The following is a 57,529-nucleotide window of genomic DNA, read 5'->3' as shown; positions in this document are numbered from 1 at the left end:
AAGCCTTGATCTTATTGAGACAAAAGGAAATCGCCGACAATAAAGTGACCGATTTATGGGCCCATATCAAAGGCAAATATTTTCTGCACGAACCGCCGGATGTGATAGCCAACCATACCGAAGCGATACTAAATTGCCAACAATACCCATTGATTATCATCATGCCTCACCACAGTCAGGGGGGCACCGAAGTCTTTATTTACATGCCGCATCGTGAGGAGCGTTTCACCATTACCACCACGGTCCTCAGTAATCATTACATCACCATTCAGGAGGCCATGATTTTAACCTGTGATCATCAGTTTGACCTGGATACTTATATTATTCTTGATGAGCAGCATCAAGCCTTAACCAATGAGGAGCAGATTAAGGCCATTCGTGAGGCCTTAAGGAAACATCTGGGCAAGCAGTCATCACCGCCTAAAAGCATCAAACGGCGCTTGTCCCGTACGCAGGCCCATTTCAAATTCAAGCCCCAGATAAGCTTTACGGAAGCACAACAGGAGCAGCATACCTGTCTCTTTTTAGTGACCACGGACAGGCCTGGTTTACTGGCGACCGTCAGTCGTATATTTTCTGAACAAAAGCTTCACCTCCACAATGCTAAAATTGCAACGGCAGGTGAACGGGTTGAAGACATGTTCTATATTTCAACTCAGGCCGGTTTACCACTGAACGCGCAAGAGAAAAAAGAATTGAAAAACAAATTAATGGCTGCTTTTACAAACGCCGAGTCGTAAAAAACGCTTTCAATAGATGGCTGCATTCCATTTCCAGAAATCCTTCATCGATTTGCACCGCGTGATTTAAGGGAAATCCTTTAAGCAAATTATAAACTGAACCGGCTGCGCCGGCTTTGAGATCGCGTACGGCAAAAACAAGGCGTTTAATCCGCGCCTGGACAATCGCTCCGGCACACATGACACAAGGTTCCAGAGTAACATACAAGGTGGTGTTCAACAGTCTGAAATTACCCTGCTTTTGCGCGGCGTCGCGGATTGCCAGGATTTCGGCATGAGCACAGGGATCGGTCTGGTTAATGACACGGTTACCGGCTGCAGACAGCAATTGATTATGGCTGTCGACAAGCACCGCTCCAATGGGCACTTCGCCGGCCTCTTGGGCCGCCAAAGCCTGCTCATAGGCGCGCTGCATCCAATACGTGTCGTTTATTCCCATTCAATCGTCGCTGGCGGTTTGCCGGAAATGTCGTAAGTGACCCGGGAGACACCGGCTACCTCATTAATAATGCGGTTGGAAACAGCACCCAAAAAATCCCAGGGTAAATGCGCCCAATGGGCCGTCATAAAATCAATGGTTTCTACCGCCCGAAGGCAAATAACGAAATCATAACGGCGTCCATCTCCCATAACCCCCACACTTTTTACAGGCAGGAAAACAGCAAATGCCTGGCTGACTTGATGATAAAGGTTCTCTTTTTTTAATTCATCCAGGAAAATAGCATCCGCCTGCCTCAAAATATCGGCGTATTCCTTCGTTACCTGACCCAGTATCCGCACCCCAAGCCCGGGCCCCGGGAACGGGTGACGGTAAACCATATCGTAAGGCAAGCCCAATTCCAGCCCAATTTTACGAACCTCATCCTTAAATAATTCGCGTATGGGTTCCAACAATTTTAAATTCAACGTGTCCGGCAAACCGCCTACATTATGGTGGGATTTAATCACCACGGCTGCACCATTGGTTTTAGTCGCGGCCGATTCAATTACATCAGGATAAATGGTTCCCTGGGCAAGCCATTTGACGCCAGGCAGTTTGTTGGCTTCTTCTTCAAATACCTCGATGAAGGTGCGGCCGATAATTTTTCGTTTCTTTTCTGGGCAATCAATGCCTTGCAAAGCCGTTAAAAATTTGTCTTCGGCATTCACAGCAATAATGCGGATCCCCATGTGCTGACCAAACATGGCCATCACCTGCTCCGCTTCATTAAGCCGTAGAAGACCGGTATCAACAAACACGCAGACCAATTGATCACCAATCGCCTGGTGCAATAGAGCAGCCACAACAGATGAATCAACGCCGCCGGAAAGCCCAAGCAATACCTGCTCATCACCAACTTGCTGGCGAATGGTATCGATGGCTTGCTGGATAATATTGTCCGCAGTCCAGGTGGTTTTTGCTCCGCAGATATCCACCACAAAACGTTGCAGTATCCGTAAACCCTGCACCGTGTGGGTCACTTCAGGATGAAATTGCAAACCGTACCAGCGGCGCTCATCATTCGCCATGCCAGCAATGGGGGCGTTGCGTGTTTCACAGATGACCTTAAACCCCGGGGGCAGTTGCGTGACCTTATCGCCATGACTCATCCACACATCCAGTAAAGCCCTGCCCTCAGCATCGGTTTTATCCTCAATGTGATGCAATAATTCAGTGTGTCCATGCAAACGCAATTCAGCATAGCCAAATTCGCGCAGGGAAGACGATTGCACGTCCCCGCCTAACTGAACAGCCATGGTTTGCATGCCATAGCAAATACCCAGCACAGGCAAACCACAAGCAAAAACCCATTCCGGAGCACGGGGATTGGAACTTAAGGTCACTGTTGACGGACCGCCGGAAAGGATAATACCGCAAGGCGACAACGCCTTGAATCCCGCCTCATCCAGATCATAGGGATGGATTTCGCAATAGACACCCATTTCTCGCACGCGTCGTGCAATCAGCTGTGTATACTGCGAACCAAAATCAAGAATTAAAAGCGGTTGCTGTTTGATATTGCTGCTCATTAGTTGTCCACCTGGTAATTCGGGGCTTGTTTGGTAATGCTGACATCATGGACATGCGATTCGCGCATGCCGGCATTGGTCACCTGCACAAATTCGGCCTTTTCGTGGAGAAGACTGATGGTTTTGCAACCCGTATACCCCATACAGGAACGCAAGCCCCCCATCATTTGATGGATAATGGTCTGCACAGGTCCTTTATATGGAACCCGGCCTTCGATGCCCTCTGGAACCAATTTTTCAGCGCCCTGACTCATGTCCTGAAAATAACGGTCGCTCGAACCCTGAGACTGAGCCATGGCCCCAATGGAGCCCATACCGCGATAACTTTTGTAGGTTCGACCCTGATAAAGTTCAATTTCGCCGGGCGACTCTTCCGTACCGGCAAACATGCTGCCGAGCATCACCGTGTCGGCACCAGCGGCCAGTGCCTTGCAAATGTCACCTGAAAAGCGTATGCCACCATCGGCAATCACAGGGACCTGGCCTTTAACACCCTCAGCGACATTGGCAATGGCTGTAATCTGCGGCACCCCGACGCCCGTCACAATACGGGTCGTGCAAATCGAGCCAGGACCAATCCCGACTTTAACGGCATCAACACCGGCCGCCACCAGATCGCTGGCCGCAGCCGCAGTGGCGATATTACCGCCCACGATTTGAACCTGAGGATAATGTTTTTTAATCCAGGCCACTCGATTTAATACGCCTTGTGAATGGCCATGGGCCGTGTCTACCACCAGTAAATCGACTCCTGCATCAACGAGGGCATGCACGCGTTCATCCGTGCCTTCACCGACACCTACAGCCGCTCCAACGCGAAGTTGTCCCAGATTGTCTTTATTGGCAAATGGATTTTCCTTGGCTTTTTGAATATCCTTTACCGTGATAAGCCCACACAGACTAAATGCATTATTCACTACCAGCAGTTTTTCCAGACGGTGTTTATGCAGCAGGCTTTGAATTTCTTCACGGCTAGCGCCTTCCTTGACAGTGACCAGGCGCTCTTTTGGCGTCATGACCGCTGAAACCGGCAAGGAAAGATTGGTTTCAAAGCGAATGTCACGACTGGTCACTATCCCCACCAACAAACCGTTTTCAACCACAGGGACACCTGAAAAATTATGCTTCGCAATGACCGCAAGTAATTCTTCAACCGTGGTTTGAGGCGTTACCGATACGGGATCTTTCACCATGCCGCTTTCAAATTTTTTCACTTTCCGCACTTCGTCAGCCTGAGCGGCAATATTCATGTTTTTATGGATAATCCCGATACCGCCTTCCTGAGCCATGGCAATGGCAAGCCTGGATTCGGTGACCGTATCCATTGCAGCTGAGACCAGAGGGATGTTTAATTCGATGTCCCGAGTTAAACGGGATTGCAATGAAACTTCTTTAGGGAGAACCAGTGAATGGGCAGGAACCAGCAAAACATCATCAAAAGTCAGCGCCTGTTGCACAATAGAAAGCGACATAGAATCCCCCTGCAATGAAATTAACCGAATATTATACAACCATTAAATAGAATGATAAATAACATTCGGTTAATTTTTTGAGCGGAATTAATAAGAAGCGGATTATTTCCCCTCCTTTTTAATAGTCATCACTGCCATGATCGGGAACAACGCGGGTATTCCGACCGTAAATGACTAAAATATGTTGCTTCACTTTCAGCTTGACGGTATCAGCCTGTACAACAGAAATAATGCTGCCGCTATTGAGTTTAATGACGTACTCAAATCCATGGGAACGGTTCATGGTGGGGTCAGAATAAGACGAAGCCGGTACGGCAGCGCGTGAACCTGGCGTGATACCGATTTCGGCTTCCTTGTTATGCAGACGAACTGGGCGCATGGAAATGATGACCCCCGGTACGACTTTTTTAATTTTTCCAACTTCAGATGAATCATAATCACCGGGCGGAATATCCTTGCTGCAACCGGCAATAAGGGTCATGATGGACAAGAAAATGGCCAAAAGAAAGGTGTTAATTCGCATAAGTCCTCCAATGCTTTAACGGATAGGCTTGATTTTGGAACAGAAGACAGGCAGCTATCATATACCCGAAAATGGCAATATGCCAGGGTTTCTTCATATGTAAAAACACCCGAATAGGCCCTCTCCCGCTTGCGGGAGAGGGCTGGGGAGAGGGCATTAACCCGCCAGATTAATTCCTTCTTCTTTCAGCGACTTAACAACAGATGGATGCTGGCTTAATGTATTGAAATGTTTAACCAGATTCGGCCATTCCTGCAAATCAATTTTAAAATGGAAAGTCCAGCTTAACATAACAAACAAATAGGCATCCGGCAGAGTCAGGTGGTTGCCGCAGAGATAAGGTTGTCCATCCAGCAAGGCATTCAAATAGTTAAATTTGGTTTTAAGTGTGGGCAGCGTAAATTTTTCTCTGATTTCTGGCGTCATGGCCGGATTAAAAAGAGCCCCTAAGGTTTTATGAATCTCAGTGGTAATGTAATTGACGCATTCAAGCACACGATAGCGCTCAAAATCATGCAAGGGCGGCAACAGTTTATTGGCTTCGTACGTATCCGCCAGATACTGCATAATGACCGCATTTTCCGTTAGAACTTCACCTTTATCTGTTTGCAGGGCAGGAACGGCGCCCTTTTTATTAATTTCCAGGTAATTCTTACCGTTTTCTGTTTTTTTTGCTTGCAAATTGACTGATTCATAAGTGCAATCAACCCCAATCTCATTGATAACAATTCTTACAGCCAGTGAACACGCGCCTTTGGCGAAATAAAGTTTCATGTCTAATTCCTTTTTTTACAGGGGAAGATAGTTTTACTCCTATCTAATCCTCACTGCAAGCAGATTAGTTGAACTTATTGCTATCATAATAAATAAGCCGATAGCTCAAGGCTATTCAACCCTCGAGCTTTTTTTGACGTCCCCACTGCATTTATCATCATACCAAGCCATATTTCTATTTTCTCAGGTCGCCTATTCCAAGAACCCAATTGGATGGCTTGCTATTACTCGTTATAAACAGATGATTGATGCAGACTAAGCCGGCTCGTAAAAAACTTCTTCAATTTAATTGTATTGCATTGGATTCGTCAGCAATTACCCCTGTTTCACATCCAACAATTTCATCCAATTTAATGGGGGACAGGCTACATAATTTATTTTCCCATTCCGTCATCAGATTGTCCGATAATTCTGCAAATTTTTTAATTATCTTGGGTTGTATAGCAGGTCTCTGGTTGCCAGTTACTATGATTTGTTTAAAACGTTTTAATTGGTTTAAAATGCAACCTTCTGGTCTTTGTTGTACAGGATAAACCTGATCATGCCAATTTATAAAATAAGCATTGGTCCCCCACGTATCCGGATTTTTTAAATCAGATGACTCGTCTCTATTTAAAACTACAAAAACATGGGTGCCACTATCAGCCATCAAGTGAAATTTTTCCACACGCATCTTTTCTTTGAACAATAAGCAAAATATTGATGACGCAATTATGTCGCAATAACCTTTTCGAAAGGATTTAGGTAATAAAGATAAGACACTGCTCGTGTATACTAAACCAAATAAATAATCTATCCTTTCATTAAATGCGGGTAATTGGCCGTGGATGATACGTTCACGCTCATTATCAGGAAGGTCTGTTAACGTGTCATTTATTATCTGAATTCCTTCATTCTTCATACTCTCAACAGCCTTCTTTGTACTTATAGAGATTTGTTCAGAAAGTTCGTCAAAAATTTTATCCGAGCTCTCATCGGGCTTCTCAGAATAAATGGCGTTGACTGGTTTAGATACTCGTTTGCCTAAATTAAATAATTTTAATGATTCAATGACTTCTTTGTCATCTGCATAATCATAGGCTGTTTTATTTTTTGCATCTTTTAAATCAGGATCGGCTCCATGAGCCAGTAGGAAATTAACTGCGTTTATTTTCCCATTTTTACAGGCTTGATGTAAGGCTGTCATCCCTGATGAGGGACCTGGTTGATTTATCCTTACTCTTTTAATAGTACTACGCATGAAGGCTATATCTTTATGCTTCCCAGAGGCAGCAGCTTTCCTAAATTCGAGTTCGACATCATTGCCCTCTAGTAAAGAATCACGGATCATATTGTCTCCAATCAACCAGCTTAGATAAAATTTAAACAATAATAAATCAAAAAATTAAACATGTCATCTGCTGAACTCTGGATTCGAACAGAAACAAGCATTTCACAGCATCCTGCAGGGAAAATTGAATTAATTGCCACTCCCGAACTGTTTATAGGTTTTTCTGCAAGTCAAATTTGTATTAATTAAAATCAGGTCATATACTTAGCATACATAAATGACAAGGAAGCCGCTATGAAAAAGATACTTTTTGTGTCTTTGATTGCTTTAATAACAACCAGCCTGTCCGGATGCGGGTATCGCAGTTGTTGCGCCAATCCTTATAACGAACCCAATATTTCAACATACGGCTGCTGCGGTTCCAGCAGTTGGTAAAGCCATTAATCCCTTCCAGCCGGAAGGGATTTTTTCTTAGGCCTCACATAAATCCGGCAAGGTCTCCGGCCGAATTTCTCTAAACCGGTTATGCTCATCAACGAATACCACGGTGGGTTTAAATTGCTCACACTTTTCATCACTGAGCTGAATAAAGGACGCGATAATAATCAAATCGCCCGGAGTGACCAGGTGCGCGGCTGCGCCATTGACGCAAATGGCTGTGGAATTTTCCTCGCCCAAAATAGCATAGGTTTCAAATCGCGTACCGGCCGTGACATTCCACACATTGACCGCTTCATAGGGTAAAATATCGGCTGCTTTTAATAATTCCGGTGAAATGGTAATACTGCCTTCATAATCCAAATCTGCGTGCGTTACGCGAGCCCGATGGATTTTCGATTTCAACATTTTGCGATACATCATACCGACCCTTAATGAATGCTCTTTATTTGACTAAATGTGTGCGAATTTTAGGTGCAGTTTCCGCTAAAAACAATAGCACATTGACATGACGACTTTTTTGCTGACAAGGTCAAAAATATATTGACGTATTTAAGCCGTTGAGCTTGAACTGTTCATTCAATAACGTGTAAACTGGAACGCAAAGTGTTAACAAGTCTTTTAACAGGAAGGTTCCGAGTTGGCTAAGATAATCGTTGTGACTTCAGGTAAAGGCGGCGTTGGAAAAACTACCACTTCTGCGGCTTTTTCATCAGGACTTGCCCTTCGCGGGCACAAAACCGTTGTGATTGATTTTGACATTGGTTTAAGGAATCTTGATATCATCATGGGTTGCGAACGACGCGTTGTGTATGATTTTATTAACGTCATCAACGGCGAAGCCAGCCTTAACCAGGCCTTAATCAAAGACAAGCGCGTCCCCGATCTCTGCATTCTGCCAGCATCGCAAACCCGCGATAAAGACGCTCTCACGGTCGAAGGCGTTGAAAAAATACTCAATGAATTGGCTAAAGAATTTGAGTATATCGTTTGTGATTCCCCGGCTGGTATTGAAACCGGAGCCTTGATGGCCATGCATTTTGCTGATCATGCCATTGTGGTAACCAACCCTGAAGTTTCTTCCGTTCGTGATTCCGATCGCATTTTGGGCATTTTAGCCAGTAAAACCAAACGGGCGATCAACAACGAATCGCCTGTTCAGGAGCATTTGCTTCTCACCCGCTACGATCCCGAGCGCGTTGAAAAAGGGGAAATGTTATCCGTCGAAGACGTTAAAGAAATTCTTGCCATTCCACTGATTGGCGTTATTCCAGAATCAAAAGCCGTGTTAAAAGCATCTAATACAGGTACGCCTGTCATTCTTGATGAAACCAGTGACGCAGGCCTGGCCTACCAGGACGCGATTGCTCGTTTCCTGGGCGAAAGCAGGCCCATGCGTTTTGTCAGCAATGAGCGTAAAGGCATTTTGCGCCGGTTGTTCGGTAAAAACAAGGAGGATGTTCCAGCATGAGCATATTCAATTACTTAAGAAAACGCAGTAGCACAGCATCCGTTGCCAAAGAACGTTTGCAGATTATTATTTCTCATGAGCGGACCCAACGCAACACGCCTGACTACCTGCCCAAGCTCCAGGAAGAAATTTTGGCCGTCATTGCCAAATACATTCCAGTCACAAAGGACAAAGTCAGTGTTAATCTGGAACGAATGGGCGATAGTGCCGTGCTGGAGTTAAATGTCACCATGCCAGATGAGGCATTGGAAGAGATTTAACGCGCGCTTCTCTCATGATTGTTTAAACTGAAATCTGGATAACCGGGTTGCTTTTCTTCTTTTTTATCACTTTTCTCCTGAGTAATATTTCACATGGTGACATTGATAGAAGCCAGGCACTGGTTACAGTAAGCTATCGGCTGCCGTTGAGCTGATACGTAAACCAAATACACGATGATCTGAACTGCAAATCAGTGCAGCCGAATGGGCAGCAAGCAAAGGGATCTTTGAGTAGTACATTTCCGGCTTATCCGGGGCATTAGCTGCCTCAGTGCAAAGCACCTAATACCCACCGGGAATCCATTAGCTGTTAAATATTTTCTGCCACATCGTCCTTACTTGGCTCATGTTTTTTTACTTTCAGAGCCCCTGACTGTAAAGCGATATGCGTCAATTCCTCGTTACTGAAATCATCCACGGCAATGACTTGTTGACGGGCTAGTTCTGCTTCTTTCAACAAGACTGCCTGTTCACTGCTCAGGATACCGGCATTTTCCGCTTCATCAATCTGCTCAAGCAAGGTCAGGGTTTGTAAAGTGCCCTCTTTTACTGCCACAGCAATTCGCTTCTCCAAAGGCTCAACCGCACAGATTTTACGAAACGCCGCTTCAAGACGTCCTATCGGGCAATTGGCTGTGGCTTCTTTAAACACAAAGCGGGTTAATCGATCGCGAGACTCGTTAGGAGTAGTGAGCAAACGGGCCAACTGTTGTCCCAGACGATCGGATGGTTGTTTTCTTAAACTCCCCCAAGGGTTGATGACTGCGCGTAATATAATTCGTGCGGCACGCGGTTTGATATTGGTCATGACACCTTGCAGGGCCAGATCACATTCATGGAACAGGTGCTGACAACACCACTCCACCAAAGGCAAATCGGCTTCTGGCTCATGGTCATCATGAAATCGCTTAAGTACCGCTGAGGCAAGATACAGGTAGCTTAAAACATCCCCTAAACGAGCAGAAATTTTTTCTTTGCGCTTCAGTTCACCACCAATGACCGTCATGGCAAAGTCAGAGGCAAAGGCTAAATTGCTGCTGTAGCGGTGTATCAATTGATAGTAACGTTTGACGCGGCTGCGAGGCGCTCGCGTAAAACGCGCATCCGTCAAATTAAACAACACAGACTTGGTGAAATTGGCCAGCATAAACGCACCATGCCCCCAAAATGCCTTATCAAAGAGAACAAGATTGTTTTCTCGGACACTTTCAATTTCTTTAAAGACATAAGGATGGCAGCGAACGGCACCCTGGCCAAAAATAATCAGGCTGCGGGTGAGGATATTCGCGCCCTCAACCGTAATGCCGATGGGGGCGCTTTGATAACCTCGCCCCATGTAATTATTGGGCCCAAGACAAATGCCCTTACCGCCATGGATATCCATGGCATCAAGCGCAACCCGTCTTGCACGTTCCGTCGTATGGTACTTAAGAATAGCGCCTGCTACAGAGGGTTTGGCGCCATGAACGATGGCGGCGGCCGTCATTGTTAATGACGCATCAATCAGGTAGGCATTGGCAGCGATACGAGCCAAAGGTTCTTCAATCCCCTCAAAATTGGCGATAGCGGTATTAAACTGTTTACGGACACGGGCATAAGCACCGGTGGCCAATGCCGCAGCCTGTGAGCCGCCCACACTGCTTGAGGGTAACGAAATGGCGCGCCCCGCGCTTAAGCACTCCATGAGCATGCGCCAGCCATTACCAGCCATGGCGGCCCCACCGATTAAGTAATCCATGGGTATAAACACGTCCTTACCCTGAGTAGGACCATTCATAAATGCGGTGTTCAACGGAAAATGGCGGCGGCCTCGGATTACACCTGGCGTTTTGGCAGGAATCAAGGCACAACTTATTCCGACATCACGTCCTTTGCCCAGCAGGTTTTCCGGATCGAACATCCTGAATGCAAGACCAATCACGGTGGCGATGGGGCATAGGGTAATGTAGCGCTTATTCCAGGTCAGGCGAACACCCAGGACCTCTTTTCCATCCACGGTTTGCTTGCAGACTATACCCTTATCCGGCATGGAGGCCGCATCGGAGCCCGCATTGGGTCCGGTCAAGGCAAAGCAGGGAATTTCACGGCCATCAGCAAGGCGCGGCAAGTAATACTCTTTTTGTTCGCAGGTTCCATATTTGAGCAGTAATTCAGCAGGGCCTAATGAGTTAGGTACCGAGATGGTTGAGGCCACCGTGACGGAGCGTCCATAAATTCGCGACAATATCGCAGCCTGGGCGCTGGCAGAAAAATCAAGTCCCCCGTATTCTTTGGGAATAATCATCCCGAAAAAGCCCTTTTCTTTAATGTATTGCCACATCTCGGGGGGCATGTCCGCACGGTTATGGGTAATATCCCAATCATCAATCATGCGGCAGAGCTCATTAAGCGGCCCATCCATAAAAGCCTGCTCTTCGGCTGTAAAACTGACTGTCGGGGCTTTAAGTAATTTATTAAAATCCGGCGCACCGCTGAATAGGTCCCCTTCCCAGGTGATGGTACCTGCTTCGAGCGCCTCGCGCTCTGTCGCCGACATCACCGGCATTTCTTTGCTGATTCGGGCAAATAACCGGCGAGACAAAAGATTGCGCCGCAAAGGACGAATAGAAGCCAAAACGAAAACTGCCGTTACCAGGCACAGCAAAACCTGACTAATAAAGCCTGCAGAACCATACTCGATATACAAGCCCGTTAGTATGGCATAACTGATTGCCCATACGACAATCGATGCCTGTCTGGACAATAACCACAGCGATACGCCAATCAGCGCAACCACAATCAAGCTATGCGGCACAGTTCTCTCCTTTTAATAAATAGCCTTCCACATTATTTTTATATTTTACACGTCATCTGTTAAGTATAACATCCAACGCATGAATAACCTCTCTGGCGGTTAATTCCGGTCTCTCCATAGGCAGCATATGAGTTCCCCGCATTTTAAAGCAATCAATATGATAATGCGTTTTCATGTAGCGCACATCGAATCGATCCACCACGTAACTCTCAGTGCCATAAATGAGCGCCGCAGGCACAGTCAATTGACCGGCATACTGATGCAGATGATGAGGAATGGTTCGGTAAATCTGATATTCAATATGGCTGTCAAATACCAAATGATACCCTTCTTCATCACGGTACAGCCCATGTTCGATATAATCCTGAAGACAAGCATCGCTAAAGGTTTTGAATAAAGGTCTGTCTTTGAGATAAGCCATGAGCTGCTCTTGCGTTGGCCATTTACGCCGGCGTCCGCGTGTTCTGAATGCCGGGGTAATGTGATCGATAAAGCCAAGTACTTTCGCTAAACGGAGCATGCTGGATTTCAAGCGTCCCAGCAAGGGCGAATCGAGCATAATCACCGCCTTGAACAGTGCAGGCTCCTGGATGGCTGCGAGCAGGCTCAAGACACCGCCCAGTGAATGGCCCACCGCAATCACGGGTTGGTTGATTTGCCGTTTAATGCTGTCCAGCACCTCCTCCACCAGAAAAGGCCAGTTTTCCGTCACCGGGTATTTGGGGTTATGCCCAACCTTATCAATGTAGTAGCAATCAAAATCCTCACCCAATGCGTTGAGCAGCTGGCTATAGCAGCGTGAAGGAAAGCCATTGCCATGGGCGAAGTGAAGAGGCTCTTTCACGAAACCACCAGCTTATGGCTTTCGCGTTTCAGCGACAAGACAGCAAAACTGAAGTAGGCGGCAAACAAGACAATCAAAAAGAAGCCAAAGCCATAAAATACCCAGTTTAACGTTAGAAAAATGACCAGTGCCGTGATTTGCGGGGTCGATGCAACAATCAATAAGCGGCAGGATTGTTTATAGGTGAGCGAAAACTTCATAAATAGTTTGGCGACAAACTGCCCCATTAATGCAAACACCAGGAAGAAAGCCAGGTAAATGATAGTAAACATGAGAACAATCGTTGGGTAAATGGTGGCATCCGATAATATTTTAAGCCTCTCAATCCCAGAGGACTTGCTTAATTCTTCACCGCTGAACACCTCGTTCATGCCTTTACTCAACTCCTGGATATAAATCGGGCTTTCCTGCTTTTTGTTCGCCGAGGCAAAAAAGAATTGTGGGGTGGGTAGGCGGTAAATAATCTGATTGGCCGTTACCAGTACGGACAGGTGCGGATAGCGATCATCAATACGGGTAATCGCCCCGGTTGTATCAATGATGGAAACCACGTCCCCCTTACTGTTTTTTATCAGGTAAGGCATGGGTTTATCCAGAGACACTTTCCCGTTCTGCACATAAAATTTTGGCAGTTTCTGCATGGGCTCCAAGATTTGATAATCAAAGAAGCGATTAAAATCGAGGGTCACTCTTAAAGCAAATGGCAGGGTGACAATAAACATCAATAATAAAAGATACAGTATGCCATAACCCTTCCAGCGCTTGCCGACATCGACATACAAACGACGACTGAAAAATGACAGATAAAGCGCCTGCCAGTAACTGTAAAACGGCGCATCGACATCACGCAGTGCTTTATTGTGTTTAGCCATTCCACCCTCCCAGCCTCTTACCTGTGTTTTTATCAAACAGATGGGCCTGTTTCAGATTTAAACTTATCGCCGCACGCCCTTCGCAGATATCGGTATCTGCAGAGGTTCGTACCGAAAAACTGGCGCGGCCGCAATGACTTCGAGTATGAATCAGTTTATCACTGCCCATGTTATCAATAAAATCAATATGGACAGGAATAGCCCCTAACTCGTCAGGCGCTGCCATTTCCAGGTTTTCAGGCCTGACGCCAAGAATGACTTCATTGCCGCAGGACCCTGGCGTCACATGCTCAGGCAACGGATAAGAAACACCGATTGCCGTGATGATTTGTCTGGATGCCAAATCAATAGTACCTGATAAAAAGTTAATTGGGTAATGTCCGGTAAATCCGGCAACGAAGAGGGAAGCCGGTTGTTGGTACAGTGTCTGTGGTGCGCCAATCTGTTCGATACGGCCTTCATTTAACACCAGTATTCTTGACGCCATGGTCATGGCTTCTGTTTGATCATGGGTGACGTACAGGCAAGTTGTTTTTAATTGCTGATGCAACTTTTTAATTTCATGGCGCATTTCCGTACGCAATTTGGCATCCAGATTCGACAAGGGTTCATCAAATAGAAACACGGAAGGCGAACGAACAATGGCCCGCCCCATGGCCACGCGTTGCTTTTGTCCGCCGGATAATGCCCGTGGCAGGCGCGTCAGATAATCGGAGAGCTGAAGCATAGCCGCCACCGCCTTGACACGGGCATCGATTTCAAGTGTTTTGACGCCGCGCATTTTTAAACCATAAGCCATGTTCTCAAACACCGTCATGTGGGGATACAAGGCATAGTTCTGAAAAACCATGGCCATGTTGCGTTTGGCTGGGGGAATTTCATTGACGCATTGATTATCAATCAGGATTTTTCCAGAGGTTACGGTATCAAGACCAGCCACTAAACGCAGCAGGGTTGATTTGCCACAGCCAGAAGGCCCCACCACCGCCACAAATTCGCCTTGTTCAATGCTTAAACTGATTTGCTCAAGTATTCGGTGTTGCCCATGGTATTTGCTGATATTCACCAGTTCGACTGTAGCCATTAATGAATTAACCCCTTTTCAAACCACCGTTGCATGAGCACGACCACCAAACAGGGCGGCAACATCGCCACTAAGGCAACAGACATAATATAATGCCATTGCGGGATCTGATCAGCAACGCCGGCTAAATACCGAATACCCATTACAATCGTTGCCTTGCTGCTATCACTGGTAATTACCAGTGGCCACAGGTATTGATTCCACCCATACACAAACAAGATAATAAACAAGGCTGCGATTTGTGTCATGGAGAGAGGGAGTAAAATATCTCTAAAGAATCGCCACGGCCCTGCCCCATCCAGTTTGGCCGCATCCACCAATTCAGTCGGGATGGTTTTAAAAAACTGACGGAATAAAAATGTAGCCGTTGCCGATGCCATCAAGGGCAGCGTTAAACCGGCATAGGTATTTAACCAGGACAATGACGCAATCACCTGGAACGTCGGCACAATACGAACTTCGACCGGCAGCATCATGGTTGAAAAAATCAGAGCAAACATCAGTTTTTTCCCTGGTAAAGCAAAATAAACCAGTGCGAAGGCTGAAAAAAGCGCCAGCGTAATTTTGCCTGCGGCAATTAAAACCGCCATAAACAAACTATTCAGCAACATACGCCATACCGGCTGCCCTCCGGTCGCCGCAATCCCCTCCGTCAATATGGTTTTGATGTTGTCCCATAAAGCCGTTCCAGGCAATAAGGGCAACGGAGCATGCATCATGGCGCCGCCATCATGACTGGCTGCTACCAACGCCATATACAGGGGCAGAAACAAACCGGCAATGAAAAAGCAGAGAAAAACATGAGAGACAACACGCGAGAGGGTCATTCGTAATGCACCTTTTTCTCAAGGTAACGAAATTGCAACAGCGTCAGAGCAACTACCATAAGCATGAGCACCACGGATTGCGACGAGGAACTCCCTGGATCCATGCCGACAAAACCATCTTTATATACCTTATAGATTAAGGTGGTTGTCCCATTATCCGGACCGCCGCCAGTCATTACATCAATGATGCCAAAGGTATCAAAGAAAGCATAAATCAGATTCATAATCAGCAGGAAAAAAGTCGTTGGCGACAACAAAGGGAAAATAACCTGCCAAAAACGGCGCCAAGCCGAAGCACCATCAATAATGGCGGCATCGATAAGCGACGGAGGGATTGCTTTCAGGGCAGCAAAAAAGAATAGAAAATTATAACTTAATTGTTGCCAACCGGCTGTCAAAATAACCACGGCCAAGGCCTGCCGTCCATGGATGAGGTAATTGAAATCAAAGCCTAATCGTTGGAATAAACTGGCGAGCCAGCCCATGGTGGGTTGGCAGAGAAAACGCCAGAGAATGGCCGCGACGGCAGGGGCAACCGCATAAGGCCAAAGGATTAGGGTTTTATAAAGCGCCTGGCTTCGACGCCGCCCGCTCACCAGGAGTGCCAGCAACAAGCCAAACGCCATGGTGAACAGGGTAATAAAAAACGCCAGTACTAATGTGACCAGCACGGCCTTTCCATACCCTGGATCAGCCAGTAAATCACTGAAATTAACCAAACGGGCAAACTGTTTGTGCAACCCGAAGGCATCGCTGAAAAATAACGATTGCAGAATAGCGCTTAAAGCAGGCCAAATAAAAAACAACAGGGTAACCGTCAGCTGCGGGATAATAAAAAGAAAAGCGAGTTTTTTATTATGTCGATAGTTAAGCATTAATCCACTGGGTTGCCGGTTATGAGCAAAAGTATATAACGAACGGTTTTCATTTTGCGAATGAAATTTAGCCGCGCAAAGTCGGTGCGCGAGCCAAAGTCAGTGTGCGTTTTAATAACTGGGCATAAATCGGTGGATTTTTTGCCAATTGCACCACGGTGGTCGACGTCAGGCAGGTGACCATCATGGGCAGAATCAGCAGGTAATTCTGGGTCATCTCCACCACCAGCACAATGCCTGTTAACGGAGAGCGGACCGCGGCGGAAAACAAAGCACCCATGCCTGCGACGGCAAACATGCCCGGATGAATGGTGGTGTCCGGCATGATTAAAATCAGCACATAATAGGAGGCAAGACCAAACAAGGTGCCCAAAGCAAGCATCGGTGCAAAGATCCCGCCCGGCACACTGCTGCTGTAACACAGCATAGTCATGACAAAACGCAACCCAATGAGTAGCAGCAACACATTGGCAGGCGGCGACAGTGTCAATGACTGATGAATGATTTCATAGCCGCCGCCAACGATGGGTGAATACCAGTAAGCCAACAGCCCGACGACGGCCCCGAGAATTAAGGCATAAATGCCCTGAGCAACATCCGACAACCGATCTTTTAAACTCAAACTTTTCATCAGTACAAGATTAAAAACGAGTCCGGCAAGCCCCGCTAACAAGCCAAAAATAAAAAACAGCCACAATGATTTCAAGCTGGGCAAGGCAAAAACACTCATGGCAATCGCAGGCCCCGCTCCCACAAGCCAATGGCTGACAATGGTAGCCATCACACAGGCAATAGCAACCATTTTAAAATTGGTAAACGTAAAATTAAACTGGTTACGCATTTCTTCGATGACAAACAAGACCCCGGCTAAAGGCGCATTAAAGGCGGTGGCCAATCCGGAAGCCGCCCCGGCGGCAATGAGGGTATCGCGACGGCGCCTGGGGATACGCAGCCATTGCCCCAGCATCTCGCCCAGATTACCGCCCATCTGAATGGTAGGCCCTTCACGTCCAACCACCATGCTGGCGCTGATCGACATCACACCGGCGATGAATTTCACCGGCAACAACCGTTGCCAGAAAATTTTCCGCTCATGGAGCAATGCCCCTTCAATTTCCTGCACACCGCTACCAGACGCTTCGGGAGCAATTTTTTTGACCATCAACCAGGCCAGGTAGACGAGCAGCATGGATAACATCATGGACGTCAGTGCCCCAGGTATGCCAAGATGCTCAGAACCATTAATAATCATACTCAGCAGGCGGCTTAAATAAGTAATCGCTATCTGAAAATAAGAACCGATAATCCCGGTCAAAATACCCAGTAGAATTGCCACCGCATAAATTTTGAGGACTTTACTCTTCATCGCTGCCAATCATCTCCATCAGATTGTTGATAATGCGCTGCCCTGCCTGTTCGTGCATGGATAAAATGGTTTCAGGATGAAATTGCACGGCATAAACCGGCAAGTTGCGGTGAGCAATGGCCATGATAATACCATCCTCACTGACAGCGGTTACCTTTAAGGCTTTAGGCATCGATTCCTGACGAGCGTACAGGGAATGGTAACGGCCTGCTGTAAATGATGGCCCTAATCCGGCAAATAGCCCTCCTTCCTCCTTGACAAGAATGTGTGAGGCCTTGCCATGCATGGGGTAATCTAGAACACTCAATTCACCGCCAAAATACTCCACCATTCCCTGCAAGCCCAAACAAACGCCAAACAAGGGAATGCCGCGGGCCAGTACAGACTCTATCGTCTGTGCCACCTTGAAATCAGAGGGCCTGCCGGGACCAGGTGATAACACCACCAAATCAAAGACCGAATCCTGTAAATAATCAATGACAAGATTCGATCGGACAGTGGTCACTTCCGCACCTGATTGACGCAAGTAGTTAGCCAGCGTATGGACGAAGGAATCCTGATGATCGACTAATAACACACGCCGCCCAAGCCCGGGGTATTCGGCACGATGCGGCGCCTCACTTTTGGTTTTATTTTGAACCACATCGAGAAAGGCGGAAGCTTTAAGCCGCGTTTCCTCTTCCTCGGCTTGCGGCACGGAATCATAAAGCAGGGTTGCTCCTACCCGAATTTCGGCAATGCCCTGTTTAATCCGCGTGGTACGAAGGACAAGGCCCGTATTTAAATTACCATCAAAGCCAAACCAGCCCACGGCGCCCGCATACCACCGCCTCGGTGATTTTTCATGGGTCTCAATGAAGTTCATCGCCCACAATTTGGGGGCGCCGGTCACCGTCACCACCCACATGTGCGTCAAAAAAGCATCAACCGCGTCAAATTCTTTACGCAACACCCCCTGCACATGATCAACCGTATGAATGAGGCGTGAATACATCTCAATCTGGCGGCGCCCTATTACCTGCACGCTTCCCGCCTCGCAGATACGGGATTTATCATTGCGATCGACATCGGTACACATGGTCAATTCCGAAGCTTCTTTTTCCGAATCAAGTAAGGTTTGGATGTTTTTTGCATCTTCAATGGCATCGGCACCGCGTTTAATCGTTCCGGATATAGGGCAAGTCTCTACCATGCGGCCCTGCACACGCACATACATTTCCGGTGAGGCACCGACTAAATACTCGTCATCGCCAAGATTAATCAGGAAACCATAGGGAGAGGGGTTCGCTTTGCGCATGCGGCGAAAAATGGCCGAAGGCTGTTCGGGACAATGCGCATAAAAAATCTGACTGGGTACCACTTCAAAGAGATCGCCACAGGCAAACCGTTCCTTGGCCACATCGACAACTCTGGCATACTCACCGGGTTCGTGATCGCCTGTTTTTTCCGGTTTATGCGTCGCCTCATAGGGTTTGAATGCGCCATCGCGCGGCAGCGACAACGTGGATTTTCCCTGGTATTGAAAATCGTAGCGGCGAACAAAAGCCTCTTCCTTGCGATGATTGACGACATAAATTTCATCCGGCAGGTAAAGCACCATTTCCCGCTGATCCGCTTCCCGTACTTTCGTCTGCGCCAGTGATTCAAACTGAAAAATCAAATCATAGCCAAAGGCGCCATAAAGACCGAGATAAGGCTCAAGGGGGGATTTAAAAAAATTCAGCAAAACCCGGATAACCGTGAAAATGGATGGTTGCAAGCTGCGCTCTTCCTCGCTGAATACACGATCAGTCGGCTTAATTTGCACCTGGAGGACTTTTTCTGTCTGTTTCAGAATATCAACGTCCTCACACGTCTTAAGCGCCAAGGCAGCAATGGTTAACAGCACTTCTCCGCGTTTGTTTAAGGCCTGCAGATAAACGTGCGGCTGCTTGCAGATAATAGCGAGCGGGGGATTAATAAAACCAATATCCCAGCAGGTGTAACGCCCGGGGTATTCAAAGCTTGAGGCAAACAAGGCACCGCGCTGCGAATCCAGTTTTTCAACCAATGGTTCGATGGCATTGTCGTAGGCGAGGGTCTGCTGCTCGTATTCAATGTACAAACCGCCCCGGGTTTTAATCTGCTGCAACATAACAATCCGATTGATGGGTGATAAAAGCATTCTACTTTAAAACATGTTCTCTGCAACAAAAGGAATGCGGGGATGATACAATCGCTCGAATAATTCTTGCATCACCAGCGATTTTTCTGTTCACTATACAATCCGCCGCAAATCCAGGTTATCGTTTTACTTTTGGAGTTTTAATGACCATTTCCTCAAAAGAATTACAGGCTATTGCTGAATTAGCCTATCTCGACAGCGATGGTGAAGAGAGCCTCTCCCTCGCTCAGGAAGTCAATGGCATTATTGATTTCGTTGCCGAATTACGGCAGGTCGATACGCGCCACGTGGCGCCTCTCTTTCATCCGTACGCGCTTCATCAACGTTTACGTGATGATGAAATCACCGAAAGAAACTGCGTGGACGAACTTGAACAACTGGCCCCTTTGTTTGAAGAAGGATTTTATCTGGTCCCTAAAGTCATCGATTCAGGAACATAATATGCACTCTTTGCGCGAGACGGTTTTAGCCTTGCAGCAACGTCAGCTTTCCAGCGTGGAATTAGTCAGGCATTACTTAAAGGCAATTGAAGATAATACAGCGCTGAACGCGTTCATTACTGTGGATGAGGAGTACGCTTTAAAACAAGCGGCCTTGGCAGATGAAGCCTTGAAAGCCAGGCAATTTGGCCTTTTAACCGGCATTCCCATTGCTCACAAAGACATTTTCTGCACTCGCCATTTACGCACGACCTGTGGCTCGAAAATGCTTGAAAACTATCGTTCCCCTTACAATGCCACGGTGGTTAGCCGTTTACAGCAACAAGGTACAGTCCTAATCGGCAAGACAAACATGGATGAATTTGCCATGGGATCTGCCAATGAAAACAGTTACTTTGGCGCAGTAAAAAACCCCTGGGATTTAAACCGGGTTCCTGGCGGTTCGTCCGGCGGCTCTGCCGCGGCCGTGGCAGCCGGCCTCGTTCCACTGGCGACAGGTTCTGATACTGGTGGTTCCATTCGTCAACCGGCTGCCTTTTGCAGTATTTCCGGATTAAAGCCCACGTATGGTCTTGTCTCGCGTTACGGCATGGTCGCCTATGCCTCAAGCCTTGATCAGGGCGGCCCCATGGCGCAAAGTGCCGACGATTTGGCACTTATGCTGCAGGCAATGGCTGGGTTTGATGAGAAAGATTCAACGTCGGTTCAACAGATGCTTCCCGACTATTCCGCCAATCTGGACAGGCCCATTAAAGGCTTACGCATTGGATTACCCCGTTGTTTTTTCAATGAAAATGTTGATTTAAGCATCCGGGAAACCATTCTTGCTGCTGTCAAAACCTTGTGTAGTCATGGCGCCGAAGTCATTGAATTGGATTTACGCCATCAGCCGCTTTGGGTCCCCTGTTATTATGTCATCGCCTGCGCTGAAGCGTCTTCCAATTTGTCACGTTACGATGGTATTCGCTTTGGCTATCGCAGTCCCAAAAACAGCTCCCTGAAGGAGCTCATCACCTCCTCCCGGACAGAGGGTTTTGGCGCCGAGGTCAAACGCCGCATCCTCACCGGCACCTACGTTCTGTCTTCGGGTTATTTTGACGATTATTACCTGCAAGCCTTAAAAATTCGGCGGCTGATTAAAGATGAATTGCTGAGTGCATTAGACACAGTGGATGTCATTATTGGCCCCACGACCCCCACAACCGCCTTTAAGCTTGGCGAAAAAGTGAGCGACCCTGTGCAAAATTATTTAGCGGATGTCTTTACCGTCGCAGTCAATCTCGCGGGCTTGCCTGCCATCTCCATCCCGGCCGGTTTCAGTCAGGGGTTGCCCGTGGGCATGCAGATCATTGGTAAGCATTTTGCTGAAGCGGCGCTCTTGAATGTCGCCCATCAGTTTCAACAAATGACCAACTGGCACCTGGCCAGTGCGGATTTAAGGGGTTAATCATGGCATGGGATACGGTCATTGGCCTTGAGGTACATGTTCAGTTAAGAACAAAGGCCAAACTTTTTTCAGGCGCAGCCAGCGCCTTTGGCGGCAAGCCCAATACTCAAACGTCGTTTATTGATGCCGGGCTTCCAGGCGTTTTACCCGTGCTTAACCAGCAAGCTGTGGTTATGGCTATCCAGTTTGGGCTCGCTATTGGCGCTAAAATTAATTCCCTGTCTTATTTTGAGCGTAAAAACTATTTTTATCCTGATTTGCCCAAAGGCTATCAAATCAGCCAGTTTCAGTCTCCCATCGTCAGCCATGGCTCCCTTCTGGTGGATATGGACAATGCACCAGCCAAACGCGTTACCATTATCAGGGCGCATCTTGAAGAGGACGCAGGAAAATCCATTCATGATGCCCATGCTGAGTTGACCGGCGTTGATTTAAACCGCGCCGGCACCCCCTTGTTGGAAATTGTCACCGCACCCTGTCTCTATTCCGCTGAGGAGGCCGTCAATTACCTTAAAACCCTGCATCAACTGGTGCGGTTTCTGGGTATTTGTGATGGCAATATGCAGGAAGGTTCGTTTCGTTGCGATGTCAACCTGTCCCTTAAACCGCAAGGCTCCACGGCACTTGGCACCCGCACTGAATTAAAAAACCTTAATTCTTTCCGTTTTATTGAAAAAGCCATTGCCTACGAACAGGCCAGGCATCAGGATTTGCTGGAATGTGGACAACCGGTGATTCAGGAAACCCGCCTGTTTGATCCCGGCACCGAAACTACTCAGGTTTTACGCAGCAAGGAAAATGAGAATGATTACCGTTATTTTCCTGATCCTGATTTGTTGCCCATTGCTATTCATGACGAGCAATTAGCCGCAATTGCTGAGACAATGCCGCCATTACCCGCGTCGATCAAAGCCAGCCTCCAGGCATCCGGCCTTCTCAATGCGGATGATATTCTATTCCTGTTGGCCGCACCTGCCACTTACCATTATTTTGAAGAAATTCGCCAACTCAGCCAGGCGGATGAAAAAACCATCGTCAACTGGCTCAAGGGAACTTATGCTGCCGCGTTAAATGAAGCGAACGAGTCGTTTGAAAATCCCAGGATTTCAGCCCATCATTTAGCCCCGCTTCTTGATTATGCCAGTCAGAAAACTTTTTCGGCCAATGTGCTTAAAGCCATTTTTAATCATCTATGGCAGGGGCAAGGCACCGTGGAGGACATTATAACCCGGGAAGGATATCAACCCATCAAGGATGATCCCCTACTCGATGAACAAGTTAAACGCATTGTCGAACAATACCCGCAGCAAGCCGCTGACTACCGTGCCGGTAAAGAAAAATTACTGGGCTTTTTTGTCGGGCAAATCATGAAAGAAACCAAAGGGCAGGCCAATCCCGAACAAATCAACCAGCTTCTTAAAAAATACCTCTAAACAGGTAACCTGCACCAAGGTCAGGTTACCTGCATTCCGCTAGTAAGGTTTAACGATAACGGTGGTGCCCACATCAATGAAGTTTTCGTTTAGCCATTTAGCGGCACTGGGAAGAACCCGGACACAACCATGGCTGGCGTTGTAGTTGGGTACTTCGTAAGCGGCATGAATAGAATAACCGCCATGGAAGTGCATGCAATAAGGCATTTTTGCGCCGCCGCCGGTCTCAATGGGATAAATACTGGATGTACATTCAGGTCCTTTTTTAGAGTAAACCCGGAAAGTACCGGTCACGGTGCGGCAACCACGTCCCACGTCCTCACAGAAGTCCTTCCCGCCAGAAGCACTGCCGGTTTTTACCCGGTTGCCTTGCGCATCATAGGCCGCCCAGGCCGTGGCTTTGGGGTCAAAAATGAATACTTTTTTGCCCGTGGCAGGCCGCGTCTCGGGGAAATGAGCCAGTCCTTTTCTATCTGCAGCCATCGATAGGGTATGATGAGTATAACCCGCATCATCGACAACCACAGTTGACCTGTCCATGGATCCGCAACCAGCGGCCAGGACACAAATGGGACCCACAACCAGAAGCTTTTTCATTGTTATATCCTCCCTCTTTTTTTGTTTTATCGGGAGGCTGGTGAATAAGTTTAGGGCTTTTTTTAAATTTTTTTAACTATTTGTTTTTTCAAGAAACTTTTTGATCAATTTTTGATCTATTATGACCTTTTCAGGAAGAAGGGCAAGAATAGCCAGTTTTAACTGCTCATCACTGCATTCAAAACAGCCACCACGTGCCGGCATGGCATTTATACCTGTATCGGCCTGTTGAAATAAAAGCTCAAGCCCTGCTTTAAGGCGGGGCTCCCAATCACTCGCTTGTCCGATTTTAGGAGCGCCCAACTCAATCAATGGCTTGGTTGCATGGCAATTGGCACAGTAATGATTGACAATCTGGCGGCCCTCATCCGAACGCCCTCTCACCTCCTTCAGAAAATCCTGCGGATGATGACTGGCAGCCCAGAGGGTAGTTGAGAGTAGTAATAATAAGAGTCTGGAAAGAAAACGCATTCATTAATCACGTCAGTTAAATATCCAATATCATAAGCGATACAAGCTTGAGTATAAAGTAAGTACACATACCGTGCGTTTACCCGCCCATACTCCCTGCGGGATGAATGCCTGCGTGGGCAAGACATAATAATGGATCACTGCCGTGCCCGCGCAGGCGGGCAACCATTAGGATCCCGGATCCCAGGCGTTGCGAAACGTAGCAAAGTGGATAAGAATCCTGGATTGGTATGCAATAGGTAATTTAAGTTATTGTTACTCAATAAATAATAAACTTGGCTTGGCTTTTGCATGGCCATACCCAGCGAGTTGAGTCAGGAGTACTGAGATTGAAACGGATTTTAGCAGGCTTATTGTTATTTCTTAGCGCCCCATGGGCGTTTGCGGATACTCAGTCCCATGAGGTCCTTAAGCAGCATATTGAAACCTATCTGCTTAACCAACTGACGGTGCAATATGAAGGCCATGTTAAAGTCACCACGGAATCAATCGACCCAAGGCTGCAGTTGAAACGCTGCGCTGATGAGAAGCTCGAGGTGTTTAATCCCTATAAAACAGCTTTAACAGGCTCCACCACCATGGGCATTCGCTGTCAGGAAATTGACAATCACTGGACACTTTATATCCCTGCCCGCATCACCATTGAAAAACCGGTGGTTGTTGCCAAACGTAATCTCCTTCGCGGCACCGTCATTAGCGAGCAAGACGTTCAACTGGCACCGATGGATATTGCTCAATTAAAACAAGGGTACTTTTCTGATTTAACTGAAGTTACAGGACAAGTCGCCACCTACACCATCTATCAGGGCAATCCGATACAACCGCGTTCGCTCGGCAACCAGATCCTGATTCATAAAGGTGAGCAGGTCAGCATTCAGGCTTTAAGCGAATCCTTTAAAATCACGATGGTAGGCGTTGCCTTAAATGACGGGGCCTTAAATGACGTCATTCGGGTCAAGAACATAACCTCTAAAAAAACAGTTGAAGGACGTGTGAGTGGTAGAAGTGAAGTCAAAGTCAGCCTGTAATACGCTTGCGGCGCAATGTTTTATCAAGGTAAGATGTAAAAAAGGTTAAAAATTAACCGAAAATAACTAAAGATTTCGCATGAGGAGCCGATAAGAATGGAGAGCGTAATCGAGAGAAATGCTATGGTCAACTCAATCAACGAGACAGGTAACTTCAAGCGAGTGGATACTGAATCCCGCGTACAGCGCTTGCAAAACCAGAAAGATGGTGAATCTGTCGCCACAGAAGCAAGTTCTGTGAACTTAAGTGATGCCTCTCAGCAACTGGCAACCCTGAAAGACATTATCCTCAAAGAACCGGATGTGGATAACGCACGTGTCGAATACCTTAAGGAATTACTCCATTCTGGACGATACGAAATATCGAGTGATAAAATCGCGAAGAAAATGTTTGACGATATTCAACTGGCTTAAGGATTATTATGACGAAGGTGCGAACGGATTTGACAGCTTTGCTGGAGCAGGAAATAACCCATCTCGATTCTTTGATTTCGCTGTTAATCCGTGAAAAGGACATTCTGGTCAATCGAAAATTTGAAGAACTCGAGGACATATCAGCCCAAAAGCAAGCGCTTTGCGCCCTTATGGAAGACAGCGCAAGGCAACGTATTCAAGTGATCGGCGCGCAGGCAAATGCCGCCGATTACAAGACAGCGCTTGGATTGTACCTTAAACAACTCAGTAAAGATGAAGCCGATGAAATTGAATCGCTGAATAAAACATTGGCTGAAAAATTAACCACTTGCCGTGAATACAATACCATCAATGGCCAGGTTATCACCACCAACATCATTACCCGTCAGGAAATGATTGGTGCGCTGACAGGCCAATCCGCGACCACGGCTCCCAATGTATATACCGCCTCAGGTAATATAAAACCTGATTCTGACTCCGGTCATCACCAAAAAGCCTGATTAATCTAACCGACAGCGTGATGCAGCAGGAAATCTGCTGCCGCCTCTTTGATCATTTTTAATACAAATACTATGCTTTAGGCGAAGGAAATGGATTACTTTCGCCAATTGCTTAATCAAGGAGGATATCATGAAAGGTTTATTCCTTATGGCAGGTCTGCTGCTAAGCCTTTGCCTGCCGCTGCAGAGCCTTGCCAAACAAAACAGTGGCGGTGGCGGTGGTGAGGATTTAAAAGGGGTCTGCGAATTATCTGGCGGAGAGTGGCATAGTTCGGAAAGCAGTAACTGGGCCTGTTGCTGGCCAGACTGGGGCTGTTATGGTTGTGTCAATGGCCATTGCAAAATGAAATGCGATACGCAACGCTGCAAAGACGCCAATTCAACTTTAAATCCGGGTGCCGGTCAAATCAAACTCAAACAAATCGCGCCTGGGGGTATGCTCGCACCCATTATCCCGGTTAAAAAAGGAGTAAAAACCAATGTGACGCCAAATTCAACGCCTGCCACCATGGATTAATCGTCAAGTCGGGCCCAGGGCCCGACCCGCCTGCTTCTTTTTAAGCCCAATATTTGATCATTATGTGTCATTACTATATGATGGATAATTTGTCTGCGCATAAAGGTTTTCGCTATGCCAAAAAATATATTATTTAATTTCCTTTCTTTTCGAAAAAAAAGAAATAAGCGTGATCTTGAACATGCCGAATCCATTACACTCAAACAAACGCTGGATAAAAAAAATTATTTTTTAATCGAGCTCCCTCGCTCGAATTACAGCTTGATGGGCTTGGGCACGCGTTTTAACCTGGTCAAACACCATGTCAGCATTTATGAGAACGAATCCAGAGCTAATCCGCATTTGAGTCAGCTACATTATACCGCTGATTTTATCAACACAAACAGAATAGAATACCGGCTGCATGTGTATTATGATCACAAAGATCAGATGGTGTCAGGCCCGCATTTCAGCGTAAGACTTGACAATAACAAATATCGGGAAATCGATGCTTCTTCAGTCAGTCAGGAATTACTTGAACTGGCAGAAAAGTCCATGCGTGCGGTCATTGTTGAAATCAGGGAAAAATACCTGGATACCTACAGCCAGCTCGAGCAGGAATACCAGCGCTTGGACAGGCAATGCAGCATCCTGTACGAGACAAGGGAATCGCACATGGCCGAGTATGTCGCCAAAATGAAAAATTTCATCAAGCTTGCTGAAAATTTATCAATCCTGACATCGCACAATCACTATACCCACAAGCACGCTTTTTTAACCCGTTTGCTCATAACCATTCAAACCCCTGCGATGTCGACGGAGGCGCCTGTTGACACATCGACAACCGAGCCACAATCTTCCTTGAGCCTCAATACCCAACGGGAAGACACTTCAAGACGTGACGCAGCACGTGTAAGAAACAAAAGCAGTAATACCTCACGGCGGCAAACAAACAACCCACTACAGGGCATTGAGAGACAGGTTGATGCCTTAGCCAGACAGTTCATCGCTCTTTCTGCCCAGCCGCGCGAGAAGAATGTCATGAAACATACCAAAGAGCTGGGTAATTTATGGGCTCTTTGCAATCAATATTCACTCGAAGCAGATTTGGTTATTCCTCAAGATGCTCCCCAAAGCAGTATTCCATGCCTGACTAAACTGCAGACTTTAAGCGTGAAGCTTGAAAAAGCCTGTAAGGAGCATTTTTTATATCTATTGGAACAGAAACAGTTCGATGCCGCGAAACTCCTGCAGAATTTTTATTATTTGCTTGATGTAAACAGGCTTGCCGCCGCCTTAAAGGATGATAATGCCGAATTACTCGATTTCATTCTTACTTATGGCGAAGATCTTGTCCTCGATAATCAGGTTCTCATCATCGATAAAAAGAAATACACCAATGCGGTTGTTTTCTGTTATGAACAGGGTTTGGCCGATTGCCTTGCTGTCCTCATCAATCATGATGCGTCCATTCTAATCCCAGGCGCCAATGGCCTGCCGCTGGCTTACTCCTTGTTAATGCAGGACGAACATCCATTGCAACGCGTTTTGGCGGCTTGCCCTCAAAAAACGACGTTGTCCAGTTCGTTTTATTTTGGCTTGAAAAATGCCCTGCGCCGTTATATTGCCAGCGAGGAACTGCCTGCTAATGAACAAAAAAAAATCAGCGCGGCCATCGCGTATTATCAAATCCTCGCCAACGATCTACTGTTCAATCGCGATTTGGGTCCTTTAGGACAACAGGTTAACTACTCCATCAGCGCCATTACCCTTTTAATGAATGAGCCATTGCCAGCCGATTTGATGCAGGATGAAGCGATTCAACAGGCTTATAGCCAGTGCATACACTGTGCAATGCAATTTTTCAAACCGTTGAAGCCCCGGGCCCGGATGGACATGGTTAAACATTTTCATGGCAATTTAAATGATCTGTCTGAATTGTTTCGTCTTAATGACCTGTCAGACGCAGAGCTGGCTGATAAAGTTGAGTTTTTAAAGCAGTACCTTCATGACGTGGAAATCATGTGGGATGATCTTGCTGACTGTATGCGCAATCTCAAAAAAAACAATTCTCTTCACATCCAGCAGGAAGCTCAGGACAGTGTTGCCGAGGCGGTTACCAATCTATTCAGCCGCTATAATCTTGACAAGGCATCTTCGGATGAAGAGGAGACCCTTTCGGAAGATGACGACCTATCGCCTCTTGGTGCGCTGATGAGCCTTGCCGCCCTCGCCTATCCCTCAGTAAGAACCAGGATGGGCTTTTTTAGTGGCGCGTCCGCAGCTAACTCGTCAGGAGCGCCCGGCGAAGAGCCAGAGGCTAGCCCCGGAATTTAAAGCCATGCACGGGCTGGCCTGTCAGGCCAGCCGCTTAACGCGCCTGCATGCGCAAAGCACCATCCAGACGAATGACTTCGCCATTGATCAACCCATTTTCAATGATATGGACTGCCAAACCCGCGAATTCTTCCGGTTTACCCAAACGCTTGGGGAAAGTCACAGTCGCGGCAAGGCTGTCCTGCACATCCTGAGGCATAGTCAGCAATAATGGGGTAGCGATTAAACCCGGCGCAATGGTGTTCACCCGGATTGCATGTTGTGCCAATTCCCGAGCCGCCGGCAAGGTCATGGCGACAACTCCCCCTTTTGAAGCACTGTAAGCCAATTGGCCAATCTGCCCTTCATAGGCCGCGATGGAGGCTGTGTTAATGATCACACCCCGTTCCTGGCTTGTCGGTTCCAGATCGAGTGTCATCATGGCATGGGCTGTAACCCGCATCACATTAAACGTACCCACGAGGTTGATATCAATAACCTGCTTAAACGCAGTGAGAGGCATGGGGCCCTCTTTCCCAACCATGCGTTTAGCCGGGGCGATGCCAGCGCAGTTGATTACAATGCGCGGCACGCCAACCCGGTTGATGGTTTCCTGCATGGCTTTTTCCACTTCCGATTCCGAACTGACGTCGCAGGCTATGGCGGTATCCGCTTCGTTGGGGTTTAGATGCTCAATGACCTTATCCCAGATAACGACATTCACCCCGCATTGCGACAACACGTCGACACAGGCCTTACCCATACCGGAAGCACCGCCGGTAATGACGGCTATTTGATTATCCAGATTCATCGTTTGTTTTCCTAACTATTGTTTTAAATAAGCATGACTCAATGCTTTAAATTCAGGCGTTCCCGCCTGCCCTACCCATTCGAAAAAAACCATTTCGGAGGTGACTAATTCAATGCCAGCCTGTTTCATGCGCTTTAATCCATACTTCAAGTCCTGTTCATGGCGGCTGCTCACAGCATCAACCACGACATACACCTGAAAACCCGCCTCAAGCAGGTCCATGGCTGATTGCAAAACACAGACATGGGCTTCAATGCCCATTAAAACCACCTGATTCTTGGTCAAGTTGGTTAAACTGTTTTTAAAACACGGTTCACGCCAGCTTGAAAAATGAACTTTGGGCAGCGGCTTGTCGCCTGACTGCAAGGGTTTGACCGTATTGCCCAACCCCTGCGGGTATTGCTCGCTGGTGATGATGGGAACCGCCAATTCCTTAGCCAGTTTCATCAGCCATTGGCATCGCGCAATCATTTTTTCCGATTCTAAAACAAAGGGTGCCAGTTTTTCCTGCACATCGATAAGCAATAGACAGGAATCTTCCTTTTTAAGCAACATGGGTGCCTCCTCTTTTTTTAAAGGCAATCATGGCAAATATTGTCTGGGGAGACAAATTTTTCTTGACAGTCTGGAAAATAACTAATTACAATGCACTAATGTTACATTACGTTAATACATTATTATGAAACATCAGCATGGCAGCAAAACCGAGGCAATCCTTCATCTTATGCAAGCCATCAGTGCCTTGCAAAATGAAAACGAAGCGGCGGCATTTTTTAATGATCTGTGCACACCGGCTGAGTTGGAAGCCATGGCGGATCGCTGGCAGGTCGTCCCCTTGCTGCGTGAAGCGTTGCCTTACCGCACTATTCATGAGCAAACAGGGGTCAGTGTGACAACTATTACCCGGGTTGCACGTTGTTTGACCCGCGGCACAGGCGGGTATTCCCTTATCGCAGAACGGTTGGAGCAGTCTTGAAAACACGTATTCGTATCGCCTTACAAAAAAAGGGCCGCCTGGCTCAGGAATCACTGACCCTTTTACAACGTTGCGGCTTAAAGTTCCGTCTCAAAGACAACGCCCTGCTGACGCATGTGGATAATTTCCCTATCGATTTACTTTTTGTCCGTGATGATGACATTCCCACGTTGGTATTTGATGATCTGGCTGACGGGGGTATCGTGGGTGAGAATGTTCTCAATGAGGCCGCTCTTGCGTTTCCCGACAAGCAATACACGCTTGTGCTTCCCCTGGGAAACTGCCTGTGCCGGCTTTCAATCGCAGTCCCTGAACAGGCAGCTTATGACACGCCGGCCAGTCTGGATGGAAAACGCATTGCAACCAGTTACCCGCTGCTGCTGAAAAATTACCTTGACCAATACCGGATTGCTGCCGACATCCTGCAATTGTCGGGTTCGGTCGAGGTCGCGCCCAGACTCGGTATGGCGGATGCCATTTGTGATCTGGTTTCAAGCGGCCAGACCCTTGAGGAAAACAAATTACGTGAAGTCGCCGTGGTGATGCACAGCCAGGCTGTGTTTATTCAGAGTACCCAGCTTGTTCCTGAATCCTTGCAACAGGTTTTTGATTTATTAAAGCGGCGCATCCAGGCTGTTCAACAGGCCATGGAACGAAAATACATTCTTTTTCATGCGCCTAAACAGGCTTTGGACACGATCTGCCGGCAATTACCGGGAGCGGAATCACCCACCATCATCCCGCTGCCGGCCAATCCGGACAAAGTAGCGGTCCATGTTGTCTCCAGTGAAGGGATTTTCTGGAATACCCTGGAAAACATTCAAGCCCTGGGTGCCAGTTCCATTCTGGTTCTCCCAATTGAAAAAATGCTGGAGTAATTACTGATGTTGTCGATTTACAATGACCAATCGCTATCCCTTGGGGATACTGAACAATTATTTGCCCGGCCTTTAAACGCTGAGCGGGTTGAAACCGCTGTTATCCCGATTTTAAATGCAGTAAGGCAAGGCGGCGATGAAGCCGTGTTGGCTTTCACCCGCGAATTTGACGGGGCGCACCTCCGTGAATTGAACGTGTCGTCGGAAGAGATAGCGAATGCCTGCATTGATAAATCCGCATTGTCCGCTATTCACACAGCAATTGATACCATACGCCGCTACCATGAGGCTGTTAAACCGGATGTTAAACGGGTATTCACTGCGCCGGGCGTCTGCATTGAGCGTCAATACAGGCCCATTCAGAGGGTGGGGCTTTATATTCCCGGCGGCAACAATACCCCCCTGATATCCTCGCTGCTGATGCAGGCTATCCCAGCGGCCATTGCCGGTTGCCCGCTTAGAATTGTGTGCACGCCGCCCGACCGACTTGGCCATATTAATCCCCACTTGCTGGTAGCCGCACGTCTTTGCGGCATTGATGCGGTTTACAAGGCAGGCGGTGCCCAGGCCATTGCGGCCATGGCTTATGGCACAGAGACTATTCCCAGGGTCGACAAGCTGTTTGGCCCCGGCAACCGCTACGTTACAGAAGCCAAACGCTTAGTCAGCATGGAGCCTGCGGGTCCTGCCATTGACATGCCCGCAGGGCCATCCGAGGTTATGATCATGGCCGATGACGACGCCAATCCTGATTTTGTTGCCGCTGATTTGCTGGCGCAGGCTGAGCACGGCGTGGACTCTCAGGCGATTCTTCTCTGTTTTTCACAAACCTTTGCCGAACAGGTAAACCAATCCCTCATCCGGCAAATGCAAACGCTCAAACGCCAGGCTATCATTAGCCAGTCGCTTAAGCACAGTTTTGCTCTCATAACGGCTTCGCGGGAGCAAGCCATTCATTGGGTGAATCATTATGCCCCCGAGCACCTGATCATCAATTGCCGCGATGCCAGCGACTGGACGCCGCATATTCAAGCCGCCGGGACTGTTTTTCTTGGCCCCTTGGCCGCTGAAACCCTGGGTGATTACGTCACCGGAAGTAATCATGTTCTACCTACAAATGGCTATGCCCGCCATCACAATGGGCTAAGCACGGAGGATTTTTTAACGAGGATGACGATACAAACCATCGATCCTCAGGGTATTTTAGCCGTGGGGCAGGCCGCCTGTGTGCTGGCTTCACTGGAAGGCCTTGATGCGCATGCCAACGCAGTAAAGATGCGCCTCACCACAATGGAGATTTAACATGTCAATACTGGATTTGATTCGTCCCAATTTAAAAACCATTAAAAACTATATCCCGGATGGGGATAATCAGTCATGCCGCCTGCATGCCAATGAATTACCCTGGAGTCCAATCCGCCTCAACGAGGTTTCCCTTAATCACTACCCCAGTGCATTGATGGTGAAGCGTATTGAACAGCGTCTAGCTGATTTGTATCAGGTTGATACAGACCAACTGGTCATCACCCGTGGCAGCGATGATGGACTGGATTTGTTAATGCGCCTTTTTATCCGCGTTGGCAGCGACAGCATTCTGCAATGCCCACCCACGTTTCCCATGTATGCCTTCTATGCTCACTTACAGCAGGCAGGGATTCGTAATTGCCCTCTCGATGCTGAGAGTGAGTTTAATTTTTCGCTGGATAATCTTCTTGCCCAATGGCAGCCCGATTGCAAACTCATCATGATTTGCCGTCCCAATAATCCCACGGGGGGGCTGATTGATTTGCAAACGGTCAGTGACCTGTGCGATAAGATGGCCGGGAAGTCCATCGTCATTGCCGATGAGGCTTATATAGAATTTGCCCAAACGGAAAGCGCTGCCCGCCTGATTCCACTGTATGATAATCTTATCGTGCTGAGAACGCTCTCCAAAGCCTATGGTATGGCTGGATTACGAGTTGGCAGCATCATGACCCAGGCTCCCCTCGTTCAGGCCATCAGAGGCATCATGTCGCCCTTCCCTTTTTCCAGTGCGGTATTGGAACTGGCTGAACAGGCATTGAACCGTCAGGACTGGTTTAGCGACACCGTTGAAAAAATCCTGGTGCAACGGGAAATTTTACGCATGCGGCTCAGTCAATGCCGCGTGATTGAGTCCGTTTACCCCAGCCGTACCAATTTTTTACTGGTTAAAAGTCCTCATGCTCAAGATTTGCAGGCCTGGCTTGCCGAACAGGGGATCGCTGTGCGTCATTTTCCCCAATCCCCCGTTTTACAATCGATGTTACGCATCACGGTGGGTGATGAACAACAGAATGATCACTTGATGACGGCCCTTGATGCTTTTTCTATGAGATGAGTCGCTTATGCAAAAATTACTTTTTATCGACAGAGACGGCACCCTTATTGAGGAACCCTCTGATTTTCAGGTAGACAGGCTTCAGAAAATCCGCTTGACCGAAGGGGTTATCCCCGCCCTGCTTCGCCTTAAGCAGGCAGGGTTTCAACTGGTGATGGTCAGCAATCAGGATGGCCTGGGAACAACGTCTTTTCCTATGGATGATTTTCAGACCTGCCATGATTTTATTCTGGCGCTGTTTCAATCGCAGGGCATAGTCTTTAGCGACATCCTGATTTGTCCACATCGCGCCGAAGACGGCTGTGGCTGTCGAAAACCGGCTACCGGTCTGGTAGATCATTATTTTCGAGACGGCAAACTGGATACAGCAAGTACCTGGGTCATTGGCGATCGGGAAACAGACAGGCAATTAGCCGATAATCTTGGCGTATCTTTTTTGCCGATTAACGCTGATCATGGCTGGGATGAGATTGCTTTGTACTTGTTATCCACCCGGCAAGTCTCGCTCAACCGCCATACGCGGGAAACGGACATTTCGCTGCAATTAACATTAGACAGTGAAGAAGACAGCCGGATTGATACGCCCATTGCCTTTTTCAGCCACATGCTTGAACAAGTAGCCCGTCACGGCGGATTTAGCCTTAAGCTCCATGCCCGCGGCGATACCGAGGTGGATGAACACCATTTGGTGGAAGACACCGCCTTAATCCTCGGGGACGCGCTCAAACAGGCCTTGGGCAACAAACGCGGCATTGCCCGTTACGGGTTTACCCTGCCCATGGATGAATCCTTAGCCTCACTGGCGATTGATTTGGGTGGCCGTGCCTATTGTGCATTTGATGCCCCTTTCACCCGTGAATTTGTAGGCGGCCTGGCCACTGAAATGATACCGCATTTTTTTCAGTCGCTGGCCAGCACCCTCGGTGCGAGCCTCCATATTCAGGTAAAAGGGCAAAACCATCATCACATGATTGAAGCCTGCTTTAAAGCCTTAGGCCGCGCCTTACGCCAGGCGATGGCCATAGAAAGCGCATGCTTACCGACCACAAAAGGTGTTTTATGATTGCAGTCATCGATGTAACCGGCAATAACCTCACCTCGCTCGGCAATGCCCTGAGCCGTTTGGGTTATAACTACCAGCTCACGCACGATCCTGCCGTGATTGCCGGGGCAAGCCATGTTATTTTACCCGGCGTGGGCGCCGCTGGCGCCGGAATGCAGGCTTTAAACGCACGCGGTTTAATTGAACCGCTGCAAAAACTCAAGCAACCGCTTTTAGGTATTTGCCTTGGCATGCAATTACTGTTTGAACACAGTGACGAAGGATCCGTTGATGGTCTTGGGTTATTGCCAGGCACCATAAGGCGTTTGCCGACAAAAAAGGATTACCCGGTACCGCACATGGGTTGGAATACCCTGGACTGGTGCAGGGATAGCCCTTTAGCTGCCGGGCTAACGCCTGGGGACTATGTCTATTTTGTCCATAGCTATGCCTTACTCGACAACGAGTATGCCGCCGCTTATTGTCACTACAGCGAACGCTTTACCGCAATCGTGCAAAAGGGTTCGGTATACGGCATGCAGTTTCATCCGGAAAAATCAGCCCAGGCGGGCTTAACCTTACTTAATAATTTTTTACAGTTGGAGTCATGATGTTACTTATTCCTGCCATTGATATTCAGCAAGGCCAGTGTGTGCGCCTGCAACAGGGTGATTTCAGCAAAACCACCGTCTATCCTCAATTACCATTGGCTCTGGCCCAGCACTACTGCCAGCAAGGGGCGAGGCGCTTGCACATCGTGGATCTGGATGGCGCCAAATCCGGCGCCATTCAGCAGTTGTCCATTATCAAAGCCTTGCAGACGGCAGGCGCCCGCCTGCAGGTTGGCGGCGGCATACGTCGGCTGTCAACCGCTCAGGCCTGCCTGGAATTGGGGGTGAGTGATCTGGTTATTGGCAGCATTGCCGTCAGTGATCCATCCAAAGCCTCGCAAATCATCCAATACTGCGGCGCCGAAAACATTGTACTGGCTGTCGATATCCGCATGGTCGCTGGTATTCCAACACCGGCTATTCACGGTTGGCAAACCGGCACGGCCTTGTCCTTATGGGATGTGATTGAGCCGTATCGTCAGCAAGGCGTCAACCAGGTTTTATGCACCGATATTGCCAAAGACGGCATGATGTCAGGGCCGAACTTTCCCCTGTATGAAGAAGCGCTGCGACGTTTTCCTGATATCGCCTGGCAAGCTTCAGGCGGCATCCGCCACCAGCAGGATTTGGACAGGTTGAAAACCATAGGACTCTCCGCTGCTATTTTAGGCCGCCTTTTATACGAAACGGATTTCGATTTACGCGCCGCCTTGATGGAGGTAGCCGCATGTTAGCTAAACGCATTATTCCCTGTCTTGACGTGCGTAACAACCAGGTGGTGAAAGGCGTGCAGTTTCGTCATCACCGTGTGGTGGGCGATATTCTGCAATTAGCTGCCCACTACAGTGACGAAGGTGCGGATGAACTGGTTTTTTATGATATCACGGCAAGCAGCGACAGCCGCAGTGTGTCTCTGACCTGGGTTAATCAGGTGGCCGCGACCTTAAGCATTCCGTTCACGGTCGCTGGCGGCATCCGTACCCTGAATCAGGCGCACGCTATTCTCAATGCCGGTGCGGATAAAATCTCCATCAATAGTCCCGCACTGGAAACCCCGGATTTAATCGACAAACTGGCGCATGCCTTTGGCAGTCAATGCGTGGTGGTGGGTGTCGACAGCCAATGGATAGACGGCGATTACCATGTCTATCAATACACTGGCGATGAAAGAAAAAGCCGAAATGCCCAACGTAAAACCTGGCATTGGCTTAAAGAAATACAAGAGCGAGGGGCAGGTGAAGTGGTCTTAAATTGTATGCGCGCTGATGGCATGCGCACGGGGTATGATGGGGAGCAATTGGCTGCCGCCCGTGAATTACTCTCCATCCCGCTGATCGCTTCTGGCGGCGCAGGCGACGTGCGCCATTTTGTCGATGTCTTTCAACAATGCCGGGTAGACGGAGCCCTGGCCGCCAGTGTTTTTCATGAGCATCAACTAAGCATTGCTGAAGTCAAAAGAGAACTTGCTCAACACAACATCGAGGTGCGACCATGTTAAACGATTTACCGGCATCGCTTGATTGGCAAAAAATGGCAGGATTGCTGCCTGTGATTGTGCAAAATCACGAGGATGGACAGGTCTTGATGCTGGGTTACATGAATAAAGAAGCCCTGCAGATAACCTTGGCCACACAGCAGCTCACCTTATATAGCCGCAGCAAACAACGCCTGTGGCGCAAAGGGGAAACGTCCGGTCATACCATGACTGTGATGACAATCAGCACTGATTGCGATAAAGATTCACTTCTTGTTCAGGTCAGGCCTGAAGGACCGGCCTGTCACCTGGGCTTGACCAGTTGTTTTCAACCCTCGAAAGACACCCCGCTCCGTTTTTTAGCCACCTTGATTGAGCTCATCAAGCAACGTGCCGACACCAAGGATTCATCCAGTTATACCCGGCAATTGCTGATAAGCGGTGCCACACGCTGCGCGCAGAAAGTCGGGGAAGAAGCGGTGGAGACAGTTATTGCGGCTGTTAAAGGCGATGGCATTGAACTGGTCAATGAGACTTCGGATTTGCTGTATCACCTGCTCGTGCTGCTGCATGCCTGTGACGTCAGTTTGTATGATGTGCTGGACTGCCTTGAAGCACGCCACAGAAAACAACACAACCAATAAGGATTTTCATGCTGATTTATGAAGTGAATCTCAGTGTCGACGCCGCCATTATCGACGCCTTTATGGCGTGGTTAAAACCGCATATTGAGGAGTTGCTTGGATTTGAAGGGTTTCTCAAAGCCATTTTATCCGTTCAGGACGAGCCAAAAGACCAAAAGCAGCGCGAATTGGTTGTGCATTATTATTTAGCCAGTGAAACGCATTATCAGCAGTACATCCGGAATCATGCCCCGCGCATGCGCGAGGATGGCATTAACCGCTTCGGTCATCAATTCACCGCCACACGCCGGGTATTGACGGTAGTGAATACTTACGCGGCTGAATCCGATTAAACAACGGCGAGTAACACGGCGGTCAGGTAATTGCCTTCCGGAAAGGACGGCCGCGTGGGGTGGCAACTCGCCGGGCCAAAAACGCCCAATAACCGCACCTGCTTGCCAACCATGGCCGCCTGACTGGCTGCGAGTGCTGCAAACTCCTGGGCTGACAAGGCAGACGAACAATTGCAGGTCATTAACAACGCGCCAGGCTTCATAGCCTTGAATACTTCGCGGTGCAAAAAGCGGTAATAATTTTTAGCACGATTTAAATCGCGTTTGGACGGTACCAGTTTTGGCGGATCAAGAATAATCAAATCGTAGTCGCCTGCCTGAGCAAGATAATTACGGGCATCAGCCGCAATCCACTCCACCTGATCGACTGCGTTTAAGCGCGCATTGCGCATAGCTTGTTCAATGGCGGTTTTTGAACTGTCAACAGCCGTGACTTTCCTGGCGCCTGCCTTGGCGGCATGCAGGGCAAAACCACCGGTATAGCTATACAGATCGAGTACCGTTTTGCCTTTTGCGAGTGCGGCGATGCGCTGGTGGTTTTCGCGTTGATCAATAAAAAGCCCTGTTTTTTGTGCGGTTGAAAAGTCAATTTCAAACCGCACCCCACCTTCAACAATTTCAGTCATTTTTGGATTAACCGGTTCAGCGTCCCCTTCCCAGCCATCCTGACTTAAGGGTTTACTCTGCGAAAGCCAGATCACTTCATCACAGGACATAACCTCCTGAAGGACAGTAATGATGTCCTGCCGATGCAGTTCCACCCAATACGCAGAACTTGAAACAGCGCAATAAGTATTGAAGCAATCAATGGTTAAACCGGACAAGCCATCGGCCTCGCTGTTAAACAGGCGATAGGCATTGGTTTCGGCATTGGGCAAATTTAAAGCCCGACGCAGGGTAACCGCCTGGCGAAGCCTGTGTTTGAGAATGGTTTTAAACGACGAGCAATCGATTTTTTCAAAAGCCAAAGCCAATACCCGTACGCGATAGAGTGAGTGTTCGTTATAAACACCCGTGCCGATGAGTTCCCCTTCGGCACTTAAGATGGATACCAGTTCGCCGGTTTGCAGATGGCCGGCTGTTTTGGCGATGGCTTTGGGAAATATCCAGGGATGCCCACGCACGATACTGGACTGTTTGCTCTGTTCGAGTACAACTGAAGCATTCATTTAACTATTTCCCAAACATGAAAAGTGGGCTAATCTACACCAGAATATTTAACCGCCGCAAGGCCATTATTATAACAAGAGGTGTATTATGAAAGCTAACTTTACCAAACCAGTCTCTATTTTAGCCAGCCTGCTGTTTTGTAAAGTAGCAATGGCAGGCCCCTGGTACACCGGTCCTTTGCTTGCACCCTCTGGCCACACCATTCCGAAAGGCCATACCAATCTCGAAACCTACCTGTTTTACAATGACAACGACGGGGTTTACGACAAGCACTGGAAATTGACACATACGCCAGCCAATATCAGCACCATCATCAACCCGATTTTTTCGCATGGCTTGACTGATAGGCTGGACATTCAATTCATCTTGCCCTATACGTTTAACCGTTTTCGCGGCAGTTCCTCCCACAAGGTCAGCGATACGGCCGTGACTTTAGGTTACCAAGTCCTTGAGCAAAAGGATTCCGCGTGGCGGCCTGATCTGCGTTTCACTATCCAGGAAACTCTGCCGACGGGTCAATACGAGCATTTAAGCCCCTTTGCCAATGGCACGGATGCATCCGGGATTGGCAGCTACCAGACCGCTTTGGCCCTTAATTTCCAACATTTAAAGCCGTTTAACGACACCATCTATCTGCGCACCCGTTTAAGCCTTGCGTACATGCATGCCAATGATGTCAGGCTGCGAGGGTTTAACACCTTTGGCGGGGCACTCGATACCGATGCAACGCTGGATCCGGGTGATCTGGTCAGTCTCGATTTAGCCGGTGAACTCAGTTTGACCCAACACTGGGTAGCCGTCCTGGAGGGTTATGTGGCCAATCGTCAGGCGACAACGTTCAGGGGCAATCCTGGCACCACCGCTACCGGTCTCCCTGCGCCTTTAGGTCATGGTACGGTCGATCAAATCACCTATGCACCGGCGATTGAGTACAATTTCAACGAAAACATTGGCTTAATAGGCGGCGTGTGGAAAAGTGCAGCCGGCAGGGACACGGGTGATTTCACGTCCTATGTGCTGGCTTTGAATGCCTATTGGTAATTGACATGGTCCTGTCAGGATCCTGATAGATCCCCCGCCTGCGCGGGGGATGACAGATAGAGACGGTGATGACAAAACCCCTGTCTTTCCCGCGAAGACGGGCAGCTGTTCACGTTATGAACCCATGGTTTTCCCGTTTGCCGAGTACGTCCAGCTGACAGTGATTCGCACCCTATCGCAGCATCCCTTAAACATGGTAGCATCGCTTTTTTGCTGATAAGGAACAATCATGTGGTTTAGTAATGCCCTCATCTATAACTACGAATTAAACGAACCGGTTGACTTGAATACTGCATTGGCAGAGGAACGCTTAAAGCCCTGCCCGCCGCATGCCCGTTTCATTTATGGCTGGCTGCCGGCTTATCAGGATGAACTGGTTCAGGAAATCGCCGGCAGCAGCCTTATCTGCCTGGGTAAAGAAGAACGCATTCTTCCCCGCGGCGTCATCAACCGCTTGTTGGCTGAAAAAATTCAGACTCTGGAAGCGCAGCAGGGGCGTTCCATCAAGCGCGCTGAAAAAGCGCAAATGGCAGAAGATCTTGAATTTGAATTGCTGCCTAAATCCTTTTGTGTCCAAAAGCGTCTCCCGGCCCTGCTTGACACCAGCGCCCAGCGTCTTATCATCAACACAGCCAGCGAAAATCAGGCCTCTCAACTGATTGCCCTGCTACGCAAATCCATACCGGGTATTCAGCTGGAACCCTTGTTTTATCCTGAAAATTTAGCCACACGGTTTGCTGAATGGATTTCCGAGCCGGGTTCTTTGCCCAGCCCCTTCCAATTAGCATCGGATTGTCTGCTCTTTTCGCCCGGCGATGAAAAAAAGCGCGTTAATTGCAAAGGCTATGAATTGCCGGCGGAAGAAATCATCACGCTGTTATCGCAGGGATTGGTGGCCGCGGAAATTTCATTGATTTGGAATGAGCGTATCCAGCTGACTCTGACGCATGAATTGACGTTCAAGCGCTTGAAATGCCTTGATTACCTTGTGGATGAATTCAACGATATCAGCCAGCTTGAAGAAGATTATATGCAGCGCGACGCAGCCCTCGCCTTATTATGCGGCGAATTGCGTGCTTTAACCAATGATCTAATGGATGGCCTACAGCAAAAATCCGCCACCCAAACCACCACCCCGTCTCTTGAAGAAGCCGACTGTCTCGCTTAAGTCGCATGGGGCAGAAAAACCATGAGGTTTTTTTGCCCCTTAGCGTGCCTGAGCCCGCAAATCAACCAGAGACAAGCCACGGATTTCGCCTTCTCTCGCTGTGAATTTAATGGAGGTGGAAACGCCTGCGGTATTGATGTAAAGATGATAGTTACCCGGCACCAGGCCTGTCGCATAAAATTCACCACCCGGTGTGACCGTTAAGGGAATGACCGGGTGATACCAGGGATCCGGTTGTTTAACCAGGCTGGTTTCATCCATGGTCAATACGATATTGCCATGAGAAAGTCCGCGCCAGGGCAGTACACGACCAACCACGCCGGTACGTTGACTGTGAGAACGCTTAACCAGAACCACGGTGCCCACGCTTTGAATCGACGGGTTAACCACGGGAATAGTCACTGTTTGATAGCCGGGTAGCGCAAATTTGAGCGTATTATCGAAAGCCTGGGTGACAAAATACCCCTCAGGTGTGCATGGTACATTGCTCTGAACCATCGCCAGGGGCTCCGGCCCCCGGATGACGACTTGCCCATACACAATGGGAAATTTTTTCTCCCGGTTAAGCTGGCTGGCTTTTTCATCGAATGCCAATGCCAACTCCCTGTTGCCGTGCTCTGCGAGCCATTCTAGCCAGCGGTTAAAATGGGCATTGACCGTCCGGGGAGGCAAATCCAAATCCAGCTTATCCCAAACGTTGACTTCATCACGCAAGCGATAGGCTTTAGCCAGTTGCGCCTCGTTCAAGGCCTCATGCAAGTGATATTTCTGCTTAAAGAGGTCAGCCCGATAGCTTGCTTCAGCACGTTGTGAACGGGATAACCCTTGCTCATAAAAAGAAAGCAGTGTCTTTTTATCGGGGTAGCGTTCAGGCAGCAGACTGACATAAATCATTTGCCAGGCAAGAGCCATGATGCGATCCTGCTTGAGCGTGGTACCGAAATAATAATTTCTCCCCAAAGACCAGGCTTGATAAAGCTGGTAGTCACGACGCAATGAAGGGATGTCTCCAACCGCCAGGGGCTCACTGGAAAAAGCCTGATTGCTGAAAAACAAAGCCAGCAAACAGGCTATCAGACGGGTTATGGTTTTAGCTTTGAGCGTTAGCATTGATGGGTTGATTTGGATAAGTTGAATTATAAACCGCCAGAGTATCCTCCGCCGCTTTTCTCAATCCTAAAGCCAGATTGGATTTATAAAGAAGCACCAGGCCCTGCTGAGCGGCAGGCGCCTGCGGGTAATTTTTAACTAAATAGCTGGCCCGTTCGGCTGCGGCTACGTATTTCTTACGCTCAAAGAAATACCTGGAGGCATTAAGCTCCCGTTGGGCAAAGGTATTTCTTAAATAAATCATGCGCTGCAAGGCATTGGGTTTGTAAGCGCTATTGGGGAAGCGTTCAATCAAGGCCGCAAAATCGCTGTATGCCTGCGCCTGGGTGCCTGAGTCCCGCATGGACTCATCCAGGGGAATAACATTGGCAAAAGAACCGCGTGGTTGATTGAAATTCGCCAATCCTTTCATGTAATAGGCGTAATCCACATGCTGGGCGCGCGGATAGAGGTGAATAAAACGCTCCGCCGTGGCAGCGGCCGATGCGTAATCGCCATTCTGATAATAGGCATAAATCAAATCCTGCTGCGCCTGCTCGGCGTATTCACTGAAAGGGTACATGGATTCCAGAGCTTCGAGGCGTTTGGAAGCGGTTTGGTACTGGCCTTTGGCCATGGCGTCTTTTGATTGGTCAAACAATTGTTTGGCGCTCATACCCTTATAAGGGCCATTGTCGTCATCATCGCGTCCCCATTTGGAACAGGCCCCCAGAAATAGAATCAGGCTTATCAGGAATATCGCTTGTAATTGTTTCATTTATTAACACCCTGTAAAACACTCGCCGCAGTGAGACGGCAATACTTTTGCAAATGCCGCCCATTATACCCATCCTGTAACAATTTGCGAACTCTTGAGAAGGCGAATTAGCGACTCTTTTCTTTTCCAAATTTATAAAAAATAATTTGCAATGCAGCTGGGCTTACGATAGTATTTCGCACTGTCGGAGAGGTGGCAGAGCGGTCGATTGCGGCGGTCTTGAAAACCGTTGAAGGGCAACCTTCCCAGGGTTCGAATCCCTGCCTCTCCGCCAAATCAGTCTGATAAATACCTACTTCTACAATTAACTCACCAGAAAAAGAAAATAACCAAACATTTCAGCTTCTGGAGTCGGTCAATTATATAAAATAAGCTGTAGTGATGGGCACCCAGCTCCCCTTGGGAGCAAGAAGAGTATAAACCCTACGTACCGTGTGAGTATAAATCCTGCCTGCCCTGTGAATATAAATCCTACGTACCGCGGCTTGTCCGCGGTACCCAGGGTTGTCACAAGACTTTAATCAGAGCAAATCAGGGTTGCTTTTAACTACGCGATCAATGGCCATTAAGCTTTCAAGTAAAGGCTTCATTTTATCCAGAGGCCAACTATTGGGGCCGTCGCTCAGCGCCTTGTCCGGATCAGGGTGAGTCTCCATAAAAAGACCTGAAATCCCGGCTGCTGTGGCGGCTCTGGCTAAAACGGGTACAAATTCACGCTGGCCGCCGGACATGCCATTGTTGCCGCCCGGTAACTGCACCGAATGCGTTGCATCAAACACTACCGGACATTGGGTTTCACGCATAATCTGCAAGGAGCGCATGTCAGAAACCAGGTTGTTATAACCAAAACTCACGCCCCGTTCGCATACCATGATCTGTTCATTGCCAGTGGCCTTGGCTTTGGCCACCACATGTTTCATCTCCCAGGGTGAAAGAAACTGCCCTTTCTTGATATTGACCGGTTTGTTTACCGCCGCCACTTTCTGGATAAAATTGGTCTGACGGCATAAGAAGGCCGGCGTTTGCAGGACATCCACAACGCTCGCCACTTCCTGCAACGGGGTATCTTCATGCACATCAGTCAATACCGGCACGCCAATTTGCTGTTTAACCTTTTCCAGAATGGACAATCCCTTTTCAAAACCCGGTCCGCGGTAACTACCCATGGATGAGCGGTTGGCTTTGTCAAAGGACGACTTGTAAATAAAAGGCAATTGCAATGCATTGCATAACTCCTTTAAATACCCAGCCGTCTCCAGCGCCATGCTTTCACTTTCGATGACGCAGGGGCCTGCAATTAAAAATAAGGGGGCATCCAACCCTGCGTTAAAACCACATAACTTCATGCTTTATCCTTTTCTTGATGGTAGTTTCGTCCCGCCAGTACAAATTGTTTAAACAGCGGATGGCCATCACGTGGCGTAGAGGTAAACTCGGGATGGAATTGGCAGGCAATAAACCAGGGATGGTTAGGCAACTCAATCATTTCAACCAACAATTTATCCCCTGAGCGGCCGGAAATCATTAATCCAGCCTGAGTCAGCTGTTCGATGTATTGATTATTGACTTCATAACGGTGGCGATGACGTTCCATGATCTGATCTTTATTTTCATAAACACGGTAGGCCAGCGATTGAGGATCAAGCAGGCAGGCCTGAGCGCCAAGACGCATGGTGCCGCCAAGATCAGTATGCTCATTTCTGACATTGATGCGGCCATCAGCTTCAGCCCACTCACTGATTAAACCAATGACAGGATGAGCGGTCTTGCTATCAAATTCCGTGGAATTTGCACCCGCCAACCCGGCTACATGGCGTGCAAACTCAATAACAGCCGTTTGCATGCCAAGGCAAATACCCAAAAAGGGCACACGTTGCTCGCGCGCATATTGAATAGCACGAATTTTTCCTTCAATACCCCGGGGACCAAAACCACCCGGCACTAAAATGGCATCCACATCCTTTAATTGCTCAATGCCCTGCTGTTCAATCTGCTCCGCATCGATGTAAACAATCTCTACCTTTGTCTGAGTATGGATACCAGCATGCAATAAGGCTTCATTAATGGATTTGTAAGCATCATTCAATTCCGTATACTTACCCACCATGGCGACTTTAATCGTCATGGTCTGTCTGGCTTGCTTTTCAACCACAGTTTTCCATTCGCTTAAGTCAGCCGGCTTTAACTCAAGGCCCAGTTTTTTAACCACAATGTCATCCAGCCCCTGCTCGTGCAGAATCATTGGGATCTGGTAAATGGTTTTGGCGTCTTCAAGGGAAATAACACCGTCTTTTTCCACGTTAGTGAACAGCGCAATTTTTTCTCTGTCGCTCACGGATAATGCCTTTTCTGAACGGCAAATGAGGATATCAGGCTGTATCCCGATGGAGCGAAGTTCCTTGACGGAGTGCTGGGTAGGTTTTGTCTTGGTTTCTCCTGAGGTAGGAATATAGGGGACTAAGGTCAGATGAATAAACAGGGCGTGCTGGCTTCCCAATTCCATACGCATCTGGCGAATAGCTTCAAGGAAAGGCAGGGATTCAATATCCCCAACCGTGCCGCCAATTTCAATCATGGCGATATCAAACCCTTCCGCACCCATTTTAATTGAGCGTTTAATTTCATTGGTGATGTGTGGAATAACCTGAACGGTCCCCCCGAGGTAATCGCCCCGCCGTTCTTTTTTAATCACCGTCTCATAAATTTTGCCGGTGGTGAAGTTATTCCTTTTCGTCATGGTCGTACGTACAAAGCGTTCGTAATGACCAAGATCCAGATCCGTCTCTGCCCCATCTTGCGTCACAAACACTTCCCCATGCTGGAAAGGACTCATGGTGCCTGGATCAACGTTAATGTAGGGATCAAGTTTAATGAGGGTAACGCTTAAACCGCGTGCTTCAAGGATTGCGGCTAATGAAGCGGCTGCGATGCCTTTACCTAAAGAAGAAACTACGCCGCCGGTAATGAAGATATAATTTGTCATAAGTGACCCCGTTTGGAATGCTGTCCGCCTAGATGGCGAAGGAATTAAGTTTGCATATAAACGGGATTTAATTTTAGCAAAAGAAGAGCATAAATAACACACTTTTTTATTAAAAGCCGCTATAAAATCCTAATTAACCCGCTTAACCGTGCGTTTAAAGTTGTTTAAGGATCGTATGCATGGCTATCGCGCAATCAGCCGCATCCCGCCCCTTATGACCATGTCGGCCGCCGAGGCGATCCCAGGCCTGCTCTTCATTTTCAGTGGTGAGCACCCCAAAAATAATCGGCAGATCATACTCCAGTGCAACCTGCTGACACCCATTGCTGACCTGTTCGCAAACATAATCATAATGCGTGGTTTCACCGCGAATGACAGCGCCAAGTGCAATAATGGCTTCAACCTGCCCTTTTGCGGCAAGACGTTTAGCCAGGAGTGGAATCTCAACGGCGCCCGGTACCTCCACGATCAGCAAATCATGATCGTGAAACCCTGACTGCAATAAACGCTCGATCGCGCCTTTCTTTAATTCAGCAGTTACATCGCGATTAAATTGGCTTACGACCAAAGCGACAGGAAAAGAGCGGCTTTGTTCAGCCGTGGTTTCATCAATCAGTTTCATTCATTCATCCTAATCCACAGTCATTAAATGCCCGAGCCTGGTTTGCTTGGTTTTTAAATAGTTACGGTTTTCGTTAGACGGTTCGATGGTTAAAGGTACGCGTTCGCTGATGGTTAGGCCAAACTTGGTAAGCCCATCCAGTTTTTGCGGATTATTGGTCATTAAACGCAGAACATCAATGCCCAGGTGTTTAAGAATCTGGAAACCGATCGCATAGTCGCGGTTATCCGCCGGGAATCCCAATTTTAAATTGGCGTCCACGGTATCCAATCCCTGATCTTGCAGGGCGTAGGCTTTTAATTTATTGGCAAGACCAATGCCGCGTCCTTCCTGGCGCAGATAAATCAGAACCCCCCCCTCTTTTGCGATAAGATTTAAGGAGCGCTGCAATTGCGCACCGCAATCACACTTACAGGAACCAAAAACATCACCGGTAATGCACTCGGAATGAATGCGAACCAACGGAATCTGATTGGCAACCACAGGCTTTTTCACCAGAGCAAAATGCTCGGCATCATCCAGCTCATTGTTGAAAACGGTCATGGTAAAAAGTCCATGGTCCTGCAGAGGGATGGTGGTTTCTGCAGCGGCATCAACCAGTGTTTCATGGCGTATGCGATAATCAATCAGGTCGCGAATAGTGACCATGGGAATATCATGCTGCCTTGAAAAAACGGCGAGTTCATCGCGGCGGCTCATGGTGCCGTCGTCATTGATAATTTCACAGATAACCGCTGCTGGTGTTAACCCCGCCAGCCGTGCCAGATCCACGCTGCCTTCTGTTTGCCCCTGACGCTTTAACACCCCGCCGTCTTTTGCGCGCAGCGGAAAAACATGGCCGGGTGAAATAATATCAGCCGGACTGCTGGCGGCATCAATAGCCACCTGGATAGTGTGAGCACGATCACTTGCGGATATCCCTGTCGACACCCCGCGGGCTGCCTCAATAGACACAGTAAACGCCGTGCCGTAGGGAGAACGGTTATGGCTGGCCATCATGGGCAGCTGCAATTTATCAATCAATTCTCCCGCCATGGGCAGGCAGATTAAACCGCGTCCAAACCGTGACATGAAATTGATGGCTTCTGGCGTGGCATATTGCGCGGCTATGACCAGATCACCTTCATTTTCACGATTTTCATCATCAAGGAGCATGATCATGCGCCCTGCTTTTAAAGTTTCTATTGCGTGCTCAATGCTGGCAAAAGGACTCGTCATGAATAAACCTCATTCTTTAACTGGCCCGAAATGCTGAGTTGATGAGCAACAATTCGAGTCAAATAATCAAATTCCACATTAAAACGATGACCGGGTTTGAGGTATCCCAAGGTCGTCACCATCAGCGTATGCGGCACCAGCATGACATCAATCGCACCCTGTGCCACCGCGTTAATGGTCAAACTGACGCCATCCAGCGTAATACTGCCCTTGGGCAGCAGATAAAGCCTAGCATCCGTAGCAAAATCGTTCACCCGGATTTCATAATAGTCACCGACTGCCTTCATCTCGGCTAAACAAGCCGTGGTGTCGACGTGGCCGCTGACATAATGCCCGCCAAAACGACTATGCGCCAACATGGCGCGCTCGAGATTGACGTAATCGCCCGCTTTCAGTTGACTTAAGTTTGTTTTAGCCAGGGTTTCCGGTGAAACATCGAAGGTCAGGCAGGCGGGGGTTTCATGAGGTGTATAGGTGAGGCAGGCACCGTTCACCGCGATGCTTTCACCGCTTTGTAACACCGTAAAAGGGGAATGCAGGCACAAACGCATGCCCCCGGAAGCCGGTTCATTACTTATTACCTGCGTTTTTTCTTCTATGAGTCCGGTAAACATTACTTCTCCAACCAATCCAGACGCAATATCATATTGTCTGCCTTCGCCTGCCACGAGACTGAACGCCCGCCTTTCAATATCTCACCGCCATGATACCCATTGCTTGCTGATTCACCTAGTACTTCAGGCACGATATAAAAAAAAGTGGTATTCACCAGGTGTTGCTCATGCAGGGCAGAAAACAAACGCCCCCCTGCTTCAACCCACACATCATGATACCCTGACGCGCCAAGGCTACCGATAATCGCCTGCAAATCCAGCCGGTTGGCCTGACTGCTGACGGCATGGTAAGTGCAGTGGGGGAGAGGGTTTTTGACACTGACTGTTTCGTCGTGAAAGACATGGCAATACAGCGCGGTACTAAAAACAGTTAATTCGGCCGTTAACGAGAGATTACGATCAATGATGGCTAAGGGTTTTTTGCAAGCGTATCCAGGTAATCGTACATCCAGGCGAGGGTTATCATTACGAATAGTCGCCGCCGTGGTTAACACAATATCACAGTGCAGGCGCTGCGTGTGCGTGAATTCAGAGCAGTCCGCATTGGAAATACTCACCCTTTCGCCGTTTGGGCCTGCAATTTTACCATCGAGGGTTTGCGCAATTTTAGCGGTGACCCAGGGTTTTTTTGTCAGTGTCCAATGATGATAACTCTGATAAAACGCGTCAATTTGCGGCAAAACGCATTGAACGACTTCGATACCGTGCTGTTGCAACAAAGCGGGGGTATTATTGGCTGCCACCAGCGGATTAGGGTCGGCAAATCCATAAACAACCCGTCCGACTCCTGCCTGAATAATCGCCTCCACACAAGGCGGTGTTTTTCCCCAATGGTTACAGGGTTCCAGGGTCACATACAGGGTCACATCGCTCAAATTACCCGACAATTGCCTGAGAACCTCCTGTTCGGCATGCGGCTTACCTGCTCCGGCATGGTACCCTGCAGCAATAATAGCCTGCCCGCGCACGGCCACAGCGCCGACACTGGGATTGGGTGCACAAAAGCCCTTGCCTAACCTGGCCTGGTCAAGCGCATGGAGCATAAAGGAATTGTGCATAGTTAAACCGATGACTCTAAAAATCCAAACATGATAACAAATTATTCAATTTCTGAGTAGTATTGATCACGAAAACACGGGTGAATCCCTCGGTCTGTCAGGGATTTATGCTAAATTTTTGCCATGGCTGGCAGACTGATTTACTATAATCCATGGTTTTTCCCGGATATCAACAAGAGGAAGAGGAATGACAGGCCGTTTTCAAAGGTTTACAGGGAGATTCACCCGTCATGCGCTCACGCTGGTTGTCCTCCTGTCTATCGGTCTTGGCAACACCGCCCAGGCATTCAGTCCCTATTCAACCAGCGAACTTGAAGAGCTTGAAAAAGAATTCAGGCAATTGATTAATCAATCGGATCTCGTAGTCCGCACCCCGCTAGCTACCCAATACATCAATCACCTGGGTAAGCGCTTGTCTCAGTTTGCCCATATGCCCATGCCCTATTTTTTTATTGTCAAATCAAATGAAATTAATGCCTTCGCAGGCCCCGGCGGCTATATAGGGATCAATACCCAACTGATTCTTGCCACCAAGAATGAAAGCGAGCTGGCCGCTGTGATGGCGCATGAAATTGCCCACGTCAGGTTGCACCACCTCTACCGCATGATTCAACATCAAAAGCAAATGCGCGTTCCAATGCTCGCCTCCATGCTGGCGGCTGTGGCTTTAGGCGCCATCAACCCGACGCTTGCAGGCGGCGCGATGATGGCCTCGATCACCGGATTTGCCCAGGACAATATCAATTTTACCCGGGCCAATGAAAAAGAAGCGGATCGTATCGGCATAGCCATGCTCATGAAAGCCGGCTTCGATCCTCGCGGCATGGCGGGGTTTTTTAAAAAAATGCAGGAGGCCACCCGCTATTATTACACAGACAACATCCCTGCTATTCTACGCACCCACCCTTTGGATGAAGACCGTATCGCAGAAGCCGAGAACCGCAGCGGCAACGTCAAACATAAAAATTACCCTGATAGCCTGGATTATCATTTGTTTAAGGAGTTAATCCGCAACAGCCTGGCGGAAAACAGCAAGCAAATGCTTGATTATTACTCGAAAGAATGTCAGCGTCACAACACCGCAGCGGCCTGCGCCTACGGGCAAAGCCTGGCCCTAATGAAAGCCAATCAATTTACCAATGCAGAAGGCCAATTAGCCCATCTCGTCACCGAAAACAAAGATAACCTGTTTTATCAAGTGGCCATGTCCGAAGCGGAAGCCGGTAATCGGCAATTCACCCTGGCATTAAAACGCCTGAAGGAACTGCAATCCAATTATCCTGAGAATTATGCCGCTTTAATGGCTTATGCCGAGGGGCTTCTTGCCGCAGGCCAGGCCGAACAGGCAACTGCCATCCTGTTAAAAGGATTCCGCCAGTTTAAGCATGATCTGCCCCTGTGCGAAACCCTGGCTCAGGCCCAGGCGGCCTCAAAATTGACCGGTTATGCCTATTTTACCCAGGCACAGTGCAATCTGCTGCAGGGGCGCTCACGTGATGCGCTACGGCAGTTAAATGTCGCTAAAAAGCTGACCGGCAATGATCATTACCTTGACGCCCGTATCGCTGCATTAAAAGATGACATTCAATTCATGGTGGAGAAATAAGTCTAAATATGGACTTTTAATAAAAAACAGTCTATATTTGGACTTAGGATGATTTATCAGGGAGAGTCAATCATGATACCACTGAGTGCCAACAGCCCATTAACCATGAACGATTTACAAGCTGCCTTTAAAGCCGTCATAAGTATTCTTGAAAAGTGGCACTGCAGCACCGAGGAAATGCAGACACTCCTCGGTTTAAAGCGCTCAACCCTGTTTAAGTACAAAAACGATCCCGCCAAAGCCTTGATCAGCCGTGATTTGGCCGAACGTTTATCCTACCTGCTGAATATTCACGCCGCCTTGCGTATTCTCTTCTCTCATCCTGACTCTGTGTATGGCTGGGTCAGAAAGCCAAACCAGGCTCCTTTTTTTAATGGTCAATCCGCCATGGCCATTATGATGCAGGGCCGTGTGGTCGATTTATGGTCCATTGCCAGCCGGTTAAATGCAGAGCGAGGCGGTAAAGCATGATACCCTTCATCAATACGTTGAAAAAAACAGCCTTTGCATCACAGCGCTGCTATCGGTTGATTCCGTCCAAATTTCCCCCCATTTCCCTGTTTGAGGACGTGGCGGATGCAGAGGCATTCGACGCCCTGTATAAAGTACAGTCCCTGACTAATCCCCGTATTCAGGATGAGGTCGGCAATTTAAATGGACTACCTGCCCACGAACGGGTTTTCGGTACAGCCGGAAGCGGTTTTATTATGGCTGCCTTTACCCACACCAACCCTGACGGGAGCCGCTTTTCCAATGGCGATTATGGTATTTTCTACGCGGCCGAACAATTGGAAACGGCGATTGCAGAAACGGTCTATCATCGGCAACGTTTTTTACGATATACCCATGAACCGGCACAGGACATAGACATGCGAAGCCTCGTGGCTGAGTTTAATGCGAACCTGTATGATCTTCTGCCTTTTGATCCCCAAACTCACCCGGTTTACCACCGGACAGATTACCAGTTTGGCCAAGGCCTGGGCGCTGCCGTGAAAGAATTGGGCGATGATGGGCTGGTTTATCATTCCGTGCGGGGTCAAGGGACAAATTTTGCCTTGTTTCGACCCAAGACCTTAATAAACTGCAAGCAGGGAAGCCACTACACATATGCCTGGGATGGTGGGCAGATTAATGCGGTTTATAAAAAAACCCTTAAGAAAACAACATTCAATCGGGAGGCTGTGCCCCTTTAATCAAGACCCAGTTTTTTCAGACGGTACCTTAACGTTCTGAAACTGACGCCTAACAATTTAGCCGCAGCTGTCCGGTTCCATTTTGTTTTCTCAAGCGCGCTTAAAATAAGCTCCTTTTCGTGCTCATACAGCGAACCGTCAAGATTTTTTGGTGCAGGCGAGGCCGTCGTCAGTGGACCGGCGTTTTCTTCAATGGGCGCGGTAGGGGCTGACGGGAGATGCAAATCCTCGACGCTGATGGTATTGCCTTCACACATCGCCATGGCCCGTTCCAGAATATTTTCAAGCTCACGCACGTTGCCGGGAAACTGATAATTCTGCAGGGCCTGTATACAGGCTTTGGATAGCGGTTCCATCGGCCGATGCTGTTCGGCGGCTAAATGCTGCAAAATGTGGTTAGCCAGCAAAGGAATATCCGATAAACGCTCTTTCAGGGTCGGAACCCGCAATTCAATGACGTTCACACGGTAATACAAATCTTGCCTGAAACGGCCGCAGGCAATTTCATTCTGCAGGTTTTTATGACTGGCACTTAAAATCCGCACATCCACCGGAATCTCATTGTGTTCACCAATGGGTTTAATGGCTTTTTCCTGTATTGCACGTAAAAGTTTCACCTGCATGGCCAAAGGCAGCTCGGCAATCTCATCCAAAAAGAGTGTACCGCCATTGGCTGCGACAAAAAGACCCGACTTGTCACTGATAGCACCGGTAAAACTACCCTTTTTATGACCAAAAAACTCCGACTCCATTAACTCCGACGGGATAGCGCCGCAATTCACCGGAATAAACGGCTTTTCGGCCCGCGGCCCCTGATTATGAATCAGCTGCGCGACCAACTCCTTTCCGACCCCGGATTCCCCAAGAATAAATACCGGCGCCTGGCTGCGAGCCAGCTTGCCGATATTTTGCCGTAATTCCTGCATGATGGCGCTATTGCCAAGCAGCACATCATCGCGGGAGATAATTGGTTTCTGCTGCATGGACAGCGCTGTTTTGACCAAATCCTTAAGCATGGGCAAATCAATGGGTTTGGAGACGTAATCAAAAGCGCCGGCTTTCAGTGTATTGACTGCACCATCGACGTTGCCATAAGCGGTGATGACGGCCACTGGAATCTGCGGGCGGCTTTTTTGGATGTATTTGACCAATTCAATGCCGTCCCCGTCAGGCAAGTGCATGTCTGTCAATACCAGGGAATAATCCTGCGAATTAATAAAATGGATGCCTTCCTGATAAGTGTTGGCTGTATCGCAATTTAAACCCATGCGCTTTAGGGTTAACGACAAGAGTTCACAGATATCCGGCTCATCATCCACAACAAGGATTTTGTTTTTACTCATAATAGCATCTCACTTGCCTGATTTAAGGTGATGGTAAAACAACACCCTTTTTCCATATTCATGACATTTAAAGCAGCCTGATTGATTTCACACAGATCGCGGGCGATGTAAAGACCCATGCCGTAGCCGGTTCTGACCGTACTGAAAAACGGATCAAAAATAGCATCCATAACCGACTCCTTCACGCCTGGCCCGGTATCGCAGACCATTAACTGCGTATTTTTTTCCGTTTGTTTTGCCTTAATGGTAATTTCGGCCTGACCGGCCTTATTTTTTCCGTGTTGAATGGCATTATCACAAAGTATAACCAAAATCTGCTCCAGTTGGCTTTTATCAAAATGAAAAGGCAACAGGGGAGCTAAAGGCAGCTCAATTTGAATTGAACAGGACGTGTGGCTGCAAAAATCCTGTTTAAACTGACTAAGAAAAGAATCTAATTCAATGATCTGTTGCTGCGATTGCTCCCGTCTTGACAGTTGCATGACATTTTTAATGACACGATTCATGCGATGGCAATTATTGATGATCAATTCCTTTAACCGCAAATCATCCTCCGTCAGGGTATCATTTTCTCCCATCAACTGCACCGCATGGGAAATTGCCCCGAGGGGATTGCGCAATTCGTGCGCAATACTCGCGGAAAAACGCCCTAAAGATGCCAGCTTCAATTGCTGGGCTTGTTGAGAGACCGCACTCATGTCATCTAAAAGAATTAACACAGCCACTTTGGTTCCAATCTGCGTTGGGAAAAAATGAACCCTTAAATAGGGATCATTGATGATGGTTTTCGCCGGGCAAAAATTATCGACGATTTTTTGCAGGTATTCCTGGTATTTTTTAGCCAGGCTCAGTGACAATTGGTCAATTGTTGCCAGATTTTCGGTTTGCTGGGCATTGAAAAATTGCCGTGCCGCGCCATTAATTAATTTAATGGTTTGATTGGCATCAACATAAATGACGCCGGAATGCAAACGCTCAACAATGTATTCATTGATGCGCTGCATGCTGGCCAACTCGTGGCTACGATGCGCGGCCAGCGTTTCGCTGGCACGTACCCGATTAGCCAGATACCAGGCGGTGATGGCGGTAGCAAAAATTCCGGCACCATGCACGCCGCTGTAGAAGAACGTACTTAAATTATCCGAGTCACTGTATATATATTGTAAAATACTGAAACCGAGCAACATGCAACTGGCAATCGATGCAAAAAAAATAGCCAGTCGCCCGGGCACTAAAATGCTTAAGGCAGCAATGGTTGCATTTAATAGAATACCCAGCCAGGAGCGCGTATTGCCCAGCAGACTGATCAGTAAAGCCTGAGCAACAATATCCATTGTTCCCGAGATGATCACCTGCGTTTTAAACCCGGGGAGATGAAGATACTGCAAATAAAGAAAAATCAGCGCCATCCCCAGGTACATGGCATTAAGAGCAATAAAAGGCCAGTTGTATTCGTGAAAACCCAGGGCGTCATAAATCAGTATGCCCAAAAAGAGCAGCACACAGCCCAGGCGGTAAAAATGATAAACAAACAACAACCGCCAATTGGAAGCCGGATTTTTTTCTTCCTGTTGTGAATCAAGCATCCTTTATCCTGATTGAGGCGCTAAAGCCTAACCCCGTTGGCATGGATGCTTTACTTATCGTCAAACAGGCGATTTACTTTAAATTGGGTCAGACTTTAAGGCATTGCACCATAAACGGCAGGTTCTCATCCTCAATAGCCTCATCCTGCGGCGGGGTAAGTTTTTCCAAATCGCTAATAAGAGAATGGATCATGTTGGCCGTCTGCGTATTAGGCTTAAAGAAGAAATGCTTGTTAATGGCCCATTTTATGCTACAGGCGGCAAAATAAAAAATCCCGATGCCGAGTATACCCAGCACCACGTTGGTTACAATTTCTCCAACACCACGGTGCTGCTCAATTCGCTTTTTGTTTTTAGCAATCTCCGTTATTGATTGCTGGGCGAAAAACTCATAATCCGGTTTTTTCTTGTCAGATTGAAGATAATCATCCCAAAACCCTTTCAATTTCTTATGCAATGCATCCATTTCTTCGTAAGCTTGCTGGTATTTTAGTATGTGCCCATTTTGGCTTAGTTCTTTAAATTCCAATGCCTTCTGTTCGAGATGATACAGCGCATAGGCATAATTTTTTTCCTGCTCTGTCCTTGGTTTTACTCCGGGTTTTGAGGGTTTCACCACACCTCGCGTGGGTTCTTTCACAACCGTTGAAAGGGTTGCAATCGGCGCAGACTGCGGGGTGTCAGGAATGGCTGAAGGCGAATCGGCACCAACCGTCATAGTTAAATCAGACAAGGGATTTAACGGGTGCACAACCATCGGTACAATGGTTGTGTTTACATTTAAATCGACTGTAGACATCAGGCTTTTTGAACCCGAAAAAGGAAAGCCTTCTGATTTGTCCTGCCTCTGCAAGGCCAAACCTGACTTCAATTCCTGCAACCTCTCCGTCATGACGGTCAGCGGATTTTTTCCTGAAGGCAGATCGACCTCCGGGAAAGTGGCTGCCAGGAGTAAAAAAGGCGACTTTTTGGCCAAGACCCATTTATTTTGACCATCAAGACTTAATACCTCGGTGCGTTCTTTAAGGCTTCGCTGGTGTTGGGCAGTGTATCGTTCAAGAAAAGTCGCGGTCATCTCATTCGGTATTAAATAAAAATGTTCATATCCCGGGTGAATAGCCAACTCCAGATGCGGGCCGTCTGTCTTGTATTCTGAAGATACTGTGGTTTTAATTTTATCGTAAATGATGTAGGGTATCTGATTAAAGCGGAGCATGATTTCCACTTCATGCACAAAAATCTTAACCCTGGATTGGTTCAGATAACGCAGGTAATTGCCATACCCTTCTTTTTCCCAAAACGCCCGCGCAGAATTTTCAGTGATTTGTTTTAGATGGGATGAATCAAAATAGGCCTGATTGGCTTTATAAAGATTAGTGGTCTCGCTGATGTGTACCCTCAGCCATTCTTCACCGGCATCAAAGCTTTGGACAAGATAATAAAAGGGAAGCGCTACGTTATCGCGATCATTAAACATCATCGCCATCATTTTTTCGTTTTTCCTGACGCGATGGATAAACCAACTACGAAATAATACGCCTAAGACCAGCACTTGTTCAGCCAGGTGATCCTCCCTTATGCCCGTGGTTAATTCATCGTAATCTTCAAACAGGGTCAGATCGGATACGCTGCTAATTACTTTTTTTAAGTCCCTGATATCCTTGTTGTCTGTCTCATGAACCATGCACAAATCATCAGGAAATGGCAGGTCATTGGCCATTAAATGCAAAGCATAAGCATGAAAAAAACAGTTATCCATCGTGGCTGAGATATCGACGGCAGAACGAATACGCTCTTTTTGTTGATCCAGAGCCAGTGTGTTTTTAATGTTAACAGTTGATAAGCTCATGCGTATGAAGGTGGATTTAAACGGATCACTTATATCAAATTTAACTTAACAGAACATTAAAAAGCCAGAATTATTAACCATCATCCCACGGCCTACGCACTTCAATTTTCAATCAAACTGAGCAAATTTTCTAAAAAGGAATTGTCCCATCCACC

General features: G+C 48.0%; 57 protein-coding genes and 1 tRNA gene (1 of these 58 cut by a window edge). 27 read left to right on the top strand and 31 right to left on the bottom strand.

Going from position 1 to position 57,529, the window contains the following annotated elements:
• Positions 1-740, top strand: the 3' portion of a protein-coding gene (gene glnD / locus Lery_RS05175; protein WP_058526197.1) for a [protein-PII] uridylyltransferase. Its footprint begins 1,843 nt before the window's first position; the window shows 740 of its 2,583 coding nt (coding positions 1,844-2,583); its start codon lies off the left edge, out of view; its stop codon occupies positions 738-740.
• Here the strand turns inward: glnD and tadA are convergent.
• The 7 genes from tadA to panD all read right to left on the bottom strand — a co-directional run bounded on the left by tadA (position 721) and on the right by panD (position 7,650).
• The gene (gene tadA / locus Lery_RS05170; RefSeq protein ID WP_058526489.1) at positions 721-1,173 is read right to left on the bottom strand and encodes a tRNA adenosine(34) deaminase TadA; all 453 of its coding nucleotides are present in this window, start codon (positions 1,171-1,173) and stop codon (positions 721-723) included. The two genes, glnD and tadA, sit on opposite strands and share 20 nt — an antisense overlap.
• Positions 1,170-2,750 carry a glutamine-hydrolyzing GMP synthase gene (guaA, locus tag Lery_RS05165; RefSeq protein ID WP_058526196.1) on the bottom strand — a complete coding sequence of 527 codons (1,581 nt, stop codon included), beginning with the start codon at positions 2,748-2,750 and terminating at the stop codon, positions 1,170-1,172. Before guaA ends, tadA begins: the two co-directional genes overlap by 4 nt.
• On the bottom strand, positions 2,750-4,222 hold the full coding sequence (guaB, locus tag Lery_RS05160) for an IMP dehydrogenase (protein ID WP_058526195.1): 1,473 nt from the start codon (positions 4,220-4,222) through the stop codon (positions 2,750-2,752). Before guaB ends, guaA begins: the two co-directional genes overlap by 1 nt.
• 118 nt (positions 4,223-4,340) lie before the next feature.
• Entirely contained in the window at positions 4,341-4,745 is a 405-nt protein-coding gene (locus tag Lery_RS05155) for a hypothetical protein (protein ID WP_058526194.1), read from the bottom strand.
• A gap of 156 nt (positions 4,746-4,901) precedes the next feature.
• On the bottom strand, positions 4,902-5,519 hold the full coding sequence (gstA, locus tag Lery_RS05150; protein ID WP_058526193.1) for a glutathione transferase GstA: 618 nt from the start codon (positions 5,517-5,519) through the stop codon (positions 4,902-4,904).
• 280 nt (positions 5,520-5,799) lie between these two features.
• Entirely contained in the window at positions 5,800-6,849 is a 1,050-nt protein-coding gene (locus Lery_RS05145; protein WP_082657129.1) for an ankyrin repeat domain-containing protein, read from the bottom strand.
• A gap of 411 nt (positions 6,850-7,260) precedes the next feature.
• On the bottom strand, positions 7,261-7,650 hold the full coding sequence (gene panD / locus Lery_RS05140) for an aspartate 1-decarboxylase (protein ID WP_058526191.1): 390 nt from the start codon (positions 7,648-7,650) through the stop codon (positions 7,261-7,263).
• A gap of 217 nt (positions 7,651-7,867) precedes the next feature.
• Here panD and minD point away from each other — a divergent pair, with 217 nt between their 5' ends.
• Both minD and minE read left to right on the top strand, forming a co-directional pair.
• Entirely contained in the window at positions 7,868-8,698 is an 831-nt protein-coding gene (gene minD / locus Lery_RS05135) for a septum site-determining protein MinD (protein ID WP_058526190.1), read from the top strand.
• Positions 8,695-8,958 carry a cell division topological specificity factor MinE gene (gene minE, locus Lery_RS05130; protein WP_058526189.1) on the top strand — a complete coding sequence of 88 codons (264 nt, stop codon included), beginning with the start codon at positions 8,695-8,697 and terminating at the stop codon, positions 8,956-8,958. Before minD ends, minE begins: the two co-directional genes overlap by 4 nt.
• Positions 8,959-9,268: 310 nt before the next feature.
• On the opposite strand, the gene Lery_RS05125 is transcribed toward minE, so the two are convergent.
• The 8 genes from Lery_RS05125 to Lery_RS05090 form a co-directional block, all read right to left on the bottom strand.
• Positions 9,269-11,752, bottom strand: coding sequence for an acyl-CoA dehydrogenase (locus Lery_RS05125; protein ID WP_058526188.1), 2,484 nt, complete (start codon positions 11,750-11,752; stop codon positions 9,269-9,271).
• Positions 11,753-11,804: 52 nt separating this feature from the next.
• Positions 11,805-12,596: an alpha/beta fold hydrolase gene (locus tag Lery_RS05120; protein WP_058526187.1), complete on the bottom strand. Its 792-nt coding sequence runs from the start codon at positions 12,594-12,596 to the stop codon at positions 11,805-11,807.
• Entirely contained in the window at positions 12,593-13,468 is an 876-nt protein-coding gene (locus tag Lery_RS05115) for a DUF1189 family protein (protein WP_058526186.1), read from the bottom strand. Before Lery_RS05115 ends, Lery_RS05120 begins: the two co-directional genes overlap by 4 nt.
• Positions 13,461-14,552, bottom strand: a complete 1,092-nt coding sequence (locus Lery_RS05110) for an ABC transporter ATP-binding protein (RefSeq protein ID WP_058526185.1) — start codon at positions 14,550-14,552, stop codon at positions 13,461-13,463. Before Lery_RS05110 ends, Lery_RS05115 begins: the two co-directional genes overlap by 8 nt.
• On the bottom strand, positions 14,552-15,379 hold the full coding sequence (ugpE, locus tag Lery_RS05105) for a sn-glycerol-3-phosphate ABC transporter permease UgpE (protein WP_058526184.1): 828 nt from the start codon (positions 15,377-15,379) through the stop codon (positions 14,552-14,554). The genes Lery_RS05110 and ugpE overlap by 1 nt, the downstream gene beginning before the upstream one ends.
• A complete protein-coding gene (locus tag Lery_RS05100; RefSeq protein WP_058526183.1) occupies positions 15,376-16,254 on the bottom strand; it encodes an ABC transporter permease subunit in 879 nt (292 codons plus the stop codon). The genes ugpE and Lery_RS05100 overlap by 4 nt, the downstream gene beginning before the upstream one ends.
• Positions 16,255-16,321: 67 nt before the next feature.
• Positions 16,322-17,620 (bottom strand): H(+)/Cl(-) exchange transporter ClcA, encoded by a 1,299-nt coding sequence (gene clcA, locus Lery_RS05095; RefSeq protein WP_058526182.1) that lies wholly within the window; start codon positions 17,618-17,620, stop codon positions 16,322-16,324.
• The gene (locus tag Lery_RS05090; protein ID WP_058526488.1) at positions 17,610-19,754 is read right to left on the bottom strand and encodes an anthranilate synthase component I; all 2,145 of its coding nucleotides are present in this window, start codon (positions 19,752-19,754) and stop codon (positions 17,610-17,612) included. Before Lery_RS05090 ends, clcA begins: the two co-directional genes overlap by 11 nt.
• A gap of 173 nt (positions 19,755-19,927) precedes the next feature.
• Here Lery_RS05090 and gatC point away from each other — a divergent pair, with 173 nt between their 5' ends.
• The 3 genes from gatC to gatB are packed head-to-tail and all read left to right on the top strand — an operon-like array spanning position 19,928 to position 23,104.
• Positions 19,928-20,224 carry an Asp-tRNA(Asn)/Glu-tRNA(Gln) amidotransferase subunit GatC gene (gene gatC, locus Lery_RS05085; RefSeq protein WP_058526181.1) on the top strand — a complete coding sequence of 99 codons (297 nt, stop codon included), beginning with the start codon at positions 19,928-19,930 and terminating at the stop codon, positions 20,222-20,224.
• 1 nt (position 20,225) lies between these two features.
• Positions 20,226-21,671, top strand: a complete 1,446-nt coding sequence (gatA, locus tag Lery_RS05080) for an Asp-tRNA(Asn)/Glu-tRNA(Gln) amidotransferase subunit GatA (protein ID WP_058526180.1) — start codon at positions 20,226-20,228, stop codon at positions 21,669-21,671.
• A gap of 2 nt (positions 21,672-21,673) precedes the next feature.
• A complete protein-coding gene (gene gatB, locus Lery_RS05075; protein ID WP_058526179.1) occupies positions 21,674-23,104 on the top strand; it encodes an Asp-tRNA(Asn)/Glu-tRNA(Gln) amidotransferase subunit GatB in 1,431 nt (476 codons plus the stop codon).
• Positions 23,105-23,143: 39 nt separating this feature from the next.
• Here the strand turns inward: gatB and Lery_RS05070 are convergent, their stop codons facing one another.
• Both Lery_RS05070 and Lery_RS05065 read right to left on the bottom strand, forming a co-directional pair.
• Positions 23,144-23,701, bottom strand: coding sequence for a L,D-transpeptidase (locus Lery_RS05070; RefSeq protein ID WP_058526178.1), 558 nt, complete (start codon positions 23,699-23,701; stop codon positions 23,144-23,146).
• Positions 23,702-23,773: 72 nt separating this feature from the next.
• Entirely contained in the window at positions 23,774-24,172 is a 399-nt protein-coding gene (locus tag Lery_RS05065) for a c-type cytochrome (protein ID WP_058526177.1), read from the bottom strand.
• Between the two features lie 329 nt (positions 24,173-24,501).
• On the opposite strand from Lery_RS05065, the gene flgA reads away from it, so the two are divergent.
• The 5 genes from flgA to Lery_RS05040 all read left to right on the top strand — a co-directional run bounded on the left by flgA (position 24,502) and on the right by Lery_RS05040 (position 28,947).
• Complete coding sequence (gene flgA, locus Lery_RS05060; protein WP_058526176.1) at positions 24,502-25,200, top strand: flagellar basal body P-ring formation chaperone FlgA; 699 nt, start codon at positions 24,502-24,504, stop codon at positions 25,198-25,200.
• A gap of 123 nt (positions 25,201-25,323) precedes the next feature.
• The gene (gene flgM, locus Lery_RS05055) at positions 25,324-25,614 is read left to right on the top strand and encodes a flagellar biosynthesis anti-sigma factor FlgM (protein ID WP_162262952.1); all 291 of its coding nucleotides are present in this window, start codon (positions 25,324-25,326) and stop codon (positions 25,612-25,614) included.
• Between the two features lie 8 nt (positions 25,615-25,622).
• Positions 25,623-26,114 (top strand): flagella synthesis protein FlgN, encoded by a 492-nt coding sequence (locus Lery_RS05050; protein ID WP_058526174.1) that lies wholly within the window; start codon positions 25,623-25,625, stop codon positions 26,112-26,114.
• A gap of 130 nt (positions 26,115-26,244) precedes the next feature.
• The gene (locus Lery_RS05045; protein WP_058526173.1) at positions 26,245-26,631 is read left to right on the top strand and encodes a hypothetical protein; all 387 of its coding nucleotides are present in this window, start codon (positions 26,245-26,247) and stop codon (positions 26,629-26,631) included.
• A gap of 114 nt (positions 26,632-26,745) precedes the next feature.
• Positions 26,746-28,947, top strand: a complete 2,202-nt coding sequence (locus Lery_RS05040; protein ID WP_058526172.1) for a hypothetical protein — start codon at positions 26,746-26,748, stop codon at positions 28,945-28,947.
• Between the two features lie 34 nt (positions 28,948-28,981).
• Here the strand turns inward: Lery_RS05040 and Lery_RS05035 are convergent, their stop codons facing one another.
• On the bottom strand, positions 28,982-29,737 hold the full coding sequence (locus Lery_RS05035) for an SDR family NAD(P)-dependent oxidoreductase (protein WP_058526171.1): 756 nt from the start codon (positions 29,735-29,737) through the stop codon (positions 28,982-28,984).
• Between the two features lie 15 nt (positions 29,738-29,752).
• On the bottom strand, positions 29,753-30,292 hold the full coding sequence (locus Lery_RS05030) for a hydrolase (RefSeq protein WP_058526170.1): 540 nt from the start codon (positions 30,290-30,292) through the stop codon (positions 29,753-29,755).
• Positions 30,293-30,416: 124 nt separating this feature from the next.
• Between Lery_RS05030 and Lery_RS05025 the strand changes: the two genes are divergently transcribed.
• From Lery_RS05025 to Lery_RS04980, 10 genes are read left to right on the top strand one after another with little or no spacing between them, the layout of a single operon-like run.
• Entirely contained in the window at positions 30,417-30,713 is a 297-nt protein-coding gene (locus tag Lery_RS05025; RefSeq protein ID WP_058526169.1) for a YerC/YecD family TrpR-related protein, read from the top strand.
• Positions 30,710-31,591 carry an ATP phosphoribosyltransferase gene (gene hisG / locus Lery_RS05020; RefSeq protein WP_058526168.1) on the top strand — a complete coding sequence of 294 codons (882 nt, stop codon included), beginning with the start codon at positions 30,710-30,712 and terminating at the stop codon, positions 31,589-31,591. Before Lery_RS05025 ends, hisG begins: the two co-directional genes overlap by 4 nt.
• A 6-nt stretch (positions 31,592-31,597) precedes the next feature.
• Positions 31,598-32,893: a histidinol dehydrogenase gene (hisD, locus tag Lery_RS05015; protein ID WP_058526167.1), complete on the top strand. Its 1,296-nt coding sequence runs from the start codon at positions 31,598-31,600 to the stop codon at positions 32,891-32,893.
• Between the two features lies 1 nt (position 32,894).
• Positions 32,895-33,953 carry a histidinol-phosphate transaminase gene (gene hisC, locus Lery_RS05010; RefSeq protein WP_058526166.1) on the top strand — a complete coding sequence of 353 codons (1,059 nt, stop codon included), beginning with the start codon at positions 32,895-32,897 and terminating at the stop codon, positions 33,951-33,953.
• A gap of 7 nt (positions 33,954-33,960) precedes the next feature.
• Positions 33,961-35,016 (top strand): bifunctional histidinol-phosphatase/imidazoleglycerol-phosphate dehydratase HisB, encoded by a 1,056-nt coding sequence (hisB, locus tag Lery_RS05005; protein ID WP_058526165.1) that lies wholly within the window; start codon positions 33,961-33,963, stop codon positions 35,014-35,016.
• A complete protein-coding gene (gene hisH, locus Lery_RS05000) occupies positions 35,013-35,606 on the top strand; it encodes an imidazole glycerol phosphate synthase subunit HisH (protein WP_058526164.1) in 594 nt (197 codons plus the stop codon). Before hisB ends, hisH begins: the two co-directional genes overlap by 4 nt.
• Positions 35,603-36,340: a 1-(5-phosphoribosyl)-5-[(5-phosphoribosylamino)methylideneamino]imidazole-4-carboxamide isomerase gene (locus Lery_RS04995; RefSeq protein ID WP_337589160.1), complete on the top strand. Its 738-nt coding sequence runs from the start codon at positions 35,603-35,605 to the stop codon at positions 36,338-36,340. The genes hisH and Lery_RS04995 overlap by 4 nt, the downstream gene beginning before the upstream one ends.
• Positions 36,334-37,104 carry an imidazole glycerol phosphate synthase subunit HisF gene (gene hisF, locus Lery_RS04990; RefSeq protein ID WP_058526162.1) on the top strand — a complete coding sequence of 257 codons (771 nt, stop codon included), beginning with the start codon at positions 36,334-36,336 and terminating at the stop codon, positions 37,102-37,104. Before Lery_RS04995 ends, hisF begins: the two co-directional genes overlap by 7 nt.
• Positions 37,098-37,724 (top strand): bifunctional phosphoribosyl-AMP cyclohydrolase/phosphoribosyl-ATP diphosphatase HisIE, encoded by a 627-nt coding sequence (gene hisIE / locus Lery_RS04985; protein ID WP_058526161.1) that lies wholly within the window; start codon positions 37,098-37,100, stop codon positions 37,722-37,724. The genes hisF and hisIE overlap by 7 nt, the downstream gene beginning before the upstream one ends.
• 8 nt (positions 37,725-37,732) lie before the next feature.
• Complete coding sequence (locus Lery_RS04980; protein WP_058526160.1) at positions 37,733-38,056, top strand: DUF4286 family protein; 324 nt, start codon at positions 37,733-37,735, stop codon at positions 38,054-38,056.
• Here the strand turns inward: Lery_RS04980 and Lery_RS04975 are convergent.
• Positions 38,053-39,225, bottom strand: coding sequence for a class I SAM-dependent rRNA methyltransferase (locus Lery_RS04975; RefSeq protein WP_058526159.1), 1,173 nt, complete (start codon positions 39,223-39,225; stop codon positions 38,053-38,055). The genes Lery_RS04980 and Lery_RS04975 overlap by 4 nt on opposite strands.
• Before the next feature lie 88 nt (positions 39,226-39,313).
• Here Lery_RS04975 and Lery_RS04970 point away from each other — a divergent pair, with 88 nt between their 5' ends.
• Positions 39,314-40,267 carry a hypothetical protein gene (locus tag Lery_RS04970; protein WP_058526158.1) on the top strand — a complete coding sequence of 318 codons (954 nt, stop codon included), beginning with the start codon at positions 39,314-39,316 and terminating at the stop codon, positions 40,265-40,267.
• Positions 40,268-40,496: 229 nt separating this feature from the next.
• On the top strand, positions 40,497-41,435 hold the full coding sequence (locus tag Lery_RS04965; RefSeq protein WP_058526157.1) for a recombination-associated protein RdgC: 939 nt from the start codon (positions 40,497-40,499) through the stop codon (positions 41,433-41,435).
• A gap of 39 nt (positions 41,436-41,474) precedes the next feature.
• On the opposite strand, the gene Lery_RS04960 is transcribed toward Lery_RS04965, so the two are convergent.
• Together Lery_RS04960 and Lery_RS04955 are read right to left on the bottom strand one after the other, a co-directional pair.
• A complete protein-coding gene (locus tag Lery_RS04960) occupies positions 41,475-42,545 on the bottom strand; it encodes a hypothetical protein (protein WP_058526156.1) in 1,071 nt (356 codons plus the stop codon).
• Positions 42,526-43,302 carry an outer membrane protein assembly factor BamD gene (locus tag Lery_RS04955; protein ID WP_058526155.1) on the bottom strand — a complete coding sequence of 259 codons (777 nt, stop codon included), beginning with the start codon at positions 43,300-43,302 and terminating at the stop codon, positions 42,526-42,528. The genes Lery_RS04960 and Lery_RS04955 overlap by 20 nt, the downstream gene beginning before the upstream one ends.
• A 186-nt stretch (positions 43,303-43,488) precedes the next feature.
• Here Lery_RS04955 and Lery_RS04950 point away from each other — a divergent pair.
• Positions 43,489-43,576 (top strand) — tRNA-Ser (locus Lery_RS04950).
• A gap of 247 nt (positions 43,577-43,823) precedes the next feature.
• Here Lery_RS04950 and kdsA read toward each other — a convergent pair.
• The 6 genes from kdsA to ribD form a co-directional block, all read right to left on the bottom strand.
• Positions 43,824-44,648 carry a 3-deoxy-8-phosphooctulonate synthase gene (gene kdsA / locus Lery_RS04945; RefSeq protein ID WP_058526154.1) on the bottom strand — a complete coding sequence of 275 codons (825 nt, stop codon included), beginning with the start codon at positions 44,646-44,648 and terminating at the stop codon, positions 43,824-43,826.
• Positions 44,645-46,285, bottom strand: a complete 1,641-nt coding sequence (locus Lery_RS04940; RefSeq protein ID WP_058526153.1) for a CTP synthase — start codon at positions 46,283-46,285, stop codon at positions 44,645-44,647. The genes kdsA and Lery_RS04940 overlap by 4 nt, the downstream gene beginning before the upstream one ends.
• Before the next feature lie 154 nt (positions 46,286-46,439).
• Complete coding sequence (gene ribH / locus Lery_RS04935) at positions 46,440-46,907, bottom strand: 6,7-dimethyl-8-ribityllumazine synthase (RefSeq protein WP_058526152.1); 468 nt, start codon at positions 46,905-46,907, stop codon at positions 46,440-46,442.
• Between the two features lie 9 nt (positions 46,908-46,916).
• Complete coding sequence (locus Lery_RS04930; RefSeq protein ID WP_058526151.1) at positions 46,917-48,125, bottom strand: bifunctional 3,4-dihydroxy-2-butanone-4-phosphate synthase/GTP cyclohydrolase II; 1,209 nt, start codon at positions 48,123-48,125, stop codon at positions 46,917-46,919.
• Positions 48,122-48,739 (bottom strand): riboflavin synthase, encoded by a 618-nt coding sequence (locus Lery_RS04925; RefSeq protein ID WP_058526150.1) that lies wholly within the window; start codon positions 48,737-48,739, stop codon positions 48,122-48,124. The genes Lery_RS04930 and Lery_RS04925 overlap by 4 nt, the downstream gene beginning before the upstream one ends.
• Positions 48,739-49,797, bottom strand: coding sequence for a bifunctional diaminohydroxyphosphoribosylaminopyrimidine deaminase/5-amino-6-(5-phosphoribosylamino)uracil reductase RibD (ribD, locus tag Lery_RS04920; RefSeq protein WP_058526149.1), 1,059 nt, complete (start codon positions 49,795-49,797; stop codon positions 48,739-48,741). The genes Lery_RS04925 and ribD overlap by 1 nt, the downstream gene beginning before the upstream one ends.
• 187 nt (positions 49,798-49,984) lie before the next feature.
• Here ribD and Lery_RS04915 point away from each other — a divergent pair, with 187 nt between their 5' ends.
• The 3 genes from Lery_RS04915 (at position 49,985) to Lery_RS04905 (ending at position 52,596) form a co-directional block, all read left to right on the top strand.
• Positions 49,985-51,403 (top strand): M48 family metalloprotease, encoded by a 1,419-nt coding sequence (locus tag Lery_RS04915; protein ID WP_058526148.1) that lies wholly within the window; start codon positions 49,985-49,987, stop codon positions 51,401-51,403.
• A gap of 72 nt (positions 51,404-51,475) precedes the next feature.
• Complete coding sequence (locus Lery_RS04910) at positions 51,476-51,874, top strand: antitoxin Xre-like helix-turn-helix domain-containing protein (protein ID WP_058526147.1); 399 nt, start codon at positions 51,476-51,478, stop codon at positions 51,872-51,874.
• A complete protein-coding gene (locus Lery_RS04905; RefSeq protein ID WP_058526146.1) occupies positions 51,871-52,596 on the top strand; it encodes an RES family NAD+ phosphorylase in 726 nt (241 codons plus the stop codon). Before Lery_RS04910 ends, Lery_RS04905 begins: the two co-directional genes overlap by 4 nt.
• On the opposite strand, the gene Lery_RS04900 is transcribed toward Lery_RS04905, so the two are convergent.
• From Lery_RS04900 to Lery_RS04890, 3 genes are all read right to left on the bottom strand, one after another.
• Positions 52,593-53,939 carry a sigma-54-dependent transcriptional regulator gene (locus Lery_RS04900; protein ID WP_058526145.1) on the bottom strand — a complete coding sequence of 449 codons (1,347 nt, stop codon included), beginning with the start codon at positions 53,937-53,939 and terminating at the stop codon, positions 52,593-52,595. The genes Lery_RS04905 and Lery_RS04900 overlap by 4 nt on opposite strands.
• Positions 53,936-55,525, bottom strand: coding sequence for a sensor histidine kinase (locus Lery_RS04895; RefSeq protein WP_058526144.1), 1,590 nt, complete (start codon positions 55,523-55,525; stop codon positions 53,936-53,938). The genes Lery_RS04900 and Lery_RS04895 overlap by 4 nt, the downstream gene beginning before the upstream one ends.
• A gap of 88 nt (positions 55,526-55,613) precedes the next feature.
• Positions 55,614-57,374 (bottom strand): hypothetical protein, encoded by a 1,761-nt coding sequence (locus Lery_RS04890; RefSeq protein ID WP_058526143.1) that lies wholly within the window; start codon positions 57,372-57,374, stop codon positions 55,614-55,616.
• Positions 57,375-57,529 lie beyond the last annotated feature (155 nt).

Origin of the sequence: Legionella erythra, assembly GCF_001467615.1 — a bacterium.
GTDB classification, from domain to species: Bacteria; Pseudomonadota; Gammaproteobacteria; order Legionellales; family Legionellaceae; genus Legionella_C; species Legionella_C erythra.
Note: the sequence above shows the minus strand (reverse complement) of the source record. Positions and strands in the feature narration are given on the sequence as shown.

What these genes read in the sequence shown, in the direction of transcription:
- guaA (WP_058526196.1), bottom strand. Translation starts at nt 2,750, where the DNA reads ATGAGCAGCAATATCAAACAGCAACCGCTTTTAATTCTTGATTTTGGT.
- guaB (WP_058526195.1), bottom strand. Translation starts at nt 4,222, where the DNA reads ATGTCGCTTTCTATTGTGCAACAGGCGCTGACTTTTGATGATGTTTTG.
- Lery_RS05155 (WP_058526194.1), bottom strand. Translation starts at nt 4,745, where the DNA reads ATGCGAATTAACACCTTTCTTTTGGCCATTTTCTTGTCCATCATGACC.
- gstA (WP_058526193.1), bottom strand. Translation starts at nt 5,519, where the DNA reads ATGAAACTTTATTTCGCCAAAGGCGCGTGTTCACTGGCTGTAAGAATT.
- Lery_RS05145 (WP_082657129.1), bottom strand. Translation starts at nt 6,849, where the DNA reads ATGATCCGTGATTCTTTACTAGAGGGCAATGATGTCGAACTCGAATTT.
- panD (WP_058526191.1), bottom strand. Translation starts at nt 7,650, where the DNA reads ATGATGTATCGCAAAATGTTGAAATCGAAAATCCATCGGGCTCGCGTA.
- minE (WP_058526189.1), top strand. Translation starts at nt 8,695, where the DNA reads ATGAGCATATTCAATTACTTAAGAAAACGCAGTAGCACAGCATCCGTT.
- Lery_RS05115 (WP_058526186.1), bottom strand. Translation starts at nt 13,468, where the DNA reads ATGGCTAAACACAATAAAGCACTGCGTGATGTCGATGCGCCGTTTTAC.
- Lery_RS05110 (WP_058526185.1), bottom strand. Translation starts at nt 14,552, where the DNA reads ATGGCTACAGTCGAACTGGTGAATATCAGCAAATACCATGGGCAACAC.
- ugpE (WP_058526184.1), bottom strand. Translation starts at nt 15,379, where the DNA reads ATGACCCTCTCGCGTGTTGTCTCTCATGTTTTTCTCTGCTTTTTCATT.
- Lery_RS05100 (WP_058526183.1), bottom strand. Translation starts at nt 16,254, where the DNA reads ATGCTTAACTATCGACATAATAAAAAACTCGCTTTTCTTTTTATTATC.
- clcA (WP_058526182.1), bottom strand. Translation starts at nt 17,620, where the DNA reads ATGAAGAGTAAAGTCCTCAAAATTTATGCGGTGGCAATTCTACTGGGT.
- Lery_RS05090 (WP_058526488.1), bottom strand. Translation starts at nt 19,754, where the DNA reads ATGTTGCAGCAGATTAAAACCCGGGGCGGTTTGTACATTGAATACGAG.
- gatC (WP_058526181.1), top strand. Translation starts at nt 19,928, where the DNA reads ATGACCATTTCCTCAAAAGAATTACAGGCTATTGCTGAATTAGCCTAT.
- gatA (WP_058526180.1), top strand. Translation starts at nt 20,226, where the DNA reads ATGCACTCTTTGCGCGAGACGGTTTTAGCCTTGCAGCAACGTCAGCTT.
- gatB (WP_058526179.1), top strand. Translation starts at nt 21,674, where the DNA reads ATGGCATGGGATACGGTCATTGGCCTTGAGGTACATGTTCAGTTAAGA.
- Lery_RS05070 (WP_058526178.1), bottom strand. Translation starts at nt 23,701, where the DNA reads ATGAAAAAGCTTCTGGTTGTGGGTCCCATTTGTGTCCTGGCCGCTGGT.
- Lery_RS05065 (WP_058526177.1), bottom strand. Translation starts at nt 24,172, where the DNA reads ATGCGTTTTCTTTCCAGACTCTTATTATTACTACTCTCAACTACCCTC.
- flgM (WP_162262952.1), top strand. Translation starts at nt 25,324, where the DNA reads ATGGTCAACTCAATCAACGAGACAGGTAACTTCAAGCGAGTGGATACT.
- Lery_RS05050 (WP_058526174.1), top strand. Translation starts at nt 25,623, where the DNA reads ATGACGAAGGTGCGAACGGATTTGACAGCTTTGCTGGAGCAGGAAATA.
- Lery_RS05045 (WP_058526173.1), top strand. Translation starts at nt 26,245, where the DNA reads ATGAAAGGTTTATTCCTTATGGCAGGTCTGCTGCTAAGCCTTTGCCTG.
- Lery_RS05040 (WP_058526172.1), top strand. Translation starts at nt 26,746, where the DNA reads ATGCCAAAAAATATATTATTTAATTTCCTTTCTTTTCGAAAAAAAAGA.
- Lery_RS05035 (WP_058526171.1), bottom strand. Translation starts at nt 29,737, where the DNA reads ATGAATCTGGATAATCAAATAGCCGTCATTACCGGCGGTGCTTCCGGT.
- Lery_RS05030 (WP_058526170.1), bottom strand. Translation starts at nt 30,292, where the DNA reads ATGTTGCTTAAAAAGGAAGATTCCTGTCTATTGCTTATCGATGTGCAG.
- Lery_RS05025 (WP_058526169.1), top strand. Translation starts at nt 30,417, where the DNA reads ATGAAACATCAGCATGGCAGCAAAACCGAGGCAATCCTTCATCTTATG.
- hisD (WP_058526167.1), top strand. Translation starts at nt 31,598, where the DNA reads ATGTTGTCGATTTACAATGACCAATCGCTATCCCTTGGGGATACTGAA.
- hisC (WP_058526166.1), top strand. Translation starts at nt 32,895, where the DNA reads ATGTCAATACTGGATTTGATTCGTCCCAATTTAAAAACCATTAAAAAC.
- hisB (WP_058526165.1), top strand. Translation starts at nt 33,961, where the DNA reads ATGCAAAAATTACTTTTTATCGACAGAGACGGCACCCTTATTGAGGAA.
- hisH (WP_058526164.1), top strand. Translation starts at nt 35,013, where the DNA reads ATGATTGCAGTCATCGATGTAACCGGCAATAACCTCACCTCGCTCGGC.
- Lery_RS04995 (WP_337589160.1), top strand. Translation starts at nt 35,603, where the DNA reads ATGATGTTACTTATTCCTGCCATTGATATTCAGCAAGGCCAGTGTGTG.
- hisF (WP_058526162.1), top strand. Translation starts at nt 36,334, where the DNA reads ATGTTAGCTAAACGCATTATTCCCTGTCTTGACGTGCGTAACAACCAG.
- hisIE (WP_058526161.1), top strand. Translation starts at nt 37,098, where the DNA reads ATGTTAAACGATTTACCGGCATCGCTTGATTGGCAAAAAATGGCAGGA.
- Lery_RS04980 (WP_058526160.1), top strand. Translation starts at nt 37,733, where the DNA reads ATGCTGATTTATGAAGTGAATCTCAGTGTCGACGCCGCCATTATCGAC.
- Lery_RS04975 (WP_058526159.1), bottom strand. Translation starts at nt 39,225, where the DNA reads ATGAATGCTTCAGTTGTACTCGAACAGAGCAAACAGTCCAGTATCGTG.
- Lery_RS04970 (WP_058526158.1), top strand. Translation starts at nt 39,314, where the DNA reads ATGAAAGCTAACTTTACCAAACCAGTCTCTATTTTAGCCAGCCTGCTG.
- Lery_RS04965 (WP_058526157.1), top strand. Translation starts at nt 40,497, where the DNA reads ATGTGGTTTAGTAATGCCCTCATCTATAACTACGAATTAAACGAACCG.
- Lery_RS04960 (WP_058526156.1), bottom strand. Translation starts at nt 42,545, where the DNA reads ATGCTAACGCTCAAAGCTAAAACCATAACCCGTCTGATAGCCTGTTTG.
- Lery_RS04955 (WP_058526155.1), bottom strand. Translation starts at nt 43,302, where the DNA reads ATGAAACAATTACAAGCGATATTCCTGATAAGCCTGATTCTATTTCTG.
- kdsA (WP_058526154.1), bottom strand. Translation starts at nt 44,648, where the DNA reads ATGAAGTTATGTGGTTTTAACGCAGGGTTGGATGCCCCCTTATTTTTA.
- Lery_RS04940 (WP_058526153.1), bottom strand. Translation starts at nt 46,285, where the DNA reads ATGACAAATTATATCTTCATTACCGGCGGCGTAGTTTCTTCTTTAGGT.
- ribH (WP_058526152.1), bottom strand. Translation starts at nt 46,907, where the DNA reads ATGAAACTGATTGATGAAACCACGGCTGAACAAAGCCGCTCTTTTCCT.
- Lery_RS04930 (WP_058526151.1), bottom strand. Translation starts at nt 48,125, where the DNA reads ATGACGAGTCCTTTTGCCAGCATTGAGCACGCAATAGAAACTTTAAAA.
- Lery_RS04925 (WP_058526150.1), bottom strand. Translation starts at nt 48,739, where the DNA reads ATGTTTACCGGACTCATAGAAGAAAAAACGCAGGTAATAAGTAATGAA.
- ribD (WP_058526149.1), bottom strand. Translation starts at nt 49,797, where the DNA reads ATGCACAATTCCTTTATGCTCCATGCGCTTGACCAGGCCAGGTTAGGC.
- Lery_RS04915 (WP_058526148.1), top strand. Translation starts at nt 49,985, where the DNA reads ATGACAGGCCGTTTTCAAAGGTTTACAGGGAGATTCACCCGTCATGCG.
- Lery_RS04910 (WP_058526147.1), top strand. Translation starts at nt 51,476, where the DNA reads ATGATACCACTGAGTGCCAACAGCCCATTAACCATGAACGATTTACAA.
- Lery_RS04905 (WP_058526146.1), top strand. Translation starts at nt 51,871, where the DNA reads ATGATACCCTTCATCAATACGTTGAAAAAAACAGCCTTTGCATCACAG.
- Lery_RS04900 (WP_058526145.1), bottom strand. Translation starts at nt 53,939, where the DNA reads ATGAGTAAAAACAAAATCCTTGTTGTGGATGATGAGCCGGATATCTGT.
- Lery_RS04895 (WP_058526144.1), bottom strand. Translation starts at nt 55,525, where the DNA reads ATGCTTGATTCACAACAGGAAGAAAAAAATCCGGCTTCCAATTGGCGG.
- Lery_RS04890 (WP_058526143.1), bottom strand. Translation starts at nt 57,374, where the DNA reads ATGAGCTTATCAACTGTTAACATTAAAAACACACTGGCTCTGGATCAA.